55 protein-coding genes (2 of these 55 cut by a window edge) are annotated in these 54,941 nt (G+C 65.3%); 27 read left to right on the top strand and 28 right to left on the bottom strand.

Features of this window, described 5'->3' with window-relative positions:
- Positions 1-433, bottom strand: the 5' portion of a protein-coding gene (soxR, locus tag GRI89_RS02210; protein ID WP_159791867.1) for a redox-sensitive transcriptional activator SoxR. It extends 20 nt beyond the left edge of the window; only the first 433 of its 453 coding nucleotides appear in the window; its start codon is at positions 431-433; its stop codon lies off the left edge, out of view.
- A gap of 158 nt (positions 434-591) precedes the next feature.
- Here soxR and GRI89_RS02205 point away from each other — a divergent pair, with 158 nt between their 5' ends.
- Together GRI89_RS02205 and GRI89_RS02200 are read left to right on the top strand one after the other, a co-directional pair.
- On the top strand, positions 592-963 hold the full coding sequence (locus GRI89_RS02205) for a VOC family protein (protein ID WP_159791742.1): 372 nt from the start codon (positions 592-594) through the stop codon (positions 961-963).
- Complete coding sequence (locus GRI89_RS02200; protein WP_159791740.1) at positions 956-1,774, top strand: arylamine N-acetyltransferase family protein; 819 nt, start codon at positions 956-958, stop codon at positions 1,772-1,774. Before GRI89_RS02205 ends, GRI89_RS02200 begins: the two co-directional genes overlap by 8 nt.
- Positions 1,775-1,777: 3 nt before the next feature.
- On the opposite strand, the gene GRI89_RS02195 is transcribed toward GRI89_RS02200, so the two are convergent.
- Positions 1,778-2,380, bottom strand: coding sequence for an SOS response-associated peptidase (locus GRI89_RS02195; RefSeq protein WP_159791738.1), 603 nt, complete (start codon positions 2,378-2,380; stop codon positions 1,778-1,780).
- A 135-nt stretch (positions 2,381-2,515) separates the two neighbouring features.
- Entirely contained in the window at positions 2,516-3,421 is a 906-nt protein-coding gene (gene ubiA, locus GRI89_RS02190; RefSeq protein WP_159791736.1) for a 4-hydroxybenzoate octaprenyltransferase, read from the bottom strand.
- Between the two features lie 69 nt (positions 3,422-3,490).
- Here ubiA and GRI89_RS02185 point away from each other — a divergent pair, with 69 nt between their 5' ends.
- The 4 genes from GRI89_RS02185 (at position 3,491) to GRI89_RS02170 (ending at position 6,684) form a co-directional block, all read left to right on the top strand.
- Entirely contained in the window at positions 3,491-4,183 is a 693-nt protein-coding gene (locus GRI89_RS02185; RefSeq protein ID WP_159791734.1) for a DNA alkylation repair protein, read from the top strand.
- A complete protein-coding gene (locus tag GRI89_RS02180; RefSeq protein WP_159791732.1) occupies positions 4,183-4,929 on the top strand; it encodes a 16S rRNA (uracil(1498)-N(3))-methyltransferase in 747 nt (248 codons plus the stop codon). Before GRI89_RS02185 ends, GRI89_RS02180 begins: the two co-directional genes overlap by 1 nt.
- An 82-nt stretch (positions 4,930-5,011) precedes the next feature.
- Positions 5,012-6,382 carry a glutamate--cysteine ligase gene (locus GRI89_RS02175; RefSeq protein WP_159791730.1) on the top strand — a complete coding sequence of 457 codons (1,371 nt, stop codon included), beginning with the start codon at positions 5,012-5,014 and terminating at the stop codon, positions 6,380-6,382.
- A 2-nt stretch (positions 6,383-6,384) separates the two neighbouring features.
- Positions 6,385-6,684 (top strand): putative quinol monooxygenase, encoded by a 300-nt coding sequence (locus GRI89_RS02170; RefSeq protein ID WP_328598038.1) that lies wholly within the window; start codon positions 6,385-6,387, stop codon positions 6,682-6,684.
- On the opposite strand, the gene GRI89_RS02165 is transcribed toward GRI89_RS02170, so the two are convergent.
- From GRI89_RS02165 to GRI89_RS02145, 5 genes are all read right to left on the bottom strand, one after another.
- Positions 6,685-8,052 (bottom strand): methyltransferase family protein, encoded by a 1,368-nt coding sequence (locus tag GRI89_RS02165; protein ID WP_159791728.1) that lies wholly within the window; start codon positions 8,050-8,052, stop codon positions 6,685-6,687. It lies immediately after the preceding gene.
- A 50-nt stretch (positions 8,053-8,102) separates the two neighbouring features.
- Positions 8,103-9,449, bottom strand: a complete 1,347-nt coding sequence (locus GRI89_RS02160) for an outer membrane protein assembly factor BamB family protein (protein ID WP_159791726.1) — start codon at positions 9,447-9,449, stop codon at positions 8,103-8,105.
- 11 nt (positions 9,450-9,460) lie between these two features.
- Complete coding sequence (locus tag GRI89_RS02155) at positions 9,461-10,243, bottom strand: tetratricopeptide repeat protein (RefSeq protein WP_328598037.1); 783 nt, start codon at positions 10,241-10,243, stop codon at positions 9,461-9,463.
- 127 nt (positions 10,244-10,370) lie between these two features.
- On the bottom strand, positions 10,371-11,510 hold the full coding sequence (locus GRI89_RS02150; protein WP_159791724.1) for a glycosyltransferase family 4 protein: 1,140 nt from the start codon (positions 11,508-11,510) through the stop codon (positions 10,371-10,373).
- Entirely contained in the window at positions 11,507-12,370 is an 864-nt protein-coding gene (locus tag GRI89_RS02145) for an alpha/beta fold hydrolase (RefSeq protein WP_159791722.1), read from the bottom strand. The genes GRI89_RS02150 and GRI89_RS02145 overlap by 4 nt, the downstream gene beginning before the upstream one ends.
- 65 nt (positions 12,371-12,435) lie before the next feature.
- On the opposite strand from GRI89_RS02145, the gene GRI89_RS02140 reads away from it, so the two are divergent.
- Both GRI89_RS02140 and astD read left to right on the top strand, forming a co-directional pair.
- Entirely contained in the window at positions 12,436-13,836 is a 1,401-nt protein-coding gene (locus tag GRI89_RS02140) for a protein adenylyltransferase SelO family protein (protein ID WP_159791720.1), read from the top strand.
- Between the two features lie 96 nt (positions 13,837-13,932).
- Entirely contained in the window at positions 13,933-15,348 is a 1,416-nt protein-coding gene (gene astD / locus GRI89_RS02135; RefSeq protein ID WP_159791718.1) for a succinylglutamate-semialdehyde dehydrogenase, read from the top strand.
- A 9-nt stretch (positions 15,349-15,357) separates the two neighbouring features.
- On the opposite strand, the gene GRI89_RS02130 is transcribed toward astD, so the two are convergent.
- Entirely contained in the window at positions 15,358-16,071 is a 714-nt protein-coding gene (locus GRI89_RS02130; RefSeq protein ID WP_159791716.1) for a hypothetical protein, read from the bottom strand.
- Positions 16,072-16,318: 247 nt separating this feature from the next.
- On the bottom strand, positions 16,319-16,798 hold the full coding sequence (locus GRI89_RS02125; RefSeq protein WP_159791714.1) for a glycine zipper 2TM domain-containing protein: 480 nt from the start codon (positions 16,796-16,798) through the stop codon (positions 16,319-16,321).
- 165 nt (positions 16,799-16,963) lie between these two features.
- Between GRI89_RS02125 and rarD the strand changes: the two genes are divergently transcribed.
- Positions 16,964-17,878, top strand: coding sequence for an EamA family transporter RarD (gene rarD, locus GRI89_RS02120; protein WP_159791712.1), 915 nt, complete (start codon positions 16,964-16,966; stop codon positions 17,876-17,878).
- On the opposite strand, the gene pyrC is transcribed toward rarD, so the two are convergent.
- Positions 17,875-18,912, bottom strand: coding sequence for a dihydroorotase (gene pyrC / locus GRI89_RS02115; protein ID WP_159791710.1), 1,038 nt, complete (start codon positions 18,910-18,912; stop codon positions 17,875-17,877). The two genes, rarD and pyrC, sit on opposite strands and share 4 nt — an antisense overlap.
- 90 nt (positions 18,913-19,002) lie before the next feature.
- On the opposite strand from pyrC, the gene GRI89_RS02110 reads away from it, so the two are divergent.
- The 5 genes from GRI89_RS02110 to ygfZ all read left to right on the top strand — a co-directional run bounded on the left by GRI89_RS02110 (position 19,003) and on the right by ygfZ (position 23,365).
- Positions 19,003-19,266, top strand: a complete 264-nt coding sequence (locus tag GRI89_RS02110) for a DUF4212 domain-containing protein (protein ID WP_159791708.1) — start codon at positions 19,003-19,005, stop codon at positions 19,264-19,266.
- Positions 19,267-19,270: 4 nt separating this feature from the next.
- Positions 19,271-21,046 (top strand): sodium:solute symporter family protein, encoded by a 1,776-nt coding sequence (locus tag GRI89_RS02105; protein ID WP_159791706.1) that lies wholly within the window; start codon positions 19,271-19,273, stop codon positions 21,044-21,046.
- 63 nt (positions 21,047-21,109) lie between these two features.
- Positions 21,110-22,210 carry a PAS domain-containing protein gene (locus tag GRI89_RS02100; protein ID WP_328598036.1) on the top strand — a complete coding sequence of 367 codons (1,101 nt, stop codon included), beginning with the start codon at positions 21,110-21,112 and terminating at the stop codon, positions 22,208-22,210.
- Positions 22,211-22,591 (top strand): response regulator, encoded by a 381-nt coding sequence (locus GRI89_RS02095; RefSeq protein WP_159791704.1) that lies wholly within the window; start codon positions 22,211-22,213, stop codon positions 22,589-22,591. It abuts the gene before it with no gap.
- Positions 22,592-22,636: 45 nt separating this feature from the next.
- Positions 22,637-23,365 carry a CAF17-like 4Fe-4S cluster assembly/insertion protein YgfZ gene (ygfZ, locus tag GRI89_RS02090; RefSeq protein ID WP_159791702.1) on the top strand — a complete coding sequence of 243 codons (729 nt, stop codon included), beginning with the start codon at positions 22,637-22,639 and terminating at the stop codon, positions 23,363-23,365.
- Here ygfZ and GRI89_RS02085 read toward each other — a convergent pair.
- Entirely contained in the window at positions 23,362-23,952 is a 591-nt protein-coding gene (locus tag GRI89_RS02085; protein WP_159791700.1) for a TetR/AcrR family transcriptional regulator, read from the bottom strand. The genes ygfZ and GRI89_RS02085 overlap by 4 nt on opposite strands.
- Before the next feature lie 93 nt (positions 23,953-24,045).
- On the opposite strand from GRI89_RS02085, the gene GRI89_RS02080 reads away from it, so the two are divergent.
- From GRI89_RS02080 to GRI89_RS02070, 3 genes are read left to right on the top strand one after another with little or no spacing between them, the layout of a single operon-like run.
- Entirely contained in the window at positions 24,046-24,852 is an 807-nt protein-coding gene (locus GRI89_RS02080) for a metal-dependent hydrolase (RefSeq protein WP_328598035.1), read from the top strand.
- A gap of 60 nt (positions 24,853-24,912) precedes the next feature.
- Positions 24,913-25,794: a metal-dependent hydrolase gene (locus tag GRI89_RS02075; protein WP_159791698.1), complete on the top strand. Its 882-nt coding sequence runs from the start codon at positions 24,913-24,915 to the stop codon at positions 25,792-25,794.
- 46 nt (positions 25,795-25,840) lie between these two features.
- Positions 25,841-27,139 (top strand): cation:proton antiporter, encoded by a 1,299-nt coding sequence (locus tag GRI89_RS02070; RefSeq protein WP_159791696.1) that lies wholly within the window; start codon positions 25,841-25,843, stop codon positions 27,137-27,139.
- 1 nt (position 27,140) lies between these two features.
- Here the strand turns inward: GRI89_RS02070 and GRI89_RS02065 are convergent, their stop codons facing one another.
- Complete coding sequence (locus GRI89_RS02065) at positions 27,141-27,653, bottom strand: cupin domain-containing protein (RefSeq protein ID WP_159791694.1); 513 nt, start codon at positions 27,651-27,653, stop codon at positions 27,141-27,143.
- Here GRI89_RS02065 and GRI89_RS02060 point away from each other — a divergent pair.
- The 3 genes from GRI89_RS02060 to GRI89_RS02050 all read left to right on the top strand — a co-directional run bounded on the left by GRI89_RS02060 (position 27,652) and on the right by GRI89_RS02050 (position 32,199).
- Positions 27,652-28,062, top strand: coding sequence for a hypothetical protein (locus tag GRI89_RS02060; RefSeq protein ID WP_159791692.1), 411 nt, complete (start codon positions 27,652-27,654; stop codon positions 28,060-28,062). The genes GRI89_RS02065 and GRI89_RS02060 overlap by 2 nt on opposite strands.
- Before the next feature lie 158 nt (positions 28,063-28,220).
- Positions 28,221-29,021, top strand: coding sequence for a phosphoribosylaminoimidazolesuccinocarboxamide synthase (purC, locus tag GRI89_RS02055; RefSeq protein ID WP_159791690.1), 801 nt, complete (start codon positions 28,221-28,223; stop codon positions 29,019-29,021).
- 307 nt (positions 29,022-29,328) lie between these two features.
- Positions 29,329-32,199 carry a M16 family metallopeptidase gene (locus GRI89_RS02050; RefSeq protein WP_159791688.1) on the top strand — a complete coding sequence of 957 codons (2,871 nt, stop codon included), beginning with the start codon at positions 29,329-29,331 and terminating at the stop codon, positions 32,197-32,199.
- Here GRI89_RS02050 and GRI89_RS02045 read toward each other — a convergent pair.
- A complete protein-coding gene (locus GRI89_RS02045) occupies positions 32,193-34,412 on the bottom strand; it encodes a TonB-dependent receptor (protein WP_159791686.1) in 2,220 nt (739 codons plus the stop codon). The genes GRI89_RS02050 and GRI89_RS02045 overlap by 7 nt on opposite strands.
- A gap of 230 nt (positions 34,413-34,642) precedes the next feature.
- On the opposite strand from GRI89_RS02045, the gene purS reads away from it, so the two are divergent.
- Both purS and purQ read left to right on the top strand, forming a co-directional pair.
- A complete protein-coding gene (gene purS / locus GRI89_RS02040) occupies positions 34,643-34,894 on the top strand; it encodes a phosphoribosylformylglycinamidine synthase subunit PurS (protein WP_159791684.1) in 252 nt (83 codons plus the stop codon).
- Entirely contained in the window at positions 34,894-35,565 is a 672-nt protein-coding gene (purQ, locus tag GRI89_RS02035; protein WP_159791682.1) for a phosphoribosylformylglycinamidine synthase subunit PurQ, read from the top strand. Before purS ends, purQ begins: the two co-directional genes overlap by 1 nt.
- 18 nt (positions 35,566-35,583) lie before the next feature.
- Here purQ and GRI89_RS02030 read toward each other — a convergent pair whose 3' ends face one another.
- From GRI89_RS02030 to GRI89_RS02015, 4 genes are all read right to left on the bottom strand, one after another.
- Positions 35,584-37,464 (bottom strand): putative bifunctional diguanylate cyclase/phosphodiesterase, encoded by a 1,881-nt coding sequence (locus GRI89_RS02030; protein ID WP_235912685.1) that lies wholly within the window; start codon positions 37,462-37,464, stop codon positions 35,584-35,586.
- 548 nt (positions 37,465-38,012) lie between these two features.
- The gene (gene glmS, locus GRI89_RS02025; protein ID WP_159791680.1) at positions 38,013-39,836 is read right to left on the bottom strand and encodes a glutamine--fructose-6-phosphate transaminase (isomerizing); all 1,824 of its coding nucleotides are present in this window, start codon (positions 39,834-39,836) and stop codon (positions 38,013-38,015) included.
- A 6-nt stretch (positions 39,837-39,842) separates the two neighbouring features.
- Positions 39,843-40,220 (bottom strand): PIN domain-containing protein, encoded by a 378-nt coding sequence (locus GRI89_RS02020; RefSeq protein WP_159791678.1) that lies wholly within the window; start codon positions 40,218-40,220, stop codon positions 39,843-39,845.
- Positions 40,217-40,408 (bottom strand): ribbon-helix-helix domain-containing protein, encoded by a 192-nt coding sequence (locus GRI89_RS02015; RefSeq protein ID WP_328598034.1) that lies wholly within the window; start codon positions 40,406-40,408, stop codon positions 40,217-40,219. The genes GRI89_RS02020 and GRI89_RS02015 overlap by 4 nt, the downstream gene beginning before the upstream one ends.
- A gap of 108 nt (positions 40,409-40,516) precedes the next feature.
- On the opposite strand from GRI89_RS02015, the gene GRI89_RS02010 reads away from it, so the two are divergent.
- A complete protein-coding gene (locus tag GRI89_RS02010) occupies positions 40,517-41,548 on the top strand; it encodes a proline iminopeptidase-family hydrolase (protein ID WP_159791676.1) in 1,032 nt (343 codons plus the stop codon).
- A 25-nt stretch (positions 41,549-41,573) separates the two neighbouring features.
- Here the strand turns inward: GRI89_RS02010 and GRI89_RS02005 are convergent, their stop codons facing one another.
- Both GRI89_RS02005 and glmU read right to left on the bottom strand, forming a co-directional pair.
- Positions 41,574-41,882: a hypothetical protein gene (locus tag GRI89_RS02005; RefSeq protein ID WP_159791674.1), complete on the bottom strand. Its 309-nt coding sequence runs from the start codon at positions 41,880-41,882 to the stop codon at positions 41,574-41,576.
- Between the two features lie 73 nt (positions 41,883-41,955).
- Positions 41,956-43,323 carry a bifunctional UDP-N-acetylglucosamine diphosphorylase/glucosamine-1-phosphate N-acetyltransferase GlmU gene (gene glmU / locus GRI89_RS02000; RefSeq protein ID WP_159791672.1) on the bottom strand — a complete coding sequence of 456 codons (1,368 nt, stop codon included), beginning with the start codon at positions 43,321-43,323 and terminating at the stop codon, positions 41,956-41,958.
- A gap of 59 nt (positions 43,324-43,382) precedes the next feature.
- Here glmU and GRI89_RS01995 point away from each other — a divergent pair, with 59 nt between their 5' ends.
- Positions 43,383-44,066 (top strand): HAD-IA family hydrolase, encoded by a 684-nt coding sequence (locus GRI89_RS01995; protein ID WP_159791670.1) that lies wholly within the window; start codon positions 43,383-43,385, stop codon positions 44,064-44,066.
- An 84-nt stretch (positions 44,067-44,150) separates the two neighbouring features.
- Positions 44,151-45,359, top strand: coding sequence for a Rieske 2Fe-2S domain-containing protein (locus GRI89_RS01990; protein WP_159791668.1), 1,209 nt, complete (start codon positions 44,151-44,153; stop codon positions 45,357-45,359).
- A gap of 37 nt (positions 45,360-45,396) precedes the next feature.
- Here GRI89_RS01990 and GRI89_RS01985 read toward each other — a convergent pair whose 3' ends face one another.
- From GRI89_RS01985 to GRI89_RS01965, 5 genes are all read right to left on the bottom strand, one after another.
- The gene (locus GRI89_RS01985; protein WP_159791666.1) at positions 45,397-46,074 is read right to left on the bottom strand and encodes a phytanoyl-CoA dioxygenase family protein; all 678 of its coding nucleotides are present in this window, start codon (positions 46,072-46,074) and stop codon (positions 45,397-45,399) included.
- Between the two features lie 78 nt (positions 46,075-46,152).
- The gene (locus GRI89_RS01980) at positions 46,153-46,509 is read right to left on the bottom strand and encodes a DUF2794 domain-containing protein (protein WP_159791664.1); all 357 of its coding nucleotides are present in this window, start codon (positions 46,507-46,509) and stop codon (positions 46,153-46,155) included.
- Positions 46,509-47,219: a serine O-acetyltransferase EpsC gene (gene epsC, locus GRI89_RS01975; RefSeq protein ID WP_159791662.1), complete on the bottom strand. Its 711-nt coding sequence runs from the start codon at positions 47,217-47,219 to the stop codon at positions 46,509-46,511. The genes GRI89_RS01980 and epsC overlap by 1 nt, the downstream gene beginning before the upstream one ends.
- Positions 47,220-47,249: 30 nt before the next feature.
- Positions 47,250-47,861: a P-loop NTPase family protein gene (locus tag GRI89_RS01970; protein ID WP_159791660.1), complete on the bottom strand. Its 612-nt coding sequence runs from the start codon at positions 47,859-47,861 to the stop codon at positions 47,250-47,252.
- A 121-nt stretch (positions 47,862-47,982) separates the two neighbouring features.
- The gene (locus tag GRI89_RS01965; RefSeq protein WP_201290847.1) at positions 47,983-49,254 is read right to left on the bottom strand and encodes a heavy-metal-associated domain-containing protein; all 1,272 of its coding nucleotides are present in this window, start codon (positions 49,252-49,254) and stop codon (positions 47,983-47,985) included.
- A gap of 70 nt (positions 49,255-49,324) precedes the next feature.
- Here GRI89_RS01965 and purM point away from each other — a divergent pair, with 70 nt between their 5' ends.
- Together purM and purN are read left to right on the top strand one after the other, a co-directional pair.
- Positions 49,325-50,425, top strand: a complete 1,101-nt coding sequence (gene purM, locus GRI89_RS01960; protein ID WP_159791658.1) for a phosphoribosylformylglycinamidine cyclo-ligase — start codon at positions 49,325-49,327, stop codon at positions 50,423-50,425.
- Positions 50,418-51,371: a phosphoribosylglycinamide formyltransferase gene (gene purN, locus GRI89_RS01955; protein WP_159791656.1), complete on the top strand. Its 954-nt coding sequence runs from the start codon at positions 50,418-50,420 to the stop codon at positions 51,369-51,371. Before purM ends, purN begins: the two co-directional genes overlap by 8 nt.
- 1 nt (position 51,372) lies before the next feature.
- Here the strand turns inward: purN and mddA are convergent, their stop codons facing one another.
- From mddA to GRI89_RS01940, 3 genes are all read right to left on the bottom strand, one after another.
- A complete protein-coding gene (gene mddA / locus GRI89_RS01950; protein ID WP_159791654.1) occupies positions 51,373-52,110 on the bottom strand; it encodes a methanethiol S-methyltransferase in 738 nt (245 codons plus the stop codon).
- A gap of 98 nt (positions 52,111-52,208) precedes the next feature.
- The gene (locus GRI89_RS01945; protein WP_159791652.1) at positions 52,209-52,622 is read right to left on the bottom strand and encodes a nuclear transport factor 2 family protein; all 414 of its coding nucleotides are present in this window, start codon (positions 52,620-52,622) and stop codon (positions 52,209-52,211) included.
- 95 nt (positions 52,623-52,717) lie between these two features.
- Positions 52,718-54,941, bottom strand: partial view of a TonB-dependent receptor gene (locus GRI89_RS01940; RefSeq protein WP_159791649.1) — the 3' portion only. Its footprint extends 38 nt past the window's final position; only the last 2,224 of its 2,262 coding nucleotides appear in the window; its start codon lies beyond the right edge, outside the window; the stop codon is at positions 52,718-52,720.

The following is a 54,941-nucleotide window of genomic DNA, read 5'->3' as shown; positions in this document are numbered from 1 at the left end:
GGCCGGTGGCGCCGCTGGCGCCCATCTTGTCGGCCTTGTTGTAAAGCTGGCACTTGGCCAGGCTCAGGCAGCCGCAGCCGATGCATTCGTCGAGCTTGGCGCGGGTGAGGCTGAGCAGTTCGATCTTCTTGTCGATCGAGCGACGCATCTGCTGGCTGATCTGCCGCCAGTCTCGCGGGTTCGGAGTGCGACCCTGCGGCAGGAGCGAGAGCTGCTCCTCGATCTCGTGAAGCGACAGGCCAAGGCGCTGGGCAATGAGCACGAAACTGACCCGGCGAATGTCCGAGCGGAGGAATCGCCGCTGATTGCCGCTGGTGCGGATCGGCTGCAGCAGGCCCTTTTCCTCATAGAAACGAATGGCGGAAACCGCGACGCCCGTGCGGGCGGAAAGCTGCCCGATGCTGATCACATCGTCCTTGGATATCGAGCCCATGGCATTCACGACCCTGACTCCTCCGTCCCCGATTACTTTCTTGACCTCAAGTTATCTTGAGGTTGCATAAGCGGTCAAGCCTGATGATTCGACCCGTCCCGCCAAGGGCTTAAGCATTGGGCACAAAGTTAGACCTCAGATGAACGAAAGGTCCCGATATGCCCAAAGGCACGATAGAACATGCAAATCTGACGGTGAGTGACATCGAGCGCTCGTCCGAACTCTTCCAGAAACTGCTCGGATGGCACCAACGCTGGCGCGGCGCGGCGATGGACGGCGGGGAGACGATCCACGTCGGCACCGACCACGCCTACCTTGCGCTTTACACCGATCGCCAACCTCATGATCGCTTTGAGAAGGGCGCCCCGCTAAATCATGTCGGCTTCCAGGTCGACGATCTCGACGCCGCGGAAGGCGTCGTTATCGAAGCCGGGCTGGAACCGTTCGGCCACGGCGACTACGAACCCGGGCGGCGGTTCTATTTCTTCGACTGGGACGGGATCGAATTCGAAGTGGTCAGTTATGCCTGAGCTTGCCGAATACCTTGCGCGGATCGGGCATGACGGCCCGGTTGCCGCCGACCTCGCAACGCTGCAGGCGTTGCACCGGGCGCACGTGCGCGCGATTCCGTTCGAGGCGCTCGACGTGCAGCTCGGTCTCGTTCCCTCGATGGAGATCCAGGCGATTCTCGACAAGCTGGTGCGCCGCCGCCGCGGAGGCTGGTGCTACGAGATGAACGGGCTGTTCGGTTGGGCGCTGCAACAGATCGGATTTCCTGTGACGCGGTTGTCCTGCGGGGTGATGCAGCATGTCGGCGGCGAAGAGCGCGCCCATACGCACCTGGCCCTGCTGGTCGAGGTGGACGGTGCGCAATGGCTGGCCGACGTCGGCTTCGGCAGTTCGCTCAGCGAGCCGCTCCCGCTCGCGGTAGCGCGGCATGCACACCTGCCGTTCGCGGTGGAACTGTCCCAGCCCGGCGAAGGGATCTGGCGCTATACCGAGTACGAACGGCCCGAAGGCTTCTCCTATGATTTCCTTGCCGGTCCGGCTGACGAGACGCTGCTGGCGGGAAAGTGCCTGTGGCAGTCGACCTCGCCCGATTCCAACTTCGTCCAGACCTTCGTCGCCCAGCGGCGCGTCGGCGAGAGCCGGGTGGCGCTGCGCGGCAAGGTGCTGAGCGAGGTCGGCCCCGGCGGTTCGAGCAGCCGCGAGCTGGCCGATGCCGACGAGTTCGTCACGGTCCTGCGCGAGACTTTCGGGATCGACGAGCCGCGCGCGGCCTCGCTCTGGCCGAAGATCGAGCAGCGCCACGTGGAGTTCCTCGCCGGAGAGGCGGCCTGAACCCTAATGCCTCCCCGCCCAGGGCCGGTCGGTCCGGTCGAGCGTGAGCGCGCCTTGCCACGGGCGGCATAGGGCGAAGGCATCTTCCGCAGATCCGGCAGTCCATGTGGCCCTGTCCGGCGGCGCGACGATGACCGGCATGCGATCGTGCAGGCCCTGCATCGCCGGGGAAGCTTCGGTCATCACCATCGAATAGACCTCGCCCCACTCCTCGCTCCAGCGCCAGATCCCGGCGGCGGTGAACAGGTCCTCTCCGGGCATGGTAACCCAGGTGCGGGTCTTGGCGCCCTTGGCCCCCTCGGCCTCGGCAAAGGCCTCGACAGGGATCAGGCAGCGGCGATTGACGAAGCTGGGCTTCCAGAAGTTGCCCGAGAGCTTGTCGGTGCGCGCGTTGTTGATCGGCTTGGGCTTGAGCATCTGCCCGCTCTTGCCGCGCATGGCGAGGGGGAAGCCCCAGTGCATCGTCTGCACCTTGCCCTCCGCCACCACGACGCCCGGATAGCCGGGATAGACCTCACCCCCGGCATTGCTGCCGGCGGTGACGTCGGCGTCGAAGAGCTTGGCGATCTCGTCGACCGTCTTGGTCATGCGGTAGAGGTTGCACATGGACCTACCTCATTTCGTCATTGCGAGCGCAGCGGTTGCGAAGCAGGCGCCGCGCGCCAACCAATCCAGGGCGTAGCGCACAACCGCTCTGGATTGCTTCGTCGCTTCGCTCGTCGCAATGACGAGGCGCGGGTGTCATGCGTTGCCGACAACGAAGCACGCTGCCGCCACCAGCGCCCCGGCAAACCGGTTCGAACGGAACCGGGCAAGTGCGTTGTCGGCGCTGTCGGGCTCGAGCGTCAGGCCTTGCCACAACAGGTGCACCCCCGCTGGGAGGAGGGCCAGCAGCCCGATCCAGTCGAAGCGCAACAGCCAGAACGAAAGACCCCACATCGACAGCGCGAGGCAGTAGAAGGCGATGACCCCGGCGCGCACGCTTTCGCCCAGCCGCAGTGCGCTCGACCTGATGCCGACCAGCGCATCGTCCTCGCGGTCCTGGCAGGCGTAGATCGTGTCGTAGCCCATGCACCAGAAGAATGCCCCGGCGTAGAGCGCCAGCATGGCCTCGATGTGATCGCCGCGCAGCGCCGTCCAGCCGACCGGCGCGCCCCAGGTGAAGACCAGCCCGAGCCAGGCCTGCGGCCACCAGGTGATCCGCTTCATGAAGGGATAAGCCGCGACCAGCGCAAGGCTGGCCAGTGCAACCAATTGTGCCTGCCATCTGAGCTGCAAAAGCACGACCAATCCGACCGCGCAAAGCACCAGCAGCCAGCCCCACGCCGCCTTCAGGCTCACCCGCCCGCTTGCTACGGGCCGCACGGCAGTACGCGCCACCTGCCGATCGAGATCGGCATCGACGATGTCGTTGTAGACGCACCCCGCTCCACGCATCGTGATGCTGCCGAGCAGCAGCCATGCGACCAGCGCGAATTGCCATCCGGCTCCGGCGAGCCACACACCCCAGGCGCAGGGCCAGAACAGCAGCCACCAGCCGATCGGCCGGTCGAACCGCGCCAGCAGCGGAAAGTCGCGCAGAGGCTGCGGCAGCCGCGCTACGAGGCCTCGGTGTTCGCTGTCTGGCGTGATCGTCTCGGCGGTCATCGTCCCGGCCCTAGCCCTTTCGCACCGGGGGCGAAACGGTTAGTCGATGCCTATGAAGGACTTCCCGGCATGACCGCGCTCGCGAAGGCCGTGCTGACCGCGCTGAAGGCGGCCGCCGACCCGGCGCGCGCGCCGGGAATGCAGGCCTATATGAAGTCGGAAATGCCCTACCTCGGCGTCTCGGCTGTGCCCCTGCGGCAGGCCTGCAAGGAGCTCTTCCGGGGCCTCGGCTGGGCGCGTAGCGAGGACTGGCAGGCGGACGTGCTGGCGCTGTGGCGCGGGGCGCAGTTTCGCGAGGAGCGTTACGCGGCGATCGAGCTGACCGGCGTGAAGGCGGCGCACCATTTCCAGCGTCTCGACGCCCTGCCGATGTACGAGGAAATGATCGTCACCGGGGCGTGGTGGGACTACGTCGATGCCATTGCAGGCGGGCGATTCTGGACGCTGATCGTGAACGAAGGCGTGCGAATGAAGCGCTCGATGCGCAGCTGGAGCAGCGATCGGAACATGTGGAAACGGCGCAGTTCGATCCTTTGCCAGCTCAAGGCCAAGGAACACACCGACCTCGACCTGCTCTACGCCTGCATCGAGCCGTCGCTGGACTCGAAGGAGTTCTTCCTGCGCAAGGCGATCGGCTGGGCGCTGCGGCAATATGCCTGGACCGACCCGGCCGAAGTCGAGCGTTACGTCGCCGCCAACGCCGACCGGCTGAGCGGCCTCAGCAAGCGCGAGGCGCTGAAGAACGTGAGGAAGGCCGCCTGATGCCCGCTACCCCCGCCTGGCCGCCACGAAGCGCCCCTCGCCTGTTCGTGACCGGTCCCCTGGTGCCGGGTGCGGCGATAGCGGTCGAGGGGAACCAGGCGCACTACCTCGCCAAGGTAATGCGGGTGGACGAAGGCGATTCCGTCGTGCTGTGCGACGACACCACCGGCGAATGGGCCGCGCGGGTGCTCTCGGCGGGCAAGCGCGAGGTGGTGCTCGAACCGGTCGAGCAACTGCGGCCCCGCGAAGACGTGCCCGACCTGTGGCTCTGCCCCGCCCTGCTCAAGAAAGACCGCTTCGACCTCGTGCTCGAAAAGGCGACCGAGCTGGGCGTGCGGGTCATCCGCCCGATGGTCACCCGCCGCTGCGTGGCCGACAAGCTCAACCTCGACCGCGCCCGCGCCCATGTCATCGAAGCGGCGGAACAGTGCGCCCGCACCGCGCTGCCCGAACTCCACGAGCCGGTCTCGCTGGAAGCCCTGCTTCGCGACTGGCCAAAGGAGCGCGCGCTGTTCTTCGCCGACGAGATGGGCGGCAAGCCGGCACCGCAGGCCTTTGCGGCCCACGCCGGACCGGCGGCCATCCTGATCGGCCCCGAAGGCGGCTTCGACGACGCCGAGCGAGCCGCGATCCGTGCCCACCCTGCGGCGGTCCCCGTCTCGCTCGGTCCGCGCATCCTGCGGGGCGAAACCGCGGCCCTTTCTGCCGTGGCGCTGTGGATGGGCGCGACGGGCGATTGGGCGTGATTCCCGCACCATAAGTCCGGCTTGTCGCTACCCATGAAAATTGCAGGTGGCGGATCGCAACCGATCCGCTAAACGCGCCGCGATGAGCACGCGCAAGGCGTCAGAGGGGGAGGAGCCGCGGATCGAAAGCCGCGACCAGCTCGTGGCCCCGATGCAGGACGGCGAGAAGCCGCGCGAGCGCTGGCGTATCGGCACCGAGCACGAAAAGCTCGTCTACAAGCTCTCCGACCATACCGCCCCGAGCTATGACGAGCCCGGAGGTATCCACGACATCCTGCTGGAAATGCGGCAGTTCGGCTGGGAGCCGATCGAGGAAGGCGGAAAGGTCATCGCCATGGGCGGTGCCGACGGCACGATCAGCCTCGAACCCGCCGGGCAGCTCGAACTGTCGGGTGCCGCAGTCGAGAACCTGCACCAGACCTGCGCCGAAACCGGCCGCCACCTCCACCAGTGCAAAGCCGTCGGCGATGCGCTCGGGGTCGGCTTCCTCGGCCTGGGCATGTGGCCCGACAAGACCCGCGCCGATCTGCCGATCATGCCCAAGGGCCGCTACGACATCATGCTGCGGCACATGCCGCGGGTCGGAAATCTCGGCCTCGACATGATGCTGCGCACCTGCACCATCCAGACCAACCTCGACTATTCGAGCGAAGAGGACATGGCGGCGAAGTTCCGCACATCCCTCGCCCTCCAGCCGCTGGCCACCGCGCTGTTCGCCAACTCGCCGTTCACCGAAGGCAAGCCCAACGGCTTCCTCAGCTACCGCAGCCACATCTGGTCGGACACCGACCCGCACCGCACCGGCATGCTGCCCTTCGTGTTCGAGGACGGCTTCGGGTACGAACGCTACGTCGACTACATGCTCGACGTGCCGATGTACTTCGTCTTCCGCGACGGGAAATACATCGACGCCGCCGGTCAGAGCTTCCGCGATTTCCTCAAGGGCGAACTCCCGGCACTGCCCGGCGAACTGCCGACGACCAGCGACTGGACCGACCACCTTTCGACCGCCTTCCCCGAAGTGCGCCTCAAGTCGTTCCTCGAGATGCGCGGCGCCGACGGCGGTCCGTGGAACAGGATCTGCGCCCTGCCCGCGCTGTGGGTCGGCCTGCTCTACGACCGCGCCGCGCTCGACGCCGCCTGGGACCTGGTCAAGGACTGGACGATGGAAGAGCGCGAGGCGCTGCGCAACGCGGTGCCCAAGCTGGCGCTCGACGCACCGATCCCCGGCGGCAAGACGCTGCTCTCGCTGGCCCGCGAAGTATTGCCGATCGCCCGCGGCGGCCTGTCGCGCAGAGTGAAGCTCAACGCCAGCGGCGACAACGAGTCCGGCTTCCTCGAACCGCTCGAGGAAATCGTCGATTCCGGCGTGGTTCCGGCGCAGCGCCTGCTCGACAAGTACAACGGCGCGTGGGGCGGCGACATCACCCGCGTCTACGAAGAGAGCTTCTGAGCGTGATCGTCGTCAGCGGTCATTTCCGCCTGCCGACCGACCGCATCGCCGAGGCGCGCGAGCCGATGCTCGAAGTCATTACCGCATCGCTGCTCGAACCGGGGTGCCGGACCTATTCCTACGCCGAGGACGTGACCGAAGCGGGCCTGTTCCGGGTCTACGAGGAATGGGACGACCGCGCTGCGCTCGAAGCCCATTTCGCCACCCGGCACATGCGCCGCTGGCAGGAAGAGCGTGAGGCGCTGGGCTTCCACGATCGCGACATCTCAATCCGCGAAACGGGCGACTCCGACCCCTTCTGACTATTCCGCCGGCTGCACCTGCGGCTGGCGGCGTACTGCGGCACGACCGAGCAAGCGCGCGAGCGGTGCGGTCACAAGGCCATGCGCTTGCATCCACGCATGGTATTCGCGGTACTTGGCGTCTTCTGCCAGAAGGTGCGCTTCCTCGGTCCGCGCCCGCCAGTAGTAGACCCCGCTGACGCAGGCCATGAACACGGTGTTGCGGATCACGTCGACCCACGAATGGCTGGTGACCATCATCGGCATCGTCGACAGCCACCAGAACATGTTCTTGCTGAGATAGGCCGGATGGCGCGTGAAGCGATACGGACCGTTGGTCAGCACCCCGCGATAGGTGAGGTTGGAGAAGCGGATGCCGAAGGCGACCGTCGCCCAGGCGTAGACCGCGGTCAGGAACACCAGCAGCGCGGCCCAGGCCCAGAGCACCGCCGGATGCCCGTCGAACCAGTAGGACCAATCGGCGGTGTTGTATTCGTACTGCAGCAGCCCACCGTCGCCCATGAAGCCGTAGACGAACGGTGGGTAACACAGCAGCGCGGCTACCCAGCCGGCGAGCAGCGGGTTGCCGCTGCGGATGTGCGCGTCGAGCGGGCGCATCGTCAGCAGGTATCCGACGGTGCCGATCTGCACATCGACCACGAACATCAGGCTGAGCAGCGCGTTGCCCGCATAGACCGGGTTGTGCAGCACCTGCGAGAAATCGGCATCGACCACCTGAGCGAAACCCGGCGGCAGGATCGAAATCATGAAGGCGCTGAAGAAGCCCTTGATGGTCCAGGCGCGCCAGTGCTTCTTGACCCGCTCGATATCCCACGCTTCGCGCCCGATCAGCAGCGCGCCGAAATGCCAGGCACCGTCGCGCGGGTTGACCAGCACGCGGTCGAGCCACAGCACATAAGGGATCGACAGCACGAACATCGGTAGCGCCGCTGCGCCGATCACTTCCATCGCGAAGAGAAACTGCCCGTCCCAGTAGAAGCGGCCCAGGCAATAGGCGAAACCGATCAGCGCCCATGTCGCCCACAATCCGGCGATCTTGGTCGCCGCGGTGTCGAGGGCCTGCCTGAGGGGACGCGGGTTGGCCCAGTCGATGCCGGTGCTGGGATTGTGGTGGACCTTGTCGACGAAGATCGACCAGGCGGCCATGACCAGCCCGGTCAGGACCATCGCCAGGAAGGCGCTGTACGGCCCGGAAAGGCGCGCGCGCGGGCCCGGCAGGTCGAAGGCCTCTGCAATATCCGGCCAGTGGCGCGCAAGCAGGATATACCCGGCGAGCGCCAACAACCCGCTCACCCCGACCCACGCCGAAACGTCGCTCGCGGGCGGGCCTGCCCGGTCCTGGGCCGCCTGATGGGATTGCGCGTTCATCGCGCCCGGCCCTACCGCAAAAGGGTTAAGGGCCGGGTAAGACGCGAAGGTCAGCGGTAGGCGGTGATCTTGCCGTTATCTTCTAGGATGTAGAGCGTCTGGTTGGCCACGATCGGCGGCAGGGTAATGCCGCTGTTGAACTCGGCAAAGTCGGACACTTCGCCGGTCATCACGTCGACCGACTTGAGCTCGCCGCGGGTGTTGCCGATCCACAGGCGGTTGCCGGCCAGCACCGGACCGGTCCAGAACACCGGATTGGTGCGCTTTTCCTCGTTCTTGTAGCGCATCAGCTGGGTGATCCAGCGGGCCTTGCCGCTCGAACGGGCGATCGCCAGCAGGCGCGCATCGTCGGTCAGGGTGAAAATCCACTCGCCGGCCACGACCGGGGTCGAGATACCCGCCAGCGAAAGCTCCCAGATGCGCTGGCCGGTGACCAGTTCGTAGGCCGCCATGCGCCCGCCCTGGCCGAGCGCGTAGACGCGGCCGTTGTCGATGATCGGGTCGGCATCGACGTCGGTGAGCGTGCTGACCGAGGTCGAGATCGAGGTCCGCGCCAGCGCGTCGGACCACAGCGTGCGGCCGTTTTCGTAGCGGTAGGCGACGATCTCGCCGGTGCTGTACCCGGCGATCACCGTGCCCTGCCCGGCGGCCGGGGCGGCGACGCCGAACACGCCGGATTCGCCCGAAGCGGCGGCGTCCTGCCACAGGATGCGGCCGTCATCGATCGCCAGCGAGAAGATCTGGTTGTCCTGCGTCATCGCATAGACCGCGTTGAAGGCGACGGTCGGCGATCCGCGCAGCGGCCCGGCCGGGCGCGTGCGCCATTCCTCGGCGCCGGTCGTGGCATCGAGCTTGACCACGTCGCCCGCGCCGCTGGTGGCGTAGACCTTGCCGTCGGCATAGCTCACGCCCCCGCCGAACGATGACGGACGCAGGTCCTTTTCGAGGTCGGTCTGGTAGGTCCACCGCTTGCTCCCGGTGGCGGCGTCGAACGCCTGCACTGCGCCGTTCGTGTCGACCACGTAGAGCATGCCGCCGCCGATGACAGGGGCCGCGGCGAGGCGCTCACGCTTGCTGGTGCCGGCAATCGAGGTGGACCAGACCTGCGTCGGGGTGGCCGAGAGCGCAAGGTTGCCGGTCGCCTTGGTCGCCGAACCGGCGGCCTGGGCAAAGTCCGTGTTCACCTGCGGAGGCGGAACCACGACCGACACGCCCGCGAGCGATGGGTCTGGGGTAACCGTGGTGGCGATGCGCGAGAGGATCGGCTGGCGATTGCCGACGGTCGGCGTCTTCGCCTTGTCCTTGCCGCCGAACACGGCGCAGCCGCTCAGCATGCCCGCGAGCGCCAGCGCGGCGACGGTGTTGCGCAGTACGGTCGAGAAGGTCTTGGCGTTCATAGATCTTTCCATCACTGCGCGGTTTCGGCCGCGGTGCTCGGCTGTGCATCTTCGGAAACGGTTGCTTCGGCGTCCTCGACGGCATCGAAGCCGAGCAGGCCGGACATCTGCCGCGCGCGCGAGCGCAGCGACTGCGGAGCATTGTCGTCCTTGGCGATGGCCGCGAATAGCGGACCGGCGAGGTCCTTCTTGTCCTGTTGGACATAGGCCATGGCGACCAGTTCGGCGGCACTCGGGAAGAAGGCGTTGCCGGGCACGGCGAGCGGCTTGAGCCGGTCGATGACCTGCTGCGGCTTCATCTTGTCGTAATTGGTCGAAACGCCACGGATCGCGGCGAGGTCGCGGTAGGCCTGCGGCGCGCTGGTATCGTCGGCCAGGGCGAAGAACATTTGCGCGGCCTTGTCCGTGTCATGCTTGTCGGCGGCGATCGCGGCGCGCAGCAGGTTCGCGGCCGCCTGAGCGCCGGGCGAACCGTCCTTGGAGAGTTCCTCGAGCTGGCGGTCGGCCTTGTCGAGATTGCCGGCATCGAGCTGGTCCAGCGCGGAGACGAAGCTCTCCGAACCCTGCTCGAGCGTCTTCTCGCTGTTCTCCTCCCACAGGAGGTAACCGCCAAAGGCGAGCAGCCCGGCAACGATGATGCCGGCAATGATCTTGCCGTACTTCCTGGCGAACTGGGCCGCTTCGTCCTGCCGCACGGCCTCGTCGACCTCGCGCAGGAGCATGTCCTGCTGCGCGATTTCGCGGGCGGCGCGTTTTTCGTCTTCGGTCTGCGGCAATGTCGGTGTGAGGGCCACGCGGGGTCCGTTGCTGTTTTCTCTCTGCGCGCCCCGTTAAGGCCATGGGCGCGAAATCGCAATTGCCTATCGGCCAGTGTCCCCCGGCACTGTCCCCCGGCAGGTGAACCGCCGGTGAAGCGCTTGATCAGCCGGCGCGCTGTTCCATGACCGACCAGTAGAGCGCCTTGTAGCGCTCGACCATCTTTGCCTCCTCATACTCCTCGCGTGCCTTGGCGCGGTTGGCCATGCCGACCTTGGTTCGCAACACCGGATCGGCCGCCAGCGCTACCATGGCCGCACCAAGCGCCGCCTCGTCTTCCGGTGCCACGATGAACGGCAGGTTCTCCTTGGCGACCATGCCCGAAACGTCGCCGACCGCGGGCGCCGCCACCGGCACCCCGGCCGCCATCGCCTCGAGCACCGAGATCGGGAACTGCTCGGACTGCGAGGAGAGCACGAAAATATCGAACAGCGGCGCCAGCGATGCGGCGTCGGTGAAGCCGGGCAGGTGCACCCGGTCCTCGATCCCGAGGCGGCGAGCCTCTTCCTCGATCGCACCGCGCTCCGGCCCTTCCCCGGCGATGACGAGTTGCCATTCCTCGGGCAGTCCGGCGAAGGCGCGGACCATGGCCGGCAGGTTCTTGACCTTGCGGAGCCCAGCGAGCGTCCCGGCCCACAGCTCGCCCTTGCGCTTGACGAGACCCGGCAGCAGGTCGCGCTTCGGCTTGCCGGCATAGTCCATCGTCGCGATGCCGTTGGGAATGCGCCGCACCCGGCTGCGCGGCTGGTGCCAGGCGCGCAGCGCGACCGTCTCCAGCGTGCGCGAGGGCACGACCAGCGCCGAAGTGCGGCCGAGCGCGATGCGGCGGTAGAAGTTGCGCGAAGCCTTGAGCCCGTCCGCCTCGTCCTCGTTGAAGCCATCCTCGTGGTGGATCAGCGGCGGCAAATTGAAGGCGTCGGCGAACAGGGTGTGCGCCAGCACCGCGTCCATCGCCCCCCAATTGTAGGTGCAGATCAGGTCATAGTTCTGCATCGCCGCCGCCAGCTTTGCCAGTCGCCGCGGCCAGGGCTTGCCGTTGAGCGAAGGAAACGGCGGCCAGCTGACGTTGGCCTTCCGGTCGAGCAGCTTTGCCGCGCCGCGCTTTTCGTAATCGCTGGAAACGATGGCGTGCTCGGCCTCGCGGGAGAGCGCATTGATCAGCCGCACGCAGCGCACTTCCTTGCCGCCCGCATCGAACGTCGAATGCAGGTGCAGTATGCGCGGCTTCGCTCCCGCGGCGCTCATGCGATGTCCGCCAGCCACGCGGCAATCGCCTCCTGCGCCGCCGGTTCGCCGAGCAGCGGGGGGTGGCCGACGCCGGGCACCGTGACGGCCTTTGCCCCCAGCACCTCACCTTGCATCGCTTCGACCGTCGCTTGCGAAATCAGGTCCGACAATTCACCGCGCAGGACGAGCAGGGGCATCCCGGCAAGCGAGCGATAGGCAGGCCACAGATCCAGGCCGATGCCTGCATCGTTGTTCTGAAGCGATTCGGCGACGCGCATGTCGTAGTCGAAGGTAATACGGCCGTTGCCGCTTATGCACATCAGCTGTTTGGCGAAGGCGATCCATTCGGACAGGCCGAAGGTGGGGTGCGCCGACCCGTTGCTTTCACGCAGCGCGCGCGCGGCGTGCATCCAGGTTTCGTAGCTGCCGCCCTGCCCGACGTATTCGCGAATGCGGGCGACGCCTTCAGGTTCAAGGTCGGGCCCGATGTCGTTGAGCGCGACCCCGGCGAGCGGCCAGGCCTTGGCCTGCGCGATGAACATCGCCATCAACCCGCCCATCGAGGTGCCGACCACCGCCACCGACCCCACGTCCAGTTGCTGCAGCAGGCGCACGACGTCATCGACGTAGGTCGGCAGGTTGTAGCTTGATCCGTCGCGCCCGTACTCGCTGTCGCCCCGCCCGCGCATTTCGGGCACGATCATCCGCCACTCCCCGGCAAAGCGTTCGGCCAGCGGGGCGAAATCACGCGCATTCCGAGTCAGGCCGTGCAGGCAGAGCAGCGGCGGCTTGCCTTCCCCGCCCGGGTAATCGCGATAGTGCAGCTTGAGACCGTCGGCGGATTCCCACTCGTCGTCCTGCCAAACGGGTTGGGCCATGCCGCGGTAGATCCCTGCTCAGGAGCCGCCTTGCGCTGCCCCGTTCCGGCGGCCACTAATGCCAGATGCGTGCCGAACCGCAACCCGCCCCCTACAGCCCCGATCCGCAAATCCTCGAGCTGGCCGATTGGCTCGCCGTTCCGGTGCGGGCAGCCGATTTTCCGATGCACGAGCTGCGCTTCCGCAACCGCCGCTGGGACCGTGCGATTGGGCTCGGCGAGCTGTCGGACGAGCAGTGGATCGCGCACTTCGGCAGGTTCGAGCCCCTGCCCGACAACCTTCCGCAGCCGCTGGCTCAGCGCTATCACGGCCACCAGTTCCGCGTGTACAACCCCGAGATCGGCGACGGGCGTGGCTTTACGTTTGCGCAGATGCGCGATGCGAACGGTCGCCTGCTCGATCTCGGAACCAAGGGCAGTGGGCTCACCCCTTTCAGCCGCACCGCCGACGGTCGGCTGACGCTCAAGGGTGCCGTGCGCGAGATCCTCGCCACCGAAATGCTCGAGGCGCTGGGCACCTATACCTCGAAGACCTTTTCGGTGATCGAGACCGGGGAAGAGCTGGAGCGTGGGGACGAACCCTCGCCGACCCGCTCGGCGGTGCTCGTTCGGCTGAGCCATTCGCACATCCGCATTGGCACCTTCCAGCGCCTCGCCGTGCTCGAGGAAGACGAGCACATGCGTGCGCTGGTCGACTATTGCCTCGCCAACTATCCCGGTTCGCCGCCGCCGGAGGACGCTCCCGGGCGCGACGAACCGGCAGCACAATTGATGCACCAGGCAGCCGAGCGGCTCGGCGACCTTGCCGCTAGCTACATGGTCGCCGGGTTCGTTCACGGCGTGCTTAATTCGGACAACATGAACATTACCGGCGAGAGCTTCGACTACGGCCCGTGGCGCTGGCTGCCACTGTGGGACCCGGCTTTTACCGCCGCCTATTTCGACCACGGCGGGCTCTACGCGTTCGGCCGCCAGCCCGAAGCGATCCACTGGAACCTCGCCCAACTTGCGATCGCGTTGCGGCGGATCAGCGAGCCCGAGCCGCTGCTCGCCGCCTACAACCGTTTCGGCGAATGCTATACCGCGGCGATGGCGCGGCGGTTCTGCTGGCGCCTCGGCTTGACCGGCGGCGACCGTGACGACGCGATCCGGTTGATAGAAGCCGCCGAACGGGCGATGCGCGAGGGCCGGCTCGGACCGGACGCCTTCTTCTTCGCCCATCGCGGCGGGCGCGGCACAGAAGGCGAGCTGGCTGACGCTCTCGCGCCGTTTGAGCCAATTGTGGACGAACATCCCTACTGGAGCGACGCCGCCCCACAGACGATACTGATCGATGAAGTCGAGGCGAACTGGGCCGCCATCGCCGAGCGCGACGACTGGCAGCCGCTCCACGACAAGGTTACCGCTCTGCGCCGGATGGGGGACGCTATGGGCGAACCGCCAGCCCCGGCCGGGCATAGCAATTAGTTACTTCCAAACCTTCCCCGCACTGGCTTGCTTAATGCGGAGCGGCTATCAGCCCTCGCGGTATCCGATACAAACGCTGTAAACCTGTCATCAGTCTTGGGCGAAAACCTTATCATATCCACCGAGCCGGCGACCGGCGAGGAGCTTTGGCGCGGCAAGGCGGGCAACGTCGACGAAACCGTCGACAGGGCCCGGCGCGCCTGGCCCGCCTGGGCCGCGCAGCCGCTCGCCAAGCGGATCGAACTGGTGCGCCGCTTCTCCAACGAAGTGCTCAACGAACAGGACGCCTTCGCCCAGTTGATCGCGCGCGAGACCGGCAAACCGATGTGGGAAGCCCGCACCGAGGTCGAGGCGGTCATCGCCAAGGTCGAAATCTCGATCCGCGCCTATGCCGAGCGTACCGGCCAGCGGAAGCTCGACAGCGCTCTGCAAGGCAGCGCCGCCGTGCGCCACAAGCCCCACGGCATAATGGCAGTGCTCGGACCCTACAATTTTCCCGCCCACCTGCCTAACGGGCACGTCCTGCCGGCGCTGATCGCCGGCAACGCCGTGATCTTGAAGCCGAGCGAGAAGACCCCGGCGACCGGCGAATTCCTGATGAAGCTGTTCAACCGCGCCGGGATCAGCGCGGCGATCGTCCAGGTGCTCCATGGCGGGCCGGAGGAAGGCAAAGCGCTTGTCGCACACCCGGGCGTCGACGGGGTACTGTTCACCGGCAGCGCTCAGGCAGGCATCGCCATCAACCGCAAGCTAGCGACAAACCCGGGCAAGATCGTCGCGCTGGAAATGGGCGGTAATAACCCGATCGTGCTGTGGGACACGCCCAAGATTCACGATGCGACCAACCTGATCGTGCAGTCGGCCTTCACCACCGCCGGCCAGCGCTGCACCGCCGCGCGGCGGCTGATCGTCAAGGCGAGCATGTTCGACGAGGTCATGGCCGACCTGAAATCGACGACTGACCGCATCATCATTGGCGCCCCGTTCGACGAGCCGGCCCCGTTCATGGGTCCGGTGATCGACAGCAATGCCGCCGACCAGTTGACCGAGGCTTTCCTCTACCTTCTGTCCAACGGCGGCAAGCCGATCACCCACATGCGACGCCCGCGCAAGGGGCTGCCCTTCGTCACCCCGGGCATCATCGACACCACCGACATGGCCGAGCGTCCCGACGTCGAACTGTTCGGTCCGCTGCTGCAGGTCATCAGGGTCGACGATTTCGACGAGGCGATTGCCGAGGCGAACAACACGCGCTTCGGACTCTCGGCCTCGCTGATCGGCGGCAATCCGCAGGAGTACAATCGCTTCTGGGCCAATATCCGCGCCGGGATCGTCAACTGGAACCGCCCGACCAACGGGGCCAGCTCGTCCGCGCCGTTCGGCGGGGTCGGCCTGTCGGGCAACCACCGCCCGGCCGCGTTCTATGCCGCCGACTACTGCGCCTACCCGGTCACCAGCACCGAGATGGAACAACCGCGCTCCAGCCTCGGCGTCGGCTTCAGGGACGCCTGAGCCTGCTCTTCAGCCGCCGTTGGTGACGAGGTCGACCGAGGTCAGGCCGTTGCTTTGCGCACGGGCATAGACCACGAAACTGCTGCCGCCCTTGCTGCCGCCGATCGTGTCTTCACCATCGATCAGCGCGCGGTCGACAGTGAAACCGGCACTGCTCGCGCGGGTGAAGTAGAAATCGACCACTTCGCCGAGCGGAACAGGGGTGAGGAAGTTGACCACCCGAAGGCGGCAATTGCCGGCATCGCTCCCGGCCGCTTCCTGCACCGCGCCGCGCGGATAGACCGGGAAGGCCTCCGGCATCTTCGCTGCCCAGCTTGCGGTGTAGGTGGCGATTTCGGCGCAGTTTTCGCCGCCGCCCGGCGAGGCGGCCGCGCGCGCTGCGGCAGTGAGCGTTGCGCCCGCCGGCAGCGATGCGGAGACTTGCCGCGCGTCCGGCGCCTTCTTCATCCGCCCCGGCCCACCGACCAAGGTGAGCGCATCGGAGCGGGCGGCGGCAATCGCTTCGGGCGAACTGTCCTCCACTGGGATCGAGCCATCGCCGTCGGGCAGCAAGGCCGCGGCATTGGCGCGGTTCTGGCCGACGAGATCGGGATCGACCATGATCCGGTCCTGCAACGCGGAAGTCATTGCCGGATCGTCTTCCGGCTTGGGCGCCTCTTCCTCGCTGCCGCAGGCGGCCAGCAGTACGAACGGGGCAAGAACGATCACGGAACGGCGAAGCATTGCGGTATCCTCGACTGGCGGACCCGAGTCCGCGAATTGCAGGCTCATACAGCCTAACCGTTGCCGAAACGCCTACTGCGACGGCGCCGTCCCGAATTGGGATATCCCGGGCACCCGCACAAACTATCAAGGCGCCCGCACGGTTCACCGCACGGACGCCTTGGCGCGACCCCCATAGGTTGCGACCCGAGGGCCGCGCTGCGGCTACGCCCAACAGGGGAAGGCGTAGCCGGTATTAGTGAGCGACCTAGCGGCAACCGCCCTTGTCGATTTCCTTGCCGATGACAGCGCCCGCGGCAGCGCCAAGGATGGTGCCGAGCGTGCGGTCGCCGCGGCTGTCGACCGAACGGCCGAGCAGGGCGCCGGCGGCGGCACCGACGATCAGACCGGTCGTGCCGTCGCGGCGGCTACAGTAGTAACGGCCGTCATTGCCGCGCCACACGCGAGTGTCGCGATAGACGGGTTCGGCGTAATAGGTGCGCGCGGGCTGGTAGTAGCCGTACGAGCGGTAGCCCGAAGAACGGTAGCGATCGTAGTCGCGCGAATGGCCGCGGTCCTTGTACCAGCCCCGGTGCTTGCCACGGTCGCGATTGTGCTCCCAGGTATCGTTCGGATAGGCGCTGTGCGAGGCACCAGGCCAGGCATATTCGGCGGCCGATGCGGTTGCCGGGAGGGCCAGGCCGGTAACGGCGAGGGCCAGTGCGGCATTGCGGATAACGGTACTCATATCACAACTCCTTCAGGCTGTTCGAGCCAGTGGTTCATAAATATGATTGGTTTTCTGAACGTCGTGCAACCGAACTGCAAGAAACGACAAGGTGCTGATTTGCTTTCGGAATAACTTTCGCCACCGCGCTTGCCGCTCGCCGGAGCGGGGCGTAGTTCGGCTGCGATGAGCGGGGCAAGCACGCATTACGACCGGGCCGGACTGGCCAACGCCATTGGCGCGCACGTGTTCTGGGGCTCGATGCCGCTCTACCTGCAGCTTGTCCACACCGTGCCGGCGGTCGAATACGTCGCCTGGCGCATCCTGTTCACAATCCCGCTGTGCCTCGCAATCATCGCCTGGCGCCGGGCCTGGCCCGAAATCCAGGTCGCCCTGCGCGACCGCAAGACGATGCTGACTTTGCTCGCCAGTTCGACGCTGATCGGGGTCAACTGGTTCCTGTACGTCTGGGCGATCCAGACCGGGCACGTCTACGCTGCGAGCCTCGGTTATTACATCCTGCCGCTGACGATGATGTTGCTCGGTCTCGTCGTGCTCGGCGAGAAGCTGACTCGCTGGCAGTGGCGCGCGATCGGCCTAGCCAGCGTCGGCGTTGCGATCCTTGCCGCGGGGGCGCTCTCAACGCTTTGGCTGAGCCTGAGCATGGCGACGACCTTCGGGCTCTACGGCCTGCTGCGCAAGAAGGTGAAGGCCGGGCCGCTCGTCGGGCTGACGCTCGAGGCGCTGATCCTCGCCCCGCTCTCCCTGGCGCTGACCTGGTGGTATGCGCAGAGCGCCGCCGGTTCGGCGCTGGCGCAGGGTCCGCTGGTCGCCTTCGCTGTGGTGATGGGCGGGCCGATGACGGCGTTCCCGCTGATCATGTTCGCGTTCGCTGCGCGGAGGCTACCCTACACGGTGATCGGCTTCCTGCAGTTCAGTTCGCCGACCATCGTCTTCCTGCTCGGCCTGCTGGTGTTCGGCGAGGACCTGAAACCGGCGCAACTCGGTTGCTTCGTGATGATCTGGGCGGCGGCGGCGGTTTTCCTGTGGGACGTATTCCACAACGCCCGCCGGCCTAAGCCGGTCGCTCCGGTCGCCTAGGCGAGCCGCCAGCCGAGCGTCTCGCCGGCGTGGAACGGGACGAGCGTTTCGCCCTCGGCCGTAATCTCCGCCGGCACCTCGACCGGAGCCTGTTCGAGCGTCACCGTGCCTTCGTTGAGCGGCAGGCGATAGAAGCGCGGGCCGTTCTCGCTGGCGAAGGCCTCGAACTTGTCGAGCGCACCCTCTGCGTCGAACACCGCGACATAGCTCTCGAGCGCAAAGGGCGCGTTGAAGATGCCGGCACAGCCGCAAGCCGCTTCCTTGAGGTGCCGCGCGTGGGGTGCGGTGTCGGTGCCGAGGAAGAACTTCTCCGATCCCGAAGTCGCCGCCTTCCGCAACGCCAACCGGTGCTGTTCGCGCTTGGCGACGGGCAGGCAGTAAGCGTGCGGGCGAATCCCGCCGACCAGCATGGCGTTGCGGTTGATATGCAGGTGTTGCGGGGTGATCGTCGCCGCGACGTTCTCGCCTGCTCTTTCTACGAACTGCACCGCTTCGGACGTGGTCACGTGCTCGAACACCACCCGAAGCTCGGGCAATTCGCGCATCAGCGGCGCCATCGAACGCTCGATGAACACCGCCTCGCGGTCGAACACGTCGATATCGGGCGTGGTCACCTCGCCATGAACGCACAGCGTCATGCCGATGTCGGCCATGCGTTCGAGCACCGGCATGATCTTGTCGATCGCGGTGACGCCATGCGCCGAATTGGTCGTCGCGTTGGCGGGATAGAGCTTGGCTGCAGTGAACACGCCTGCTTCGAATCCACGTGCGACTTCGTCGGGGTCGGTCGCATCGGTGAGGTAGCAGGTCATCAGCGGCGTGAAGTCCGCGTCCTCGGGCAGCGCGGCGAGGATCCGCTCGTGATAGGCCGCAGCGCTCGCCGTGTCGGTCACCGGCGGCGAGAGGTTTGGCATGACGATCGCCCGGGCAAACTGGCGCGCGGTGTATTCGGCCACGGCTTTCAACATTGCCCCGTCGCGCAAATGGACATGCCAGTCGTCGGGGCGGCGGATGGTCAAGCGCTTTGTGGACATCGCCGCCCCGATAGGACGCGCGGGGGCTTGCCACAAGCATCCGCTTGCCCGAGACAAGGTGCGGGAGAACACGGAGAGGGGATTTCCGGAATGGATGAGAACGAAGCCGAGCGGGCGCGGGCCTACTGGCGGGCCAACCTCAGGCTGGTCGGCAGCCTGCTGGCGATCTGGTTCGCCTGTTCGTTCGGCGCCGGAATCGTGCTGCGTGAGTGGCTCGATCAGTGGCGCATCGGCGGCTACCCTCTCGGCTTCTGGTTCGCCCAGCAGGGTTCGATCTACATCTTCCTCGTGCTGATCTTCGCCTACGTCGTGCTGGCGCGGCGGATCGACCGCAAGTTCGGCGTGGAGGACTGAACCGATGTCGACCCAGTCGCTTATCTACCTCTTCGTCGGCCTGAGCTTCGCGCTCTACATCGGCATCGCAGTCCTCTCGCGCGCCCGCTCGACCGGGGACTTCTACGTCGCCGGCGGGCATGTCCACCCGGTGGTCAACGGCATGGCCACAGCAGCCGACTGGATGAGCGCGGCGAGCTTCCTGTCGATGGCCGGGATCATCGCCTTCTCGGGATACGACGGCTCGGTGTACCTGATGGGCTGGACCGGCGGCTTCGTGCTGCTCGCCCTGTTGCTCGCCCCTTACCTGCGCAAGTTCGGACAGTTCACCGTGCCCGACTTCATCGGCGCGCGGTATTACTCAAAGGCCGCGCGGGTCGTGGCGGTGGTGTGCCTGATCATCATCAGCTTCACCTACATCGCCGGACAGATGCGCGGCGTCGGCATCGTCTTCGCGCGTTTCCTTGACGTTTCGGTCGATCTCGGAGTGATCTTCGGCATGGCGATTGTTTTCGTCTACGCCGTGCTCGGCGGGATGAAGGGCATCACCTACACCCAGGTGGCGCAGTACTGCGTGCTGATCTTCGCCTACCTCGTGCCGGCCTTCTTCATCAGCTTCCTGGCGACCGGAAACCCGCTGCCGCAAATCGGGCTGGGGTCACACCTTAATGACGGTTCCGGGCTCTACGCGCTGCAGAAACTCGACATGGTGCTGCAGGATCTCGGCTTCGGCGCATATACTTCGGGGACCAAGTCGACCGTCGACGTCTTCGCCATCACGCTGGCGCTGATGGTCGGCACCGCGGGTCTGCCGCATGTCATCGTCCGCTTCTTCACCGTGCCCAAGGCAAGCGCGGCGCGCATCTCCGCCGGCTGGGCGCTGGTGTTCATCGCCCTGCTCTACACCACCGCCCCGGCGGTGGGCGCTTTCGCCCGGCTCAACTTCGTGCAAAGCGTCGAGGAACAGGCCTATCCCTCCAGCCCCGAGTGGTTCCGCAACTGGGAGGCCAACGACCTCATCGCCTGGCGCGACAAGAATGGCGACGGCAAGATGCAATACCGTCCCGGCGACGCCTTTGAGGGCACCCCCATCTACACCGAAGAGGCCACCGGACCTTCGGGGGAGCGCCTGCTCGACAACGCCGCGACCAAAAACGAGAACGAAGTCTACGTCGATCGCGACATCATGGTCCTCGCCAACCCCGAAATCGCCAAGTTGCCCGGCTGGGTGATCGCGCTGGTCGCTGCAGGCGGGCTCGCCGCAGCTCTTTCGACCGCCGCCGGGCTGCTGCTGGTGATATCGAGCGCGGTAAGCCACGACCTGCTCAAGAAGACCTTCCACCCCGACGTCAGCGAACGACAGGAACTCGCCGCCGCCCGGCTCGCTGCAACCGCCGCCGTGCTGATCGCGGGTTACCTCGGCATCTACCCGCCCGGTTGGGTCGCGCAGGTCGTCGCCTTCGCCTTCGGCATCGCGGCAGCGACGCTGTTCCCGGCGATCTTCATGGGTATCTTCTCGAAGCGGATGAACCGCGAGGGCGCAATTGCCGGGATGCTCGTCGGGCTTGTCTTCACCATCGCGTACATCGGCTGGTTCAAATTGTGGAACCCGGCCGCCAACGTGGCGGACAACTGGCTGCTGGGAATCTCGCCCGAAGGAATCGGCTCGATCGGCATGGTGCTCAACTTCGCCGTGGCTCTCTCGGTATCGGCTTTCACCCGCCCTGTGCCGGCCGACGTTCAGGACCTCGTCGAGGCGATCCGCATCCCCCGCGGAGCAGGAGCCGCGACCGGCCACTAGGAACCGCATCGGAGCTTCATCGTTGGATGGCAAAATAGGTTTCGCAAATTCAACGAGCTGACATTGACCGACGACGAACAGGAACGTTCGCGCCCGTCTCAGGCGATGGGCAACCCGAAAGACTTCGACGACAGCCCCGAGCGGTTCCGGGATGAAAATCCCGATGCACGGTTCGGCGGCGCATCGGAAGTGCTATTCGAACAAGCCATGGCGCAGACGCGTATGGCGATCTGCCTGTGCGACCCCAACAAGCCCGACCTGCCGATCGTCTTCGCCAACAAGGCGTTTCGCAACCTTACCGGTTATGACGAGGCCGAAATCGTCGGGAAGAACTGCCGCTTCCTGCAGGGTCCCGAGACCGATCCCGAACCGGTGCGCAAGATGCGCCAGGCGATCGAGAACGAGGACGTCGTGGTCGTCGAACTGCTCAACTACCGCAGGGACGGTTCGAGCTTTTGGAACGCGCTGCACCTCGGTCCGATCTACGACAGCGAGGGCAAGCTGAAGTACTTCTTCGGCAGCCAGTGGGACGTATCCGACGTTCGCGCCGCGCGCGCCGAGGAACACTACGCCCGCGAGATGGCGCGCGAGCTTTCGCACCGCATGAAGAACATGTTCTCGGTCATCTCCGGGATCGTCAACGTCACCGGGAGGATGCGCGGCATCGAATCCGAAGCACAGGAAATCAACGACCGCGTCCAGGCGCTCGGCCGCGCCTACGAGACGACGCTCGACGATGCGTCGGCCGGGCGCATCGAGATCGGCCAGGCGATCCGCGCGATACTCTCGCCCTACGATGTCGGCGAAAGCCACCTGCGCCTGCTCGGTAATGGCATCCGCGTGCCCTTTGCGGCCGTTTCGAGCATCGGCCTCGTCCTCCACGAACTCGCCGCCAACGCAACCAAGCACGGAGCCTGGACTCGCGACGATGGGCTGGTCGAGGTGGACTGGCAGGAAAAGGGCGAAGACGAGCAGCGCGTGGTCGAAGTGACCTGGCGCGAGAAGTTCGGTCCCAAGGTCACAATTCCGGCCGATGCAAAGGGCGGATCGGGCAACGAAATCATCGACCGACTGCTGCGCTTCAGCAACGGCTGTATCGACCGCGAATGGCACGAGGACGGCCTCGTCGCCGTCGCGCGCGTCCCCATCTGGAAGGCCTCCTAAATGTGCGATTCCGAAGGCAGCTGCCACGTCCTCCTTCTCGAGGACGAGCCGATGATCCTGATGGACCTCGAATTCGCGGCCGAGGCCTGCGGCTGCAACGCACTGTGCGCGACCAGCGTCAAGCAGGCGATGAAGCACCTCGACAGCGAAAGGCCGGTCCGCGTCGGCATCCTCGACGTCAATCTCGGCGAAGGTCAGACTTGCGAGCCGGTGGCGCGCGAACTGGAGCGGCGCGGCATTCCCTATATCCTGCATTCTGGTGATCTCGACCGGCAGAACGAGACCGTGCGCTCGCTCAACGCGCAGCTCATTCCTAAGCCGGCCAACGCCAACCACGTCATTTCGACAGCGATGGAATGCGTCGGCCGCAAATGCGGCTGAACCTGTCCTATTGATTCCGGCGGCGACGGTGCCAACTTGCGGAGCATGCCCGCTCCACGCCTCGCCAGCCGCGCCCTGTTGCGCCTCTCACCGCAAGAACCGGGTGAGGACGTCGCGGCCTTCCTCCAGGGTCTCGCAACCAACGACGTGACTGGCGAACTGCCGGCCTATGCCGGGCTGCTGACGGCGCAGGGCAAGGCCATGTTCGACTTCATCGTCTGGCCGGGCGCGGACGACTCGCTGCTGCTCGATTGCGAAGCCGACGCAGCGGATGATCTCGCCAGGCGCCTCTCGCTCTACCGCCTGCGCCGCAAGATCTCGATCGAGCGCGACGATACCCTCGGGGTATATTGGCAGGCCGAACTCGGCGATGGAGGTGCGCCCGACCCGCGCCTGCACGACCTCGGCGAACGCTGGATTGCCAAGCGCCAGCCCGACGACGAGACCGTCGATGAGGCCTGGACGAAGCACCGCCTCGCCCTCGGGGTGCCCGAGGGCCGCGCCGAACTCGGCGACATATTGTGGCTCGAAACAAATGCCGCCGAACTCAACGGCGTCAGCTTTACCAAGGGCTGCTACATCGGGCAGGAAAACACTGCGCGGATGAATTGGCGGCAAAAGGTCAACCGCCGCCTGCTGGTGGTGCCGCTCGACAAGTCGGACGAGAAGCGCCGGAAGGCCGACCATCCCGACCATGGCCTCGCCGTCGATCACCTGCGGATCGACGACATCGACCCGGCGAACACGCCAAGCTGGATGGTACTTTCGAGCTAGGCCTCCTCGGTCGCCAGGTTCGCGGTCAGTAAGCTTTCGGCGGTGTCGCGCGCCGCGCTGCGTTCGAGGCCGAGCGAATTGGCGAGTTGCCGGCCGAGCAGGGCATCGCCTAGCGCCAGCAGGACGAGCGTCAGCGTCACACGGTGCATACGGCCGGCCTTGTCGTGTCCGGCTTCCTCGGGGCGCAGTTCGTCGACCAGGTCGTGGATCGATTCCACCACCGGGTCGAGCGCATCCTCGTTGCCCGACAGCAGCATCCAGCTGGCCAGCGCTCCCGCTCCTTCCCGATCGAAGGCATCGAACGTAAGGTCGACCACTTCGCGCGGGGAGCCGATTCCGGCGCGGGTCGCGCGCACGGCGTCGGCGATCGTTTCGCACACGGTATGGGCCAGGTGCTCTGCAAGTGCTTTCTGCAGCCCTGAAGCCGAGCCGAAATGATGCAACAGGTTGGCATGGGTCTTGCCGATGCGGCCGGCCACGGCCTTCAGCGTAACCGACTGCGGCCCGGTCTCGATCAGCAGCACACGAGCCGCTTCAAGCGCGGCTGTTCTGGATTCTGCCGGGGTTAATCGCTTGCGACTTGCCATAATTACTGATGCTTAATAGAAATCCGGGACGTGAATGAAGTGTCTCATCACGAATTCGGCCCGACCGCGACGCCGAAAGGACTTGTCCTCAGCGTGAGAGACAAGAAATTCTGCCGGGAAAACTCGCCCGAACGCTGGTGGCATTCGAACGATCCAATAGCAACTGCCTGGTACAATTCTGTCAGTTCCAGCCTGCCGCGCGGCGAGCAGTTCTTCGTAGAGATCGTCCAGGGCTATCGCGGCCAATTGCCCGAAAAGCTCGAGGCCGAGGCCCGCGCCTTCGTGCGACAGGAAATGAACCACGCGCGCGAACACAACCTGTTCAACCGCCAGGCCGGGCAATACGGCTATGACGTCGACAGCATCGGCGTCGGCATCGAACAGATGCTCAGCCTCGCGCGCGGACAGCCGGTCGAGATCAGTCTTGCCGTCTCGATTGCGCTCGAACACTTTGCGGCCAGCATCAGCCACAAGCTGCTGACCGACCCGCGCTACCTTGAGGGCGCCAATCCCGACGCCGCCGAGTTGTGGAAGTGGCACGCCATCGAAGAGCTCGAGCACAAGGGGCTGGTGTTCGACGTGTGGCTGTGGGCGACGCGCGACTGGAGCAACTGGAAACGCTATTCGACCCGGGCGATGGTGGCCGCCAGGATTACCCGGAAGTTCTTCCGCAACCGCGTGCGCGACGCGCTCGGGCTGCTGGCGCAGGACGGCATCACCGGCTGGAACGCAAGGTGGCGGCTGTACAAGTTCCTGTGGCTCTCACCGGGCATGATGGCGCGGATGCTCTTTCACTGGGCCGCGATCTTGATGCCAGGCTTCCACCCGTGGAACCGCGATCACCGTACGCTGATCCAGCGCTACGACAGCCCATACGAGGCGGCGGCAATGCCTGGTTGATACCACTTATTGACAGTGATGTAAGTGAAGCATATCTCCGCCCGATAACGGAGCCGTGCCATGAATGCCCCCGCAAGGATCGACAGCCCGGAGACCCGACAGACGCCGACCCCGGCGGACCTGACGATCACTCCGCGCGACAGCCGGTTCGGCCGTGGCGAGACGATGCAGCGCTGGTGGTGCAATGGCGATCCAGTGGCAACGGCGTGGATGAATTCGCTCTCGGCCAGCTTTCCACTCGGCGAAGGGCTGTTCATCGAAAGCGTGAAGGCGTTCCGCGACGACGCCCCGCCCCGCCTCGCGAACGAAATCCGCGCTTTCGTGAAGCAGGAAGTCAACCACACCCGCGAACACCTCGCCTTCAACCGCGCTGCCGCCGAGAGCGGCTACGACATGCGCGGGATCGAGGCGCGCATCGCTCACAACGTCGCCGTCGCCCGCACCCGCCCGCCGGTCGTGCAGCTCGGCGTGACCATCGCGCTCGAACACTTCACCGCGATGTTCGCCCACCTGTTCCTCAAGGACCCCAAGGCGTTCTTCGACCCGCACGGCCCGCAGGCCGACATCTGGCGCTGGCACGCGGTCGAGGAGATCGAGCACAAGGGTGTGGCTTTCGACACCTACCTTCACGCCACGCGCGGCTGGCCGCGGTTCCGGCGCTGGAAGCTCAAGTCGCTGACCATGCTGCTGATCACCTGGCGCTTCATCACTCACCGCAGCCACGATGCGCTCGACATGATGGCGCAGGACGGGATTACCGGCTGGAAGGCGCGTGCGAAGCTCACCTGGTACCTGGTCGGCAAGCCCGGTGTACTGCGGCGGATCTTACCGGCGTGGATCGCCTACTTCCTGCCCGGCTTCCACCCGTGGAACCGCGACGACCGCGCCCTGATCGTCCGCTATGAGAGCGACTTCGCCGACGCGGTGATGCCGGAGGAATAGTTCGGCACCGGGTTGCGTGCCCCGCCCGGCACGCTATCCCGAAGGCATGCACGAAACAGCTCAGGCCCTCGACGCTTTCGAACTCGGCGCCATTGTTGTGGTCGCCGCCGCCGCCCTTGGCTGGTTCAATCACCACTTCCTCAAGCTGCCCCACGTCATCGGGTTGACGGTGATGGGCGCGGTCGCCTCGATCGCGCTGCTGCTGGCCAATGCCTTCATTCCGGCAGTGACGCTCGACGACAGCGTGCGCGCCTTGCTCGAGCAGATGAACTTTACCGACACGCTGCTTCAGGGGATGCTAAGCTTCCTGCTGTTCGCCGGCGCGCTCCACGTCGATCTCGAGAACCTGCGCAAGGACTGGTTCCCGGTCCTCATGCTCTCTACGGTCGGTGTGCTGATTTCAACCGTGCTGGTCGGGGTCATGATGTGGGGCATCGGAACCGCGCTTGGCCTGCCGATTGCGCCGATCTGGTACTTCGTGTTCGGCGCGCTGATCAGCCCGACCGACCCGGTCTCGGTGCTCGGCGTACTCAAGGAAGAGAACGTGCCCGGCCGCCTGCAGGCCATCGTCGCGGGCGAGAGCCTGTTCAACGACGGTGTCGGCATCGTCGTCTTCACCATCCTGCTCGGCGCGGCGGTGACCGGGCAGGACTTCTCGTTGCTCGAAGGCGCCCACCTGTTCGCCATCGAGGCCGGCGGTGGCATCCTCGTCGGCCTGATCGTCGGCTGGCTCGGCTACCGGGCGATGCGGTCGATGGACGAATACGCGCTGGAGGTGACGATCAGCCTCGCGGTTGTGATGGGCGGCTATGCGCTGTGCAGCGCGCTGCACGTCTCCGGTCCGCTGGCGATGGCGGTCGCCGGGCTGCTGATCGGCAACCACGGCGTGACCTACGCGATGAGCGACACGACCCGCGACTACGTCATCAAATTCTGGGAGCTGATCGACGAGATGCTCAACTCGGCGCTGTTCCTGCTGATCGGGTTGGAGATGATCGTCATCGTCCCCGGGCTGCCGCACGTCGAGCTCGGCCTGCTGGCTGTTCCCGTGGTGCTGTTCGCTCGCGCCCTCTCGGTTTCGCTCTCGACCCGTGCCGTGCCCGCCGCAAAGCCGCAGGCGCCGGGAAGCTGGCAGGTGCTGGTCTGGGGCGGCCTGCGCGGCGGCATCTCGATCGCGCTGGTCCTATCGTTACCTGAGGGCGTAACCCGGGACCTGCTGCTCGCCGCAACCTTTGCCGCGGTGCTGTTCTCGGTGCTGGTCCAGCGCGCGACGCTCGGCCGGATGATCGAGCGGCGGCAGGAGCGCGAAGAAGACCCGGACGAAGTGCCCGAGACCCTGCACTAGATCAACCGTTCGCGGCGTTCGCATCCACCGGGGCGTTGGCCCATGCGACGATGTCGAAGTCGTCGGGCATCTGCAGGAACAGGTTGGCAACCGGCGTCAGCAGGCGGGTGACGTGGCCCTTGCCGGTCATGTCCTCGAGGTAGACCAGGTCGCCTTTGCCGATCGGGATCTTGGTTCCGTCGCCCACCTCGCACTCGATGTCGCCGACGACATTGATGGTGAAGGTCTTGCGCGGCGCCTGGTGCCAGTCCTCGGTCCCCTGTGCGATCGAGGTGGCGACAACCGCAGTCACCGGCAGCGGCTTCGGCGTGCCTTGCACGCTGACCTTGCCGACATGGCTCACGCCTTCCTCGTCGGCGTAGATGTGGATGATCTCCATGATCCCCGACGGCCCCTTCGCCGGTCCATCGGGCAGTGGCGACCCGCCGTTGTCTTCCTGTGCGCAGGCCCCTGTGGCCAGCAGCGCGGTCAGCGCAGTTCCGGCGGCGATAACGGTACGGCGGTCGGTATTCATGAAGTCCTCCCCTGATGCAGTCGCGGCTGCTCTTGCCGCGGGTCTAGGTGCAATTCGCTCACATGTCGCGAAATTGCTGTTGTCGCTGCAGGACTTCACGATAACATCGGCGTGTCCATTTCGGGGGGAAACCATGAAATATCTGCCGCTTGTCATCTCCGCCACCTTGCTCGCCCTCCCCCAGCCCGCCGCAGCGATCCCCCGCACCGAAAAAGCCATCCTCGCGCAAATCGAGATTTGCCGAACTAGCCTGGAAATGGTCCGCGACGGCGCATCCGACGACGAGGAGACGGACTATCTCGTCGCCCAACTCGAAAGGAACGGCTGGGACGAGGAAACCGATCTCGACGACCTTATGCTCGTCTGTATCTTCTTCAAGCAGGGCTGGCTCCACTCACAATCCGAATAGCCGGGCCGCCCGCCACCGAGGCGGCCCAATTGCGAGACTCGGCAGAGCGGTGTATAGGCTTCATCAAACGCGCCCCGGGCCCGCACGAAGCGACTGCTTCGTTCGCCGGGGCGCTCTCGTTTTTTCGCCCGCAATAGGGCCAGAGCAAGGTCACTGACATGTCCCGTCGCCGCCAGATTTACGAAGGCAAGGCCAAGATTCTCTATGAAGGCCCCGAGCCCGGCACGCTGATCCAGTATTTCAAGGACGATGCCACCGCCTTCAACGCCCAGAAAAAGGGCACGATCAACGGCAAGGGCGTGATCAACAACCGCATCAGCGAGCACGTCTTCACGCGCCTCAGCCACATCGGCATCCCGACGCACTTCATCCGCCGCCTCAACATGCGCGAGCAGCTCGTTCGCCAGGTCGAGATCATCCCGCTCGAGGTCGTGGTGCGCAACGTCGCCGCCGGATCGATCTCCAAGCGCCTCGGCATCGAGGAAGGCGAACCGCTGCCCCACACGCTGATCGAATACTACTTCAAGGACGATGCGCTGAACGACCCGATGGTGGCCGAAGAGCACATCGCCTGCTTCGGCTGGGCCAGCAACGAAGAGATGCAGGACATGTCGTCGATGGCGATCCGCATCAACGACTTCATGTCCGGCATGTTCTCGGCGATCGGCATCCGCCTGATCGACTTCAAGCTCGAATTCGGGCGCATCTGGGACGGCGACTATTCGCGCGTCATCCTCGCCGACGAGATCAGCCCCGACGGCTGCCGCCTGTGGGACATGACGAGCGGCGAGAAGCTCGACAAGGACCGCTTCCGCCGCGACCTCGGCGGCGAGGAAGAGGCCTACCAGGAAGTCGCCCGCCGACTTGGCCTGCTGCAGGAAGACGGCGGTCCGGGTGAAGTCTTCGACCTGACCGCCCACCGCACCAAGTTGCGCGGGGCCCCGGCCAAGAAGAAGTAAGTCTTGCCCCCGCCGATACGGCGGGACGGCCTCACCGGCCGCACTTCGGAGAAGTTTACACGCTGTGCACACATCTGACAATGTCCTGGGGCAAAACTCGCGCAGTGCCGGCGCGGCCTGTGCATCGCGTCGGTTCGGCAGGGGACTTCCAGGCAGCAGCACAATTCGCGTCTCCGGTGTCGGGACAAGAGCGAATCAGCCCCCTTATGCACCGGGCGGCGTGTAGGAAAATGGTTTGTCGCGTGCAGCATGGGTGCAGCGCAGAGGCCATTGCCCGTTCAGGATTCCTGCGCCACTAACGCTGGCGATGAACATTCGCGCCCTGCTGCCCGCTCTCCTACTTTCATCCACCGCACTTCTCCTGGCCCCGCTTCCCGCGGCGGCGAAGGTGCCGGAAGCAGCGGTCGCCGCCCAGGCTGCGGAACCCGACTGGGCCTTCGAGGCCAGCGACCTTCCGGTCGATCCCGACTATCGCTTCGGCAAACTCGACAACGGCATGCGCTACATCATCCGGCACAACGCCACGCCAGCGGGACAGGGTATGGTGTGGATGTGGATCGACGGCGGTTCGATGTCGGAAGCCGACGACGAGCAAGGCTATGCTCACTTCGTCGAGCACATGGCGTTCAACGGTTCGACCCACATTCCCGAAGGCGAAATGATCCGGTTGCTCGAGCGTGAGGGGCTGGCGTTCGGCGCTGACACCAACGCCTCGACCGGCTTCGACCAGACGATCTACAAGCTCAACCTGCCGCGTAACGACAGCGAGTTGCTCGACAGCTCGCTCATGCTGATGCGCGAGATCGCCAGCGAGCTGAAATTCGACCAGGCGGCGATCGACCGCGAAAAGGGCGTTGTGCTTTCGGAAAAGCGTGTCGGCGACACCTTCGCCTATCGCAACACGCTCGATAATCTCGACTTCCAGTATCCCGGGGCCCTGCTGACCCGGCGCCTGCCGATCGGGACGGCCGAGACGCTGCAGAATGCGACGTCGGAGAAGCTGCGTGGTCTGTGGCAGCGGCTTTACCGCCCATCCAACGCGGCGATCATAGTCGTCGGCGATTTCGATCCCGCGCAGGTCGAGGCCGAAATCCGCCAGCACTTCGCCAGCTGGCAAGGCCCCCCGGCCCTGCCCCAGCCGAACGTGGGACCGATCGACTACGGGCTGCGCGGCAAGACCGACATCCACCTCGACCCGGCACTGTCGGAACGAGTTACCGTTTCGGTCACTGGCCCATTTCTGGATGAGCCGGACGTCATCGCCACCCGCCGGGTCAAGCTGATGCGCTCGATCGGGTACGGCATCATCAACCGTCGCCTGCAGCGCCTCGCCCGGATCGATGATCCGCCGTTCCGCGGCGCCGGCGTGGGCACCGGCGACGTGTTCAGGGAGGGACGCACCACCAACCTGATCGTCGACGCCGCCGAAGGCGAATGGAAGCGCGGTCTGGCCGTGGCCGAAGCCGAATACCGCAAGGCGCTGGCTTTCGGAGTCACGCAAGCCGAAGTTGACGAACAGCTCGCCAATATCCGTACAGCGCAGGAAAATGCCGCCGCAGGGGCCGACACGCGCCCGAACGACGCCTTTGTCGGTGCCGCGCTGTCCCTGCTCTACGAAAAGCAGATCCCGACCACCCCTGAAAGCTCGCTCGAACGTTACCGGCAGGTCGAACCGCTGGTCACGCCCGAAACGGTGATGGCGGCGCTGCGGCAGGAAATGCTGCCGCTCGACAACCCGATGATCCGCTTCGAGGGGCGCACCGCACCCGAAGGCGGTGCCGAGGCCCTGCGCGCGGCGTGGAACGAAGGTATGCAGGCCGAACTCACGCAGGACGAACAGGCGACGCTGGCCGGGTTCGGATATACCGACTTCGGCGCGCCTGGCACAGTCGTGTCCGATACTGTCGAGCCGCTGTTCGGCATCCGCACGATCAGATTCGCCAACGGCCTGAAGCTCAACCTCAGGCCGACCGAACTCGAGCGCGACCGGGTGTCGTGGGAACTGAATGTCGACGGCGGGCACATGCTCGACACGCGCGAAAACCCTCTGGCGACGGCGATGACCAGTTCGCTTCCGGTCGGCGGACTGGGCAAGCATTCGCTCGACGAGCTGCAATCGATCCTCGCCGGGCGCAGCGTCGGCTTCAACATTTCCGCCGACGCCGACACCTTCATGATGGGCGGGATGACGACCCCGCGCGATCTCGAGCTGCAGCTGGACCTTGCCGCCGCGGCATTGACCGATCTCGGCTACCGGCCGCAAGGCGAGGTGCAGTACCGGCGCGGCATCGAGAACACCTTTGCCCGGCTCACCGCCACACCGGGCAGCGCACTCAATGCCGCCGCCGGGCGAATCCAGTCCGATGGCGACCCGCGCTTCTCGCTGCAGCCCGAGGCAGATTATCTCGCCCTCACCTTCGCCGGACTGCGCGACGCAATCGGCGATCGCATGACACATGGCGCCGCCGAACTGGCGCTGGTCGGCGATTTCGAACCTGAGGCGGCAATCGCGTTGGTCGCAAGGACGCTCGGCGCCATTCCGCAACGAGAAGCCGAATTCCGCAATTACGACGACAACGACACACGCATCTTCACCGCCGACCGTTCGACCCGAGTGGTGGCGCACGACGGACCCGACGACCAGGCGTTGCTGCAGATGACCTGGCCTACCACCGACGACAGCGATTTCGACCAGGTCATGCGGTTTGAACTGCTCGAGGCGATCATGCAGGTCGAGATGACCGACAACTTGCGCGAGGAACTGGGCCAGACCTACTCACCGGCCGTGAGCTCAAACCAGTCGCGCGATTATCCCGGTTACGGCACCTTCACCATCTCCGCGGCGGTCGACTACAGCCAGCTCGAAGCGGCGCGCGCGGCGATGCTCGAGACGGTCAGGTCGCTGGTCGACGCGCCTGTCGATGCCGACGTGCTGCTTCGCGCGCGCAAGCCGCTGCTCGAACAGTACGAGAATGCGTTGAAGACCAATCGCGGCTGGATCAACCTGGCCGACGATGCGCAGAGCGAGCCCGAGCGGCTGGCCCGTTTCAAGTCCGGGCCGGAAAAGCTTTCGGCGCTGACGGCCGAGGATGTGCAGGCAACCGCCCGGCGCTACCTCGATCCGGCCCAAAGGCTCGAAATCGACGTAGTGCCGCGCAGCAAGGCGCCTGCTCAGTAGTTGAAGCGGGCCGACACGCCGATCACGCGCGGATCGTTTACGAACGCGGTGTTGTTGTTGAAGTCGATGCCGCCCTTCACGTTGTCTTCGTTGGTGATGTTGCGGACGAACGCCGCCACTTCCCACATGCCGTTGTTGGTGGCGTAACCGACCCGCAAGCCGCCTTCGAACTGGCCGTCGGTGACGAATTCAGCCGAATCGTAGAGGAAGAAGCTCGTCTTGCCCTGGTACGACCAGTCGGTGAAGATGAAGACTTCGCCGTTCGGACCGGCCGGTGTCGACCAGCGCGCGGTGACGTCGCCGATCCACTGCGGGGCATTGGGGAACGGGTTGCCGTCGATCAGGGCGCGGTTGGTGCCGCCGACGTTCACCAGCGGATCAAGCACGGTGCACTGGGCACAGATACCGACCAGCAGGGTGTCGTCCTTGATTTCGGTGTGGTTGTAGCTGACGCCTGCGGTCACGACGAAGTTGTCGGAGACGTCGAAAGAGCTGTCGAGTTCGAACCCGTAGCCCTCGCCCTTGTTGGCGTTGACCAGCTGCACGAGGTTGGCCGCCCCGCCGACCGCGCTGAACTGCGGGTCGGTGACGGTGTAGTAGTAGATCGCACCGTTGAGACGCACCCGGCGATCGGCCAACAGGCTCTTCCAGCCGAGTTCGTAGGACATGATCTTTTCCGAGGTGGCGATCGACGGCGGGCTGAAGAAGGCCACGTCTCGGCCCTGGATCGTCGGCGCGCGGAAGCCGCTGGCGACGCGGGCGAAGAGGCTGGCGTCGGACGACACGTCGAACATCGCCGAAAGATCCCAGCTCAGGCGACTGTCGCCCACGCTGCGGTCGTTCGGGCCCGAACCCGAAACCACCGAGAAGTCCTTCTGGTCGTCGGTGTAGCGCAGGCCGGCGGTGACCTTGACGCTATCGGCGAGCTGCGCCCCGACCTGGCCGAACAGGGCCCAGCTCTCGTTCTGGTGGCGCACCTCGACCGGGGGCGGGAAGGTGAAGCCCTCGGTCAGAACAGTGAAGTCGCTGTCGAAATAGAACCCGCCGACCTGCCAGGTAAAGGCACCATCGCCGTCGGAGGCAAGGCGAACTTCCTGGGTGAACTGGTCGAGGTCGATCGAATCCTTCGTATCCGAGGGGAACGGAATGAAGCCCGGGCCCATGAACGGCAGGAAAGAGGCACCGTATCCGCCGTCGATGTCGCCGCGGCTCGAGCCTTCGCTGTGATAGGTGGCGGTGATCGAGGTCAGCGTCGCGCCCTCGAATTCGTAGTCGGCCTTCAGCGTGCCGCCGTACATCTTGTAGTTGGCTTCATTGCCGCCACCGGCGTCGTAATAGACCGTGCGGCGCTTGTAGTTGCCGTTCAGCTCGTTGTTGCTGGGACCAAGGATATTGGCGCGAAACAGTGTGCTGGTGCCGTCCAGCTTGCGATACTGGCCGCTCGCCAGGACGCTGAAGCCGTCGTGCGAATCGAACAACAGCTGACCGCGCACGGCCAGGTCGACATAGCCGCCATACTTGTCCTGTTCGCCCGTATAGCCGTTATCGACGAAGTCGTTGCGGCTCTGGAACATGAACGAGATGCGGCCAGCAACATTATCGCCGATCGGCGCGCCGACACCGGCGTCGACCACCATCGTTCCGAGCGAACCGAACCCGATCGAAGCGCGGGCATTGGTGTCGAACGAGGGCTTCACGGTGTCGATTTTGACGATGCCGGCCGGGGTGTTGCGCCCGAACAGCGTGCCCTGCGGGCCGCGCAGGACTTCGATCTGCTGGACGTCGAAGATCGGGAAGCTCTTCAGGGTGACGTTTTCCATCACCACGTCATCCATCACCACCGAGACCGGCTGCGACGCGGCGAGGTCGAAGTCGGTGTTGCCGAGGCCGCGGATGTAAAAGCGCGGCGCAGCGCGGCCGTTGGAGCTCTCGACGAACAGGCCGGGGACGCGGGCGGCGAGCGCCGTGGTGTCCGCACCCGTGTCGAAAATGGTCTGGATCTGATCGGCGGCGATCGTGGCGACCGAAACCGAAACGTCCTGTATGTCTTCCTCGCGACGGTTGGCGGTAACCAGGATGGTCCCTTCGTCGGTATCGCTCTCGGCGGCAGGCTCGTCTTGCGCGAAGGCCGGCTGGGCGAAACCGCCGAGCATGAGAGAGGCAAGGCTGGCACCGATCAAGCGGCGGCGGAAAGTGTGGTTGAATGCGGTCATGGCGATCCCCTTGTTCACCCGTTTGGGCGTCACGTGGCTGTTGCGGTGCAGCATTTGCCACGATTGGCGAAATTTACGAGTTGAAGACTGCTCCTGTTGTGGATGAGCGCGCCGTATTTGCCGCAATGTTGCAAGTTTGCGACATGTTGCACGGTCGGGCACTTGCCCACCCGTCGTCGCTTCGCCATAGGCTGCGCGCGAGTCTAACGCCCTGCCCCAAGGACTTGCCCATGAAAGTACGCGTTTCCGTCAGCCTCAAGCCAGGCGTTCTCGACCCGCAGGGCCGCGCCGTGCACCACGCCCTCGAAGGCCTCGGCTTCGCCGGGGTGGAAAACGTCCGCGTCGGTCGCCTGATCGAGCTCGACGTTGCCGACGATACCAGCGACGAGGCGCTCGACGACATGTGCCGCAAGTTGCTCGCCAACATGGTGATCGAGAACTTCCGGATCGAGAAGCTGCCAGAAACCGTGGGCGCCGCCTGATGCGCGCCGCGGTCGTCACCTTCCCCGGATCGAACTGCGACCGGGACATGGCGGTTGCCCTCGAAGAGGTTTCGGGCATCCCGGCGATCCGGGTCTGGCACGGCGACGCCGAACTGCCCGAACGGCTCGACTTCATCGCCCTGCCTGGCGGCTTTTCCTACGGCGACTACCTGCGCTGCGGCTCGATGGCGGCGCGTAGCCCGATCATGCGCGCTGTGATCGCCGCCGCCGAACGCGGCGTGCCGGTGCTCGGGGTATGCAACGGCTTCCAGGTGCTGACCGAAAGCGGCCTGCTGCCCGGCGCTCTGATGCGCAACGCGCAGCTGACCTTCACCTGCCGCACCGTGCCGCTGGTGGTCGAGAACAACCAGTCGCTGTTTACCTCCGGCTATGACGCCGGGCAGGTCATTGGCCTTCCCGTGGCGCACCACGACGGCAACTACTTCGCCGACAGCGAGACCCTCGACCGGCTCGAAGGCGAAGGCCGCGTGGCGTTCCGCTATGGCGAAGAGGTCAACGGTTCGCAGCGCAGCATCGCCGGTGTGCTCAACGAGGCCGGCAACGTGCTCGGCATGATGCCGCACCCCGAGCGGGCGATCGAAGCTGCCCATGGCAACCGCGACGGCCGTGCCTTGTTCGAAGCGGCGTTGAAGGACCTGGTCGGGGCCTGAGGCCCACCCCAGGCAAGTTCAGGCAGCGACCCGCCCGGTCTTGCTGCGCTCTGCGATGACCGCGGCTTCGGCGGCCGGCATCGGGCGGCCGAAGTAGAATCCCTGGATCTTGGTGCAGCCCATGTCGCGGATCATCGCGGCCTGTTGTGCGTCTTCGACGCCCTCGGCGGTGGTGGTCATATCGAGGCTCTTGGCCATCGCCACCACGGCATTGATGATCGCAAGGCTCTCCGGGCTTTTCTGCGCCGCACCCTGGACGAAGCTGCGGTCGACCTTAATGGTCGAGAATCGCAGCGCCCTGAGGTAGCCGAGCGAGGAATAGCCGGTGCCGAAGTCGTCGAGCGCGATCGAGCAACCCAGTGCCATGACCTCTTCGAGCGCCTGCCGCGCAATCTGCGCGTCGCGAACGAAGATGCTTTCGGTGACCTCGACCTCGAGGCGCTGTGCCGGCAGTCCGCTGTCGGACAGCGCACGAACGACGCAACTGGCGAAACCGGGCTCGAGGAGCTGTTCGCCCGAGACGTTGACGGCGACCTTGATCGGATCGGGCCAGAGCACCGCCTGGCGGCACGCTTCGCGCAGGACCCATTCGCCAATCGGAACGATCAGGCGCGTATCCTCGGCCAGCGGGATGAACTTGTCGGGACGAACGAAGCCATGCTCCTCGCTCTGCCAGCGGACCAGCGCTTCGAAGCTGACGACCTGCTCGCTGTTGGCATCGACCACCGGCTGGAAGTTGAGCAGGAGCTCGTCCTTGGCGGTGGCAAAGCGTAGCGCGGATTCGAGCTTGCGGCGCTCTTCGGCCTCGGCGTGGAGCGTGGGCTCGAACTTGCAGTGATCGCCGCCGCCTTCGTCCTTCGCACGATACAGAGCGAGGTCGGCGTTGCGCATCAGCATCTCGACTGAATCGCCGTCGCGCGGACCGATCGCCGAACCGACGCTGGCGCCGATATAGAGCGTGTTGTTCTCGATGACGTAGGGCTGCGAGAGCGCGTCGATGACCTTGTGAGCGAAGCGGTCGACGGCGCCGCGGTCCGAGGCATCGCGGATCACCACGGCAAACTCGTCGCCACCGAGCCGGCCGCACATCTCGTTCTCGGTCGCCAGCAATTCGAGCCGCTGCGAGACCTGCGCGAGCATCTGGTCGCCGATTTGGTGGCCGAGCGAATCGTTGACCGCCTTGAAGCGGTCGAGGTCGATCATCAGGAAGGCGCAGCGGGTGCGCCACTGCTCGCTGTAGCGCAGTGCTTCCTTGAGCGATTCGGTCACCATCAGGCGATTCGGCAGGCCGGTCAGCGTATCGTAGCGCGCCAGGTAGGCGATCTTTTCCGACGATTCGCGCTGTTCGGTCACGTCCGAACCGACCCCACGGAAGCCGACGAAGTTGCCCTTGTCGTCGCGCATCGGCGTGCCGGAAATTTCCCACCAGCGGCGGCCCGAGCCGACTTCGACCTGGACGAGTAGGTTGGAAAAGCTCTCGCGTCGCTTGAGCCGTTCGGCGAGGTCGTGGAGGCTGGGAGCGAACTGGCCGCTGTCCCACGCCGAACCGGCAACGAGCTTGATGAACGAGATGCCCTCGATCTCGCCGGCGTCGCGGCCGAGAGCATAGGCGAAGCGCGGGCTGGCCGAGCGGATGCGGCGATTGGTGTCGACCTGCCACAGCCAGTCAGCCTCGTTCTCCTCGAATTCGCGAAGCAAGAGCGAAACCACTTCCGCCTTTTCCGCCACACCTGCCTCGGCAATCTGCGCCGCGAGGAACGTCCGCGATACGTGGATTGTCCCGTAGCAGGAAGTGAAGACGAAACCTGCTACTCCGGCGACAAGGTAAATCTGCAGGTGCAGGGCGAAGTAGACGATGGCGGCCGCACCGGTGAGCAAGGCGAAGATGAAGGTTGCCATAGGTGCCGAGGACATTAGCAGCGCCGAACCGGCAATCAGCATCGCCACCAAGCACCAAAGAACGACGCCGTCAAACGGGTCACCGAACCAAGTGAAGCCGAGGAGCGCAAACGCCCAGGGCAGCGCTGCCCCAGCGACGCCCCCCGAATGACGCCTAACTTCCGAGTGCGTCATGATCCGATGGTCTGCCTTGGCCAAGGCACGATCTATGCGAGCAGCATTCCACTGCCCGACAGACACTAGAGGTATCCATGCAGCGAGGAAAAAGGTCGGGACCTTGCCGAAGAACAGCCCAACCGTGATCAGCGTAGCCAGAGCGTGACCAGCGAGCCTGATTCTTGATCCCTTGTAAAGGGCCGCGTACTGAAGCGCGCGGATATGCAAGTAGCTGCCCTGCGCAGGCTGCTTGAGCCCAAGCAGTTCCGCCGCCGATAATGTTAGCGGCAGTTGGGGAAATGCGACATGGTTTTCGCTCACCCTTGCCACTTACCCAGCCAAACGTTGAAGCCGAGTAAATCAGCGGGTCCTGAAATGCATGTTCTCTAAGGTTATTCCACGGTCACCGATTTCGCCAGATTGCGCGGCTGGTCGACGTCGGTGCCCTTGGACACTGCAACGTGGTAAGCGAGGAGCTGCACCGGCACGGCATAGACTAACGGTGCGATGAGTGGGTGAACGCGTGGCATCTCGATCTTCGCCATGCAGCCCTCACCCGCCTCATCAAGACCTTCGCGGTCCGAAATCAGAACGATCTTGCCGCCCCGCGCCCGCACTTCCTGCATGTTCGAAACGGTCTTCTCGAACAGCGGGCCAGACGGCGCGAGGACGATCACCGGCACCGCTTCGTCGATCAGTGCGATTGGGCCGTGCTTCATTTCACCTGCCGCATAACCTTCGGCGTGAATGTAGCTGATTTCCTTGAGCTTCAGCGCGCCTTCGAGCGCCAACGGGAAGTCCGGGCCGCGTCCAATGTAAAGCACGTCGCGCGCCGGGGCGATGAGCGGTGCCATCGCGGCCATCTCATCATCGTGCGCCAGCGCCGCGTTGAGCGCCGCGGGAGCCTCCATCAGGTGCTTGACGACCTCGGCCTCCTCGTCGTGCGTCATGCGGCCTTTGCGCACGGCAAAGTGGGCCGCGAGCGCGGCGAGCACGGCGAGCTGACAGGAGAATGCCTTGGTACTGGCAACGCCGATCTCGGGGCCGGCGTGGGTCGGCAGGAGCAGGTCCGCCTCGCGCGCCATCGAGCTGGTGGGGACGTTGACCAGGACCGCGATGGTCTGGCCTTCGGCCTTGCAATGGCGCAGCGCCGCAAGGGTGTCGGCGGTCTCCCCGCTCTGAGAGATGAAAAGCGCCAGCCCGCCGGGTTCGAGGACCGGCGCGCGATAACGGAACTCGCTGGCGTAATCGATGTCGACCGGGGTGCGGGCGAACTGTTCGAACCAGTACTTTGCGACCATCCCCGCATAATAGGAGGTGCCGCAGGCGACGATCGTCACGCGGTTGATCTTGCTGATGTCGAAGTCGAGCTGCGGCAAGGCGACCTGCTGCTCGATCGGCCGCAGGTAGCTGCGCAGCGTCTGCGCCACCACCGTCGGCTGTTCGAAGATCTCCTTCTGCATGAAGTGGCGGTAATTGCCCTTCTCGATCGCTGCCGCAGACGCGCCGGATGTGGTGATCTCGCGTTCGACCGGCCGGTTGCCCTTGTCGTAGATTTCGGCCCCGTTGCGTGTGACGACGACCCAGTCGCCCTCCTCGAGGTAGGATATCTTCTGCGTCAGCGGCGCGAGCGCCAGCGCATCCGAACCGAGGTAGGTCTCACCCTCGCCGTAGCCGACGACCAGCGGCGAACCGAGCCGCGCACCGATCAGGGTGTCTGGATGGGCGCGAAAGGCGATGGCGAGCGCGAAAGCCCCGCGCAGCCGCGGCAGGACAGCTTGTACAGCCTCTTCCGGCAACTTGCCGGCCTCGACCTGCTCGGACACGAGGTGGGCAACGACTTCGGTGTCGGTCTCGCTCTCGAAGACGCGGCCGCGCTTCTCCAGCTCGGAGCGTAGCGTGCGGAAGTTCTCGATGATGCCGTTATGGACCAGCGCTACCTCGCCCGTCGCGTGCGGGTGGGCGTTGTTGGTGGTCGGCGCGCCGTGGGTGGCCCAGCGGGTGTGGGCGATGCCGACTTCGCCTGGCGCCGGGTTGCGCTCGAGTTCCAGCGCGAGGTTGAACAGCTTGCCCTCGGCGCGGCGGCGGACGAGCTCACCGCCGTACAGCGTGCAGATACCGGCACTGTCATAACCGCGGTATTCCATCCGCCTGAGCCCTTCGACCAGACGGTCCGCCACGGGCTCCTTGCCGACGATGCCGATGATTCCGCACATGGGAGGTCAACCTTCCTCGATCGTGTAAGGGATACGTATTCCCGGCATCTGTGCCGGGAACGCCTGGGTGTTGCGGGTCACCAGGATGTGACCCGCGATTTGCGCGCTCGCCAGAATGATGGCGTTGCTCAAGGTAAGACCGCGGCGCTGGCCGCGCAATTGCGCCGAGCTGCGGGCAATTTCCTCCGACAGCTCGACGATGGTGAAATGCGTGAGGAAGCTCTCGGTGCGCTTGGCGTCACCGGGCAGGCCGTGGGTCATCACCTCGATCCAGCTGATGCGGCTGAGGTAACGGCGGGAGTAACGCTGTAACTCGGTCCCGGCCTCATCTACCCCGCGCAATGCGTCGAGCAGGATCCAGGTGTCGAAGAGAGCCGCACTCATTCGCCTTCGCCGTGGGACCGGCCCTGCCAGATGCCGAAATAGCGCTCGATTCCGCCGGCTTGGACTTCGGCGCGGTAAGCGGCGACCGCATCGCGCAGCACGGCGGCGCGCGACTTCCCCTCGGCAGCGGCCCGGCGATCGAGCCAGGCTACGTCTTCATCGGCAAGGTCGACTAGAATCCTGGGCACTATGATATCGCGATATCATATATCGATATCAATGCAAGCGATTCGATTTTCTTGCCCGCTTCTCTGCGCTAACATGCTTACAACTACACCGCATGGGGGAGTCCGGAGATGATCCGCAATTTCTACCGCGCCTTGCTTGCCATTTCGTTTGCGTCCCTGCTCTCCGCCTGCGGCAGCGAGCCCGCCGCGCAACATGAGGCGTCCAACTATTTCGACAACTCCTCCCACCCCGACGCGTGGGCCGGCGGCGTACGCATGGTCCCGATCCGCACCCAGAAGGGCGACTTCAACGTCTGGGTGAAGCGCGTCGGCAACAATCCCGACCTCAAGTTGCTCATCCTTCACGGAGGTCCGGCAATGGGCCACGACTACCTCGACGGGCTCGGCTCGATCCTGCCCGGTGCCGGCGTCGAATATTACATGTACGACCAGCTCGGCGCGGGCCTCAGCGACCGCCCTGATGACGACGACCTGTGGACCATCGACCGCTACGTCGACGAGGTCGAACAGGTGCGCACCGCTATCGGCGCGACGAAGGACAACTTCTGCCTCTACGGTCAAAGCTGGGGCGGCATCCTCGCGATCGAATACGCCCTGCAGCACCAGGCCGAACTGAAATGCCTGATCATCTCGAACATGATGGCCTCGATCCCCGCCTACAACGAATACGCCGACAGGGTGTTGAAGCCCCAACTCAAGCCGGAAGACCTCAAGCTCGTCGAACAGCTCGAGGCCGAGGGCAAGACTGACGATCCCCGCTACCTGGGCATTCTGATTCCCGAGTTTTACGAGAAGCACTTCCTGCGCCGCCCGATGGACCAGTGGCCCTTCGGCGTCTTGCATTCTTTCGACATCGCCAACGAGCACGTCTACACGCTGATGCAGGGCCCGAGCGAGCTCGGCGCCAGCGGACGCCTCGCCAACTGGGACCGGTTCGACGACCTCAAGCAGATCACGGTGCCGACCCTGGTGATCGGCGCGAAGTACGACACCATGGAACCGGCCTACATGGAGAAAATGTCCAAGGAGCTTCCGAAGGGCGAGTACGCCTTCATGCCCGAAGGCAGCCACCTCGCGCTCTATGACGACCAGCAGAACTACGCCAAGGCGCTGACCGATTTCCTCAAGAAGTTCGACTAGCGCGAAAGGCTTCTAACGCGCTCGTTCAGTGCGGGAAATTGGTGTCGACGAACTGGACCACGAAGTGTCCCGGTTGGGGTTCGATCCCGGCCGCCTGTGCCTTGGCGCGTCCCTTGTCCCAGAGTTCGCGGATCGCCGCTGCCATGCCGGGAGGAAATTGCATCCGCGCCTCGACGATCTCGCGCCAGCCACCCGTCTCACCGAAATCGTGTCGGAAATTCGGTTCGGCCGCGATCAGCCAGGTCGCGTGGGCTTCGTCGAGGTGGCCGATGGCGTCGAGAACATAGCTGTCGAGCAGGCGCAGGAAGGGCTTGCCCTCGTATCGGTCGGTCATGGTGTTCCTCGTCCCGTTAGAGAATCGGCACGACCTGGGAGCCGCACCACGGCAGCAAGGCTGGCAAACGCCCTCAACCCTTCTTCGCCTCGGCCTTCTTCTTCTTCATCGCGTCGTGGAAGCGGTCGGCCCAGCCGGGTTTGACGAGCTGTTCAGCGCGAACCATGCGCAGTTCGCCGGGGGCGACGTCGCGGCTTACCGCGCTCCCCGCGCCAACGATGGCGTCCGCTCCGATCTTCACCGGGGCGATCAGCGCGCTGTTCGAGCCAATGAAGGCCCCGGCGCCGATCACGGTCTTGTGCTTGAAGTAGCCGTCGTAATTGCAGGTGATGGTGCCTGCGCCGATGTTCGCGCCCGCTCCCACTTCGGCATCGCCGATGTAGCTCAGGTGGTTGGCCTTGGCGCCTTCGCCCATCACGGCGTTCTTGATCTCGACGAAGTTGCCGATCTTCGAACCCTCGCCGAGCTTCGCCCCGGGCCGCAGGCGAGCGAACGGGCCGACCGACACACCCTTGCCGACTTCGCACCCTTCGAGGTGGCAGAAAGCGTGGATCGTCGCGCCGTCAGCCACCGTGACACCGGGGCCGAACACCACGTTGGGCTCGATCGTCACGTCGCGCCCGAGCCGCGTGTCCCAGCTGAAGAACACCGTCTCGGGCGCAATCAGCGAAGCCCCTTCGGCCATCGCCTCTTCTCGGCGGAACTCCTGCCACTGGCGTTCGGCGGTAGCGAGTTCGGAGCGGCTGTTGATGCCGCGCACCTCGCTCTCGTGCGTTTCGATGAACTTCGACTTGCGGCCGTCGTGAGAGGCGACCTTGACGATGTCGGGCAGGTAGTATTCGCCCGCCGCGTTGTCGTTGCCGACCCTTGCGAGCAGCACGAACAGATCCGCGGCGCGGCACGCCATCATCCCCGAATTGCACAAGTCGACCTTGCGTTCGTCCTCGCTGGCGTCCTTGTACTCGACCATCTTGAGGATGGTCTTGCCGTCGACGCTGATGACGCGGCCATAGGCGCCGGGATCGGTCGCACGGAAGGCGAGGACGACCGCAGCCGGCGCATCGTTGTCGCTGAGGCGGTCGAGCATCCGCTGCATGGTCGAACTCGCGACGAACGGGACGTCGCCGTAAAGCACCAGCACGTCGCCGTCGAAATCGCCCAGCGCGGCCTGCGCCTGCTGCACCGCGTGGCCGGTGCCGAGCTGCGGTTCCTGCACCACGATCTGCGCCCGCTCGCCAACGGCGGCGGCGATCTGCTCGCGCCCGTGACCGGCAACGACCACGGTATGGACGGGATCGAGCGTGGCGACGCTGGCAAGCAGGTGTTCGAGCATCGGCCGCCCGGCGATCGGGTGCAGCACCTTGTGCAGCTCGCTCTTCATCCGCGTGCCCTTGCCCGCGGCAAGGACGATGGCAGCGACCGGGCGGGTAGTTTCGCTCATGTTCGACCATTGCCAGCAATTCGTTGCGGTTTCCATATGGCTCGGGCACTTGCCTGCCGATGACGGACTTTCCTTTCGACACGATCGGCTTCGACCTCGACGGCACGCTGGTCGATACCGCGCCCGACCTGTGCGGCGCGGTCAACCATGCGCTGGTCCAGGTGGGACGCGCGCCGGTGACGCCCGAGGTGACCCGCCAGATGATCGGCGGCGGCACAAGGGCGATGCTGACCCGCGCCTTCGAGCGCACCGGCGGGATGGTCGGCGACGGCGAATTCACCACTGCCTACGACACTTTGCTGGCCTACTACGAGCAGAACACTTCGCAGCACAGCGCGCCCTACCCCGGCCTGCTCGCCGCGCTGGACCAACTGGCGGCGAGCGGCTCCAAACTGGCGGTGGTTACCAACAAGATGGAGCGCTTCGCCCGCAAGCTGCTTGACGAACTCGGGATGAGCGCGCGCTTCGCCTGCATCCTCGGCGGCGACACGCTCGGCCCGGGCCGCGCCAAGCCGGCGCGCGACATGATCGACGAGGCGCTGCGGCAATGCGGCGGCACCCGTTTCGCGATGGTCGGCGACGCAAGCTTCGACGTCCGCGCGGCACGGGCTGCCGGAGTTCCCTGCGTGGTCTATGCCCTAGGCTATCACGACATGCCGGTGGCCGAACTCGGCGCCGACGCGGTGATCGAGCACTTCGACGAACTGGTGCCCTCGCTGGAAGTCCTCGCCCGGTCCAGATAGGACAAAGTCAATTGTCACGTTGACGCCGCAGGTCTAGCCTCGCCCCGATGTCCCACAAGACGGACACGGACGGAGAGACCGCTGATGGCCACCGCACCCAAGGACCCCGCTCCCACAATCCCGCAAGGCACCGCGTACGGCCGCGGCGCGCAGCATGCGCATGACGACCTGACCAGGGTCGGCCCGGGCACGCCGATGGGCGAGCTGATGCGGCGCTACTGGCAACCGGTTCTGGCCAGCCGCAACGTCACCACCCGGCCGACGGAAGTTCGCATCCTCGGCGAGGACCTCATCATCTTCCGCGACGGCGAAGGGCGTCCCGGCCTGCTCTACCCGCGCTGCATGCACCGCGGCACCAGCCTGTTCTGGGGCCACGTCGAGGCCGACGGGATCCGCTGCTGCTATCACGGCTGGAAATTCGCCGTGGACGGGGTGTGCCTCGAACAGCCGTGCGAGCCCAACCCCCACGCCTGCCGCCCGGAGCATCGCCAGCCGTGGTATCCGGTGCGAGAGCGTTATGGCCTCGTCTGGGCCTACATGGGCCCGCCCGAGCGCATGCCCGCCCTGCCCCGCTTCGACTCCATGGAGCCGCTCGAGGACGGAGAGACGTACATGGCGTTCGACAACTCGCTCGGCAGCCACGGCGATTTCAAGGGTCCCGAGGTGGTGCCCTATTCATGGCTGCACATGAACGACAACGTGATGGATCCCTTCCACGTCCAGGTGCTGCACACCACCTTCTCGGGCACCCAGTTCGTGCGCGAGTTCGAGGTCATGCCGCGGGTCGAGTTCGACGAGATCGAAGCCGGAGTGATCTACCAGGCGCACCGCGACCTCGCCGATGGCCGCCACGTCAACCGCGTCTCGACCTGGATGATGCCCAACGTGATGTTCGTCCCCGACGTCGCCATGCGCCCCGGCCGTCCGAACGGCATCGGCATGTCGGTGCCGGTCGACGACGAGCACAGCCGCATCCTGATGGCGATGCGCGTCCCCGCCGACGCCCGCGACCGGCCGATGCGAGGTCTGGAAGCTGAGAACTTCAAGCCCTGGCACCTGCGCACCATCGAGGAGCGGCAGGACCAGCCCGGCGACTACGAAGCACAGGCCGGGCAAGGTGCCATCTCGCTGCACAGCGAAGAACACCTCGTCACCAGCGACAAGGGCATCGGCATGCAACGCCGCATGCTGAGACGGGCGCTGGAGACAGTGGCGGCCGGCGGCGATCCGCCAGGAGTCTCGTTCGACGAGGACGCGGTGGTGAGGGTGCCGAGCGGGAATTTCTTCGGCTAAAGCGACAGAATGTCTGGGAATGGGTGGCAAGCGGTCCTTAGACCCCAAGCCATTCGAGGCCGAAGGGAAGGCTTTCGGCGGCGTAATCTATTTGAAGCACTCGCCTGCTCTCCGGAACCGAAGCTGGCTCCGACGCATGAAGGATTGGCGTGGCGTAGAGCCAAACATCTCCAGCCTCGGCAACGCACGTAGCGGTGCCGCAATGCTCGACGACCTTATCGATTTCACTGACTGCGACCCGGCCCCGCTTGTGCGATCCGGGCGCAATGAGCAGTGGTGCATTCGTAGTGGGAACATCGTCAAGATGCGCCCGAAGTGTCACCATCCGGGTCAACAAGTCGAATGGTGGAGCTACATGAATCATACCGCGCTTGACTGTCCATGGGCCGAAGCCGGGAGCCTCGCGCTTCTGCATCACGCAAATGGTTCGGTCCTGATGCCACCCAAGTGACCAGTTGGTTTCTGCCGATTTGTTGAACAAGATAGCACGGACCGGTCTTGCAGCATCTCCTAATACCGAAGCCGCAACGGCACCAATGCATCCATCAATTGCGAGCAATGGCTTGAGCGCGTCGTTTCCGTGAAGGCGAAGGCCCGCTTCGTCCTGCGGAAGAGCGGAGAGTGCAGCCTCCAATTCGCGCATGCTTAGCTTGAGTGCACCCTTGAAAAGTTGGGCGCCGTCAGTGGCAAAATCTGCAATCGTTTCGGTGGCCATAGTCAGTCGAAATAGCCGGTCTCGCCGTACCGGCGCAATGTTTGCAAATGGGTCGTTTGCAGGCAGTCCGCTTACTGCCTACCCCTCGACCACCTTCACCAGCCTCCGCTCCACAGGCGCGAGCACGTTCGCCAGCTCGTGCCCGCGCTTGAGCACCTGGCCGTGTTCGCCGAAGAGGGTCCACATGCCCTGCTTGGCCCTTAGCGCGGGACGCTTTTCTAGCCGCATCTGCGGGACGTCGGCGGTGCGGCGGAAGGCGGCGAAGACCGCGCAGTCGCGCGCGAAGTCCATCGCGTAGTCGCGCCATTCGCCGGCGGCGACCATGCGGCCGTAGAGGTCGAGGATGCGGGCGAGTTCGCTGCGTTCGAAGCCGACTTGATTGGGTGGCCGCCCGGGAAAGGCGAGGATCTGACCGGCGGGCGGGAGGCCCTGCATCAGCTACCCGTCTTCTTGCGGCCGACCGGGGCCGGTTCGGGCTCCGGCAACGGCGTTCCCGTGCGCAGCTTTTCGAGCTCGGCCTGCATTACCGCCAGCCGCGCTTCGAGCTCGTCGATGCGGCGGGTGTCGGGCTCGCACGGCTCGTCGCAGGGCGTGCCGTAGGGGATGAATTCCTTGAGCCAGGTCTCGGCCGGGACCAGCGTCGAGCGGGCCTTGAGGCCGATCATCGTCGCGCCTTCAGGCACTTCGTCGGTGACCACCGCGTTGGCGCCGACGCGGGCGCGCTTGCCGACGGTGATCGGGCCAATGATCTGCGCGCCCGAGCCGATGATCACGTCATCCTCCAGCGTCGGGTGGCGCTTGCCGGCGACGCCGTTGGTCGGGTTGGTGCCGCCCAGCGTCACGCACTGGTAGATCGTCACGTTGTTGCCGATCTCGGCGGTCTCGCCGATCACCGTGAAGCCGTGGTCGATGAAGAAGTTCTTTCCGATCTTCGCGCCCGGATGGATGTCGATCGCGGTGAGGAAGCGGCTGAAATGGTTCACCGCGCGGGCGAGGAAGTACATGTCCGCCTCAAACAGCCAGTGCGCCACCCGGTGCAAGCCGAGAGCCCAGACGCCGGGATAGAGAAGGACTTCCCAACGGCTCCGCGGCGCCGGGTCGCGCGCCTTGACCGAGTCGAGGTAACTGATCAGCCGGTCGAACATAACCGCAACGATTCTCCCCCAATTTTCGCGCTAAAGCAAGCGCGGTTCATCCGGGCCTTCCACCGCCTCGAGCGCGGCACGCCACACGGCGAGCGTGGGCGGGACCTTGCGTTCGAGGCTCAGCCGGTCGATCGCTTCGACCAGCTTCTCGATGGTCAGGTAGGAACGCGAGGCGCGCGGGACAAGATAGTCGGCCGCCTCGGGCGCCAGCGGCAGGCCGCGCTCCGCCGCCAGCGACAGCATCAGCTCCGCCGCCAGCGCATCGCCGGGCTGGCCGATTTCGAGCTGCAACGCTGCGCCAAGACGGCTCCTGAGGTCAGGCAGCGCGATGTCCCACGGCGGCTCCCCGCCGACGATGAGCAGCGCGCGGCCATCCTCTTGAGCGCGGTTCCAGCGGTGGAACACCGCATCCTCGTCCATGGCCTGCGCATCGTCGAGGACATCGCCCTTGCCGCTCGCTTCGAACCAGCGCGCGAACAGCGACTTCCCCGAACGGGGCGGTCCGGTGAGAACGGCGGTGCGGAACGGCCAGTTTTCGGGCCGTTGAAGCGCTTCAATGACATGTGCATTGCCCTCGCCGAGCACGATTTTCGTCGGGCCGGCACCGGCACCACGGGTCAGCGGGAGGGCGATCTGGCTCATGGGGAAATACCTCCCCTTTCGTCATTGCGAGCGAAGCGAAATAACCCAGGGCCGCTCGGTGCTACTCTGGATTGCTTCGTCGCTTCGCTCCTCGCAATGACGAATTCGAAAAGACATAGTCTTAGCGCCGGATCGACAGCGCATTGCCGAGCGGCTGGACCTGGAACCCGCGCGAGCGCAGCGCCGTGGCGAGGTCGGAAATGTCCCCGGCGTAGGAAACGCGCATAACCGATACGCCGCCGATCGCGGTCGAACTGATTGCCGCGCCGCGCACGCCCGGCGCGCTGCGCACCAGAGTAAGCGCCTGGTCGTAGCTTGCCGCGTCGGGCGTCGCGAACTGCACGGTGTAGCTGTTGATCACCTGTGGCTGGTTCGGCGCCGGGGTCGACGGCAGCGGCTGCACCGGACCGACGACCGGCACGTCCTCGGGGTTGGCCGCCGCGCGTTCGGCCGCGCGTGCGGACTCGAGCAGCGCCTGGATCTCGGGGCTGACCTGAACCGACTGGCTCGATAGGGTCGGATCGGGTCGCAACTTGCCGTCGGCAAGCGCAGCACTGAACATCGCGTCGAAGCGGGCCACCGCGTCGTTGAGCATGGCCGGTACGGCCTGTTCGTTCGGCGCGGTCATAGTGAAGCTGCCGAGGTACAAGTCGTCGGGACCGTAGCGCGCAGTGAAGGTCCCGCGTACCGGGCCGCCGGGCCACTGCCGGTCGAGCCGCGCGACCGGAACGATGATGTCGGCGGCGCTGAATTCGTCGAGGATGTTGTTCCACCATGCCCGGCTGCGGCGGTTGACCTGGCCATAGGTCAGCAGCAGCGATTCGCCGTTCGCCCCGCTCGGGCGCACATAGTCGATGGCGCTGGTTCCGGCCTGAAAGTCGGCCCAGGCCTGCTGCCAGGGATTGCGCACCTCGTACATCGTCGCAGTGCCGCCGCCGATCAGCACCGGTAGCGTCAGCATCGGCGCGGAGTGGGCACGCTCCCCATCGCTCGCACCGAGCAGGCCGCCCGCTCGCTTGCGGTCGAAGATCACACCGAGCTTGGCGACATAGCGCCGCGGCCCAAGCGTTTCGGAATCGATGACAATGGCCGAAACCATCGATTCGAGCTGTCCGTCGGCAATCGCCGGCCCGCCGAGCTTCGCCCAAGCCTTGCGCTGGGCTTCGAGCCAGCCCTTCTGCCGCGCGTCTTCGGGATTGTTGCCGGTGACGTTGACCTCGATGCCGCTGACCGTGATGTCCGAGCTGCTCGCCACAGGGGCGATGCCGCGGTCGCCTTCGACCTGCGCCCACAGCGCGGCGGCCATGGCCAGCAGAGCCAGCGCGACGACCCCGGCAATGAGGTACAGGCGGTTGCGCTGAGGCGCGCGGTAGGGAAGGACAAGCACAGTCATTCGGGAAAACTGCCCGCCTATTGCCCAATGGCGAGTGGAAATCCAAGCGCGAAAGGATAAAGCGACTGCGATGACTACGGATAACCCCCGCGAAAACCGCTACACCTACGAAAAGGCTGGCGTCTCGATCGATGCCGGCAATGCCCTGGTCCGGGCAATCGGCCCGCTGGTCAAAGCCACCCGACGCCCTGGCGCCGACGGCGAGATCGGCGGCTTCGGCGGATTCTTCGATCCGAAGGCCGCAGGCTACAACGATCCGCTGCTGGTTGCGGGCAACGACGGCGTCGGCACCAAGCTCAAGCTGGCGATCGATCACGACCGCCATGATACGGTCGGGATCGACCTCGTCGCGATGTGCGTCAACGACCTCATCGTGCAGGGCGCCGAACCGCTGTTCTTCCTCGACTACTTCGCCACCGGCAAGCTCGAGAACGGCGTGGCCGAGCGGGTCATCGCCGGCATTGCCGAGGGCTGCAAGATCGCCGGCTGCGCGCTGATCGGCGGCGAAACCGCGGAAATGCCCGGCATGTATGCTGCGGGCGACTACGACCTCGCAGGGTTCTGCGTCGGCGCGGTCGAGCGCGGCGAGCAACTGACGGGCGAACGGGCCGCCCCGGGCCACGCGCTGCTCGGCCTCGCCAGTTCCGGCGTACATTCGAACGGCTTTTCGCTGGTCCGCCGTCTTGCCGCGGACAAGGCCTGGGACATGAACGCCGAATTCGGCGACGAGGGCTCGCTGCTCGACGCCTTGAGCGAACCGACGCGGATCTACGTAAGAACGCTTCTGCCCGTTGTGCGCGGCGGCAAGATCGACGCGCTGGCCCACATTACTGGGGGCGGCCTGCTCGAAAACATCCCTCGCGTACTGCCTGAGGGCGCGCACGCCGTAGTCGACGTCGGGAACTGGACGCGGCCGGCACTGATGGCCTTCCTGCAGTCGCAGGGCAATATCGAGCCGGCCGAAATGGCGCGGACGTTCAACTGCGGCATCGGCATGGTACTGGCGGTCGATCCCGAGCTCGCAGGCGAGGTCGTCGCCGAGCTCGAAGCAGCGGGCGAAGAAGTCGTGCGCGTCGGCGAGATAGTCGAAGGCCCGCGCGGCTGCACCGTGCGCGGCGCGGCGGGCAACTGGGGCGCCGACGAGGCGTGGGAAGCCACGCACAATGCCTAGGAATGCCCGGGTCGCGGTCATGATTTCGGGCAGCGGGACGACAATGTCCTCGCTGCTGTTCCAGTCGCGCCTTCCCGGCTGTCCCTACGAAATCGTCCTTGTCGCCAGCAACGTGCCCGAGGCGCGCGGGCTGCAGATCGCCGCCGCCGAGGGCATTGCCACCTTCGCCCACCCGCACAAGGGGTTGGAACGCGAGGCGCACGAGGCGATCATGCACGATGCCCTGAAGGCATCCGGCGCCGAATACATCGCGCTCGCCGGATACATGCGCGTGCTGACCGAAAGCTTCGTCGACAAATGGGCTGGGCGGATGGTCAACACCCACCCTTCACTTCTGCCCAAGTTCAAGGGCCTGCACACCCACGAGCGAGCGATCGAGGCGGGCGAAAGCCACGGCGGCTGTTCGGTCCACGTCGTGGTACCCGAGCTCGACGCCGGTCCGCTGCTCGGCCAGGTGGCGGTGCACATCCTGCCCGACGACACGCCCGAAACGCTTGGCGCGCGCGTGCTGATGGCCGAATACCAGCTCTACCCCCGCTGCCTCGCCGACTATGTCTCCCGCGAGAGCGATCCCGAATGGCTGGCCGAAAAGGTGCGCGAACGCGCGCTGGCGCTGCCCGAAGCCGATGAGGTCAACTCCCACGGCATGCCCTGCTTCGGCATCGTGAAGGGCAAGAAGTTCGCCTACGTCAGCCTCGACCACCACGGCGACGGCAAGACCGCGCTGCTCGTCAAGATCAGCGGGCCCGACGAACAGGCCCAGCTGATCGACATGGACGAGGAGCGCTACTACCGCCCGGCCTACTTCGGCGACGGCTGGGTCGGCATCCGCCTCGACCTCGGCGACACCGACTGGGACGGCATCGCCGAGTGGCTGCACCGCTCTTGGCGCAGTGTCGCGCCGAAACGGCTTACAGCGCTGATCGACGCCGCGGAGGCGTTCTAGCTCAGGCCTTCTTCCCGATGCCGGGAATCACCGAGCCAACCTTCTTGCGATAGTCGAGGTAGGTCTCGCCGAAGTATGCAACGAGATCGCGTTCCTCGTGCGCGATGCCGATGAAGATATAAACGGTGAAGCCAGTCGCCAGCAGCAGGTGGCTGTAGGTCATGTCGGGCGTCGCCCAGAAGGCCAGCAGGAAGCCGCTGTAGAGCGGATGGCGCACCCATTTGTAAAACAGCGGGGTGCGGAACACCGGCGGCTTCGCCTCGGTGCCGCGATAGTGGTGCCAGGCCTGCTCCAGGCCGAACAGCTCGAAGTGGTTGAGCAGGAAGGTCGTCACGAAGAGGATGCCCCAGCCCATGAAGAACACGACCCAGATCAGTGTCCGCACGGCCGGATTGCCGATCGACCACAACTGCCCGCTGAGCGGGTGCCAGAAGGCGAACAGCAGGACCAGCATCAGCGCCGTGGTGAGGCAGTAGATCGAGCGTTCGAGCGGCGCCGGAACAGTCTTCGTCCAGCGAGCCTTGAAGGCGGGACGCGCCATGACCGAATGCTGCAGGCCGAACAGCGCGATGAGGATCAGGTCGTAGACCAACGCAACCACGCTCGGCGCGTATAACCCCTTGTCGACGTGGGTCGGCAACGGCTCGAACGCGGCAACGAAGCCAATCAGGTACAGGAAGCTGGCAAAGAAGGCGAAGTAACAGGCAATCGACGCAACAAGGACTGGAACTCGGCCCATGATGGCTCTCCCCCCCGGAGCGCTGCAGGCGCGCAGCAGACCCCTGAGGTTACCATCAATCAGGGTGATGGGCAAAATGGCGCCCTCGCGCTCCGCTGTCAGGAAGTGACTGTCGCGTATTCGAACAGGCGGATCGTGTCGTTGGCGCGATAGTTCCGCCAGTAGCTGATCCGGCCCCCGGCAAAATCCAGCCGCCAGGCGGAAATGGTCGAGAATCGCGCCACTTTCGATGTGGTCACGCCGTTCATCACCACCACGTTGCCGGACACGTGATAGTCGTTCACCTCGAATTGGAAATCGGGCGCGTCAGCCACAAGTCGCTCCATTGCGGCGATGAAACGGTCGGCCCCGTCGATCTCGTTCCCTTCGGCGTCGAGGTAATGGAAATCGTCGTCCGCTAGCGCACGAAAATCGTCCCAGCGCCGCTCGTTCATCGCGGAAAAGCTCGCCTTCGCAACGGTCATCGGCGCCTTGCGGGAGATCAGGTTGTTGAGTGCGCGACCAAACGGCATTTGTCGATTGTAAGCTGTCGCGCGAGTTTTCCCCAACGAAACGAAAGGGGCCGCCGGATCGCACCGGCGGCCCCCAATCATCGCGTTGCAGTCACTTAGAACTTGTAACCGAACGTCATTCCGTAGGTGCGTGGCGGCATCAGCGTTCCGCCGATCGTACGGCTGGTAGAGACCGAGAAGCTGCCGGCCCAGACCAGTTTGTCGAGGATGTTCTTCATGAAGAAGTTCGCCGTCCAGTCGCGGTCGGGCGAGGTGTAGAGGATGTTGGCATCCCACATCACGTAACCATTCTGCGACAGGCGCTCGTCGTTGAACTCGGTATGATACTGCTTGGAGCGGTAGGCGAAGTTCGTCCCGAAGGCGAGCGAACCCGTCTGGCCGAGATCCAGCTCGTAGTTCGGGTTGAGGTTTACGCTCCACTTCGGCGACATGCGGGTCGCATTGCCCGACAGGTCGCTGTCCTGAACCGCCGCGCCGCCAGGTCCGAACAGGGCCGGATCGAGCGGGTCCTTCGAGAAGAACTTGGTGAACTCCGAGTGGAGGTAACCGACCATGGCGTTAAGCGTGAACTCGCTTGTCGGGCGCCACAGCAGCTCGACGTCGACGCCGTAGGCTTCGCTTTGCGCGGCGTTGGTCAGCGTGCTGGTGAAGAACGGCGGCGCCGGGATCGGGCGGGTGAGCGAGAACTGCCCGTCCTTCAGCGTCTGGTAGTAAGCCGCCAAGTTCAGGTCGATCGTGCCGCCGCTGATCTTGGTGCCCAGTTCGAAGGCCTCGACCTTTTCCGGGTTGACGAACGGCAGCGGCTGGGTCGGCGAGAGCTTGCGCGTTGAGCCGATCTCGGCCGTGCCGCTCTTGAAGCCGCGCGACCAGTTTCCGTAGATCAGCAAGTCGTCGTTCGGGCGGAATTCGACACCGAGCGAGGGCGAGAAGTCGTCCCAGCTCTTGCTGTCGTCCCACTGCAACGCGTCGAGCGCAAAGCCCGCGGCTGCCGTGCCGATGCCGGCCTGGTTGGCCAGGTGCCGCTTTTCGGAGCTGTAGCGACCGCCCGCCTTGACCGCGAACTGGTCGCTGAGGTCGTAGGTGAAGTTGGCGAACAGCGCCCAGGCCTTCACGTCGAGCGTGCCGTCGAACTGCACGCGGAACGGATCGGTGTTCTGCAGCACGTCGTAGCCGATGTGGTTTTCGACCCGGATGTGTTCGTCGAGATAGAACCCGCCGATCAGGCCGTAGAGCGATCCGAAGTCGAGGTTGGCCTGCAGTTCCTGGCTGAACTGGTTCTCGAACACCGGCTGCCAGTGGTTGGCGCTGGTCTGGAAAGGACCGGTCTGCGCCAGCGGGTAGCCGAGGTAACTCGACATGTCGAAGTCGTGGAAGAAGATCGCGTCGAACTTGCGGTACGAGGTCAGCGACTTGATCGTGACTTCGTCGCTCGCATCGATGGTGATCGCGCCGGTCAGCGCCCACTGCTCGCGGTCGTTGATCGGATCGAAGTTGGTGTTGAGGTTGCGCGGATTGCTCGCGAACGCCACCGGCGAGCCGTTGGCATTGCTGCGCTGGCCGAGCGCGCTCAGGCCGTCGTTGGCGGGATTGGAATCGTCGAGGACGCCGGGGAACGAAACCTCACGGAACTTGATCGCCAGCGAACGATCATCTTCCGAGTGGTATTCGCCGGTCAGCAGGATGTCGACGTTCTCGCTCGGCAGGAACTCGAGGTGACCACGGACCGACCACTGGTTGGCATCGTCGATATCGTGCCCGGTGTATTCGTTGATGCCGTAACCGTGGCGCACCAGGCGCTGGACGGCGAGACGGGCGCGGACGTTATCGGAGATCGGACCGCCGACAGCGCTTTCGGCCAGGACGTTGAGATCGGGACCGCCGACGGTAAGCCGGGCATAGCCATCAAGGTAGGCCGTCGGCTTGGCGGTGATCAGGTTGACCGCGCCGCCGGTGGCATTGCGCCCGTAAAGCGTGCCCTGCGGGCCGCGCAGCACTTCGACCCGCTCAAGATCGAACAGCGAGCCGAGCTGGGCCTGCGCCAACGAGACGACCACGCCGTCGACGTGAAGCGCGACCGACGGATCGACGCCCGGCAGCGAGCTGGACAGGCCGATGCCGCGGATGAACAGCTTGGCGAAGTTGAAGTCGTTGCCGAAGCTGATGCTCGGCGCGAGGTTCTGCAGGGCCTCGATGTTGACGATGTTGTTCTCGGCGAGCTGGTCGGCGCCGATCGCCGAGACCGACAGCGAAACGTCGGACAGCGACTGTTCGCGCTTCTGCGCCGTGACGATGATGTCGTTGCCGTACTCGGCCTGTTCG

This window comes from Croceibacterium salegens, assembly GCF_009827435.1.
GTDB classification, from domain to species: Bacteria; Pseudomonadota; Alphaproteobacteria; order Sphingomonadales; family Sphingomonadaceae; genus Croceibacterium_B; species Croceibacterium_B salegens.
This window is presented reverse-complemented; position numbering and strand designations above follow the sequence as displayed.

Bases quoted from the DNA above. Each gene is read 5' to 3' on its own strand.
- GRI89_RS02205 (WP_159791742.1), top strand. From the start codon at position 592: ATGCCCAAAGGCACGATAGAACATGCAAATCTGACGGTGAGTGACATC.
- GRI89_RS02200 (WP_159791740.1), top strand. From the start codon at position 956: ATGCCTGAGCTTGCCGAATACCTTGCGCGGATCGGGCATGACGGCCCG.
- GRI89_RS02195 (WP_159791738.1), bottom strand. From the start codon at position 2,380: ATGTGCAACCTCTACCGCATGACCAAGACGGTCGACGAGATCGCCAAG.
- ubiA (WP_159791736.1), bottom strand. From the start codon at position 3,421: ATGACCGCCGAGACGATCACGCCAGACAGCGAACACCGAGGCCTCGTA.
- GRI89_RS02185 (WP_159791734.1), top strand. From the start codon at position 3,491: ATGACCGCGCTCGCGAAGGCCGTGCTGACCGCGCTGAAGGCGGCCGCC.
- GRI89_RS02180 (WP_159791732.1), top strand. From the start codon at position 4,183: ATGCCCGCTACCCCCGCCTGGCCGCCACGAAGCGCCCCTCGCCTGTTC.
- GRI89_RS02175 (WP_159791730.1), top strand. From the start codon at position 5,012: ATGAGCACGCGCAAGGCGTCAGAGGGGGAGGAGCCGCGGATCGAAAGC.
- GRI89_RS02165 (WP_159791728.1), bottom strand. From the start codon at position 8,052: ATGAACGCGCAATCCCATCAGGCGGCCCAGGACCGGGCAGGCCCGCCC.
- GRI89_RS02160 (WP_159791726.1), bottom strand. From the start codon at position 9,449: ATGAACGCCAAGACCTTCTCGACCGTACTGCGCAACACCGTCGCCGCG.
- GRI89_RS02150 (WP_159791724.1), bottom strand. From the start codon at position 11,510: ATGAGCGCCGCGGGAGCGAAGCCGCGCATACTGCACCTGCATTCGACG.
- GRI89_RS02145 (WP_159791722.1), bottom strand. From the start codon at position 12,370: ATGGCCCAACCCGTTTGGCAGGACGACGAGTGGGAATCCGCCGACGGT.
- GRI89_RS02140 (WP_159791720.1), top strand. From the start codon at position 12,436: ATGCGTGCCGAACCGCAACCCGCCCCCTACAGCCCCGATCCGCAAATC.
- GRI89_RS02130 (WP_159791716.1), bottom strand. From the start codon at position 16,071: ATGCTTCGCCGTTCCGTGATCGTTCTTGCCCCGTTCGTACTGCTGGCC.
- GRI89_RS02125 (WP_159791714.1), bottom strand. From the start codon at position 16,798: ATGAGTACCGTTATCCGCAATGCCGCACTGGCCCTCGCCGTTACCGGC.
- rarD (WP_159791712.1), top strand. From the start codon at position 16,964: ATGAGCGGGGCAAGCACGCATTACGACCGGGCCGGACTGGCCAACGCC.
- pyrC (WP_159791710.1), bottom strand. From the start codon at position 18,912: ATGTCCACAAAGCGCTTGACCATCCGCCGCCCCGACGACTGGCATGTC.
- GRI89_RS02110 (WP_159791708.1), top strand. From the start codon at position 19,003: ATGGATGAGAACGAAGCCGAGCGGGCGCGGGCCTACTGGCGGGCCAAC.
- GRI89_RS02105 (WP_159791706.1), top strand. From the start codon at position 19,271: ATGTCGACCCAGTCGCTTATCTACCTCTTCGTCGGCCTGAGCTTCGCG.
- GRI89_RS02095 (WP_159791704.1), top strand. From the start codon at position 22,211: ATGTGCGATTCCGAAGGCAGCTGCCACGTCCTCCTTCTCGAGGACGAG.
- ygfZ (WP_159791702.1), top strand. From the start codon at position 22,637: ATGCCCGCTCCACGCCTCGCCAGCCGCGCCCTGTTGCGCCTCTCACCG.
- GRI89_RS02085 (WP_159791700.1), bottom strand. From the start codon at position 23,952: ATGGCAAGTCGCAAGCGATTAACCCCGGCAGAATCCAGAACAGCCGCG.
- GRI89_RS02075 (WP_159791698.1), top strand. From the start codon at position 24,913: ATGAATGCCCCCGCAAGGATCGACAGCCCGGAGACCCGACAGACGCCG.
- GRI89_RS02070 (WP_159791696.1), top strand. From the start codon at position 25,841: ATGCACGAAACAGCTCAGGCCCTCGACGCTTTCGAACTCGGCGCCATT.
- GRI89_RS02060 (WP_159791692.1), top strand. From the start codon at position 27,652: ATGAAGTCCTCCCCTGATGCAGTCGCGGCTGCTCTTGCCGCGGGTCTA.
- GRI89_RS02065 (WP_159791694.1), bottom strand. From the start codon at position 27,653: ATGAATACCGACCGCCGTACCGTTATCGCCGCCGGAACTGCGCTGACC.
- purC (WP_159791690.1), top strand. From the start codon at position 28,221: ATGTCCCGTCGCCGCCAGATTTACGAAGGCAAGGCCAAGATTCTCTAT.
- GRI89_RS02050 (WP_159791688.1), top strand. From the start codon at position 29,329: ATGAACATTCGCGCCCTGCTGCCCGCTCTCCTACTTTCATCCACCGCA.
- GRI89_RS02045 (WP_159791686.1), bottom strand. From the start codon at position 34,412: ATGACCGCATTCAACCACACTTTCCGCCGCCGCTTGATCGGTGCCAGC.
- purS (WP_159791684.1), top strand. From the start codon at position 34,643: ATGAAAGTACGCGTTTCCGTCAGCCTCAAGCCAGGCGTTCTCGACCCG.
- purQ (WP_159791682.1), top strand. From the start codon at position 34,894: ATGCGCGCCGCGGTCGTCACCTTCCCCGGATCGAACTGCGACCGGGAC.
- GRI89_RS02030 (WP_235912685.1), bottom strand. From the start codon at position 37,464: ATGGCAACCTTCATCTTCGCCTTGCTCACCGGTGCGGCCGCCATCGTC.
- glmS (WP_159791680.1), bottom strand. From the start codon at position 39,836: ATGTGCGGAATCATCGGCATCGTCGGCAAGGAGCCCGTGGCGGACCGT.
- GRI89_RS02020 (WP_159791678.1), bottom strand. From the start codon at position 40,220: ATGAGTGCGGCTCTCTTCGACACCTGGATCCTGCTCGACGCATTGCGC.
- GRI89_RS02010 (WP_159791676.1), top strand. From the start codon at position 40,517: ATGATCCGCAATTTCTACCGCGCCTTGCTTGCCATTTCGTTTGCGTCC.
- GRI89_RS02005 (WP_159791674.1), bottom strand. From the start codon at position 41,882: ATGACCGACCGATACGAGGGCAAGCCCTTCCTGCGCCTGCTCGACAGC.
- glmU (WP_159791672.1), bottom strand. From the start codon at position 43,323: ATGAGCGAAACTACCCGCCCGGTCGCTGCCATCGTCCTTGCCGCGGGC.
- GRI89_RS01995 (WP_159791670.1), top strand. From the start codon at position 43,383: ATGACGGACTTTCCTTTCGACACGATCGGCTTCGACCTCGACGGCACG.
- GRI89_RS01990 (WP_159791668.1), top strand. From the start codon at position 44,151: ATGGCCACCGCACCCAAGGACCCCGCTCCCACAATCCCGCAAGGCACC.
- GRI89_RS01985 (WP_159791666.1), bottom strand. From the start codon at position 46,074: ATGGCCACCGAAACGATTGCAGATTTTGCCACTGACGGCGCCCAACTT.
- GRI89_RS01980 (WP_159791664.1), bottom strand. From the start codon at position 46,509: ATGCAGGGCCTCCCGCCCGCCGGTCAGATCCTCGCCTTTCCCGGGCGG.
- epsC (WP_159791662.1), bottom strand. From the start codon at position 47,219: ATGTTCGACCGGCTGATCAGTTACCTCGACTCGGTCAAGGCGCGCGAC.
- GRI89_RS01970 (WP_159791660.1), bottom strand. From the start codon at position 47,861: ATGAGCCAGATCGCCCTCCCGCTGACCCGTGGTGCCGGTGCCGGCCCG.
- GRI89_RS01965 (WP_201290847.1), bottom strand. From the start codon at position 49,254: ATGACTGTGCTTGTCCTTCCCTACCGCGCGCCTCAGCGCAACCGCCTG.
- purM (WP_159791658.1), top strand. From the start codon at position 49,325: ATGACTACGGATAACCCCCGCGAAAACCGCTACACCTACGAAAAGGCT.
- purN (WP_159791656.1), top strand. From the start codon at position 50,418: ATGCCTAGGAATGCCCGGGTCGCGGTCATGATTTCGGGCAGCGGGACG.
- mddA (WP_159791654.1), bottom strand. From the start codon at position 52,110: ATGGGCCGAGTTCCAGTCCTTGTTGCGTCGATTGCCTGTTACTTCGCC.
- GRI89_RS01945 (WP_159791652.1), bottom strand. From the start codon at position 52,622: ATGCCGTTTGGTCGCGCACTCAACAACCTGATCTCCCGCAAGGCGCCG.